The organism is Methylobacterium sp. A54F (assembly GCF_053346035.1).
This window is the reverse complement of the sequence record NZ_JBKFBF010000002.1, coordinates 502,654-558,368: the sequence shown is the minus strand read 5'-3', so window position 1 is coordinate 558,368 and position 55,715 is coordinate 502,654. Positions and strand designations below refer to the sequence as shown.

The window sequence follows — 55,715 nt, the reverse complement described above, 5'->3', positions numbered from 1 at the left end:
GAGGTCGGCAAGATCATCGTGCGCGCGGCCTCGCAGGACCTGAAGCGCGTCTCGCTCGAGCTCGGCGGCAAGTCGCCGAACATCATCCTGCCCGACGCCGATCTCTCGCTCGCGATCCCCGGCGCGAACGCGGCGATCTTCTTCAACCACGGCCAGTGCTGCAACGCCGGCTCGCGGCTCTTCGTGCACCGCTCGATCTTCGACAAGGTGATCGACGGCATCGCCGCGGAGGCGAGCAAGATCAAGATCGGGCACGGCCTGGTGGACGGCACCGACATGGGCCCGCTGGTCTCCTCGGTGCAGTACGAGCGGGTGAACGGCTACATCGCCGCCGGCCGCGAGGAGGGCGCCCGGGAGATCGTCTGCGGCGACGATGTCCCGAGCGGCAAGGGCTACTTCGTGGCCCCGCGCATCCTCACCGACGTCAATCCCGGCATGAAGGTGGTCCGTGAGGAGATCTTCGGCCCGGTGCTGGTCGCCACGCCCTTCGACGAGGTCGACGACGCGCTGATCGCCGAGGCCAACAACTCCGTCTACGGGCTGGCCGCCGGCGTCTGGGGCAGGGACACGGGTCTCGCCCAGCAGGTCGCGCACCGGCTCCGGGCCGGCACGGTGTGGATCAACTGCTACCACGTCTTCGACGCGGCGCTGCCCTTCGGCGGCTACAAGCAGTCCGGCTGGGGCCGCGAGATGGGCCAGGCGGTGCTGTCGAACTACCTGGAGACCAAGGCCATCACCACGCGCCTCGGCAGCCTGTAACGGAGAACGCGCGGGAGCCACCCGGCTCCCGCGGATCCCGTACGGCGGCATTTCCAGGGCGGATGCGATCAGGGGACCGTCCGGCGCGACCGAAAGGCTGAAGCCCGCTCCGTCGGCGCCCGCGCACGACAGGAGGTGTCATCGGGCTCGGGACCCGATTGTCCGTCGTCCGCCGATTCCAGCTCCGCCTGCGAAAGCCCCCGAAATTCTGACATGCCGGCAGCCACGAAAGCTCGGCTGCCGGCCCGCGCACCCTGCACCGTTCGACAGGAATGATGGCCTAAAGCGCGAGGTCGTCTCCCGCTCGGATGAAGGGCTTGCGCAGGCGTGCCCAATCGCATGCCGAGCCGGGGCGCGGGCCGTTAGCCGGCCATATCAGCGCTTTCGGGGAGACTTGGCGGAGAGGGGGGGATTCGAACCCCCGATGCCCTTGCAGGCATGCCGCATTTCGAGTGCGGTGCATTCAACCGCTCTGCCACCTCTCCGCGAAGTGCCTCGACGAGACGGGCGGTGCCTAGCATGAACGGTCGGGCTTTCACAAGCGTTTCCGCACCTCCGCCAGGGCGGCGACGTGCCCGCGCAGCCCGGCCGCGAAGCGCTCCGGCGCGTAGAGGGCGCGGGTGCGGGCCTGCACGTCCGCGGGCTGCGCGCGGGCGGCGCGGACCGCGGCCGCGAGGCGTGCCGGGTCGCGGGGAGCGAGGCAGGCCTTGTCGGCCCCGGTCTCCGCGATCATCGCCCGGTGGGCGGGGATGTCGGAGGCCGCCACCGGCAGGCCGCGGGCGAGCGCCTCGGCCAGTGCCAGGGGCTGCGTTTCGAGCGTGGAGGAAAACAGCGCGAGGCCGACCCCCGCGAAGGCCTGGTCCGGCGTCCGCTCGCCCGCGAAGGTCACCGCGTCGCCGAGCCCGAGGGCAGCGATCCTGGCGCGCAGGGCGCCCGCGTAGGCGGGGTCGAGCTCCGGGCCGATCAGGGTGAGGTGGGAAGCCTCGAAGGCCGGCTCGCCGCGCAGCTGCGCGAACGCCTCCACGGCGAGGTCCTGGCCCTTCCGGGGGCCGAGGGCGCCGACCACCGCGAGGGCGGTGCGATCGGGCGCGGGCGTCCCGTCCGCGTCGGGCAAGGCGAGGGGGTTGCGGATCAGGGTCGCGGGCAGCCCGGGGGGCGCTGCCGCGTGCGGGCTGATCAGGATGCAGGAATCGGCGAGCGCCGCCCGCAGCCGCGCGCTCCGCCCGGTCCCCGCCGGGGCGTGCAGGTGCCAGAGCAGGTGCGGGCGCGGGCGCAGGAGCCGGGCGGCGAGGCCGTAGACGTAGAGGCTCGGCTCGTCGTGAACGTGGATGATGTCGGGCCGCAGGCGGCGGAGCGCATGCGCCTCCGCGGCCACGAGCCGCGCGAGGAGGGGCAGCACGGCGCGCTTGCGGCGGGCGCCGGTGAGGGGCTCGGCGGGGAAGCGGAGCGGCACCCGCTCGTCCGCCTCTGGGAGCGGCGCGCGCACGGTGACGTGGTGCCCGGGCCGCAGCGCCGCGGCGCTGGCCAGCAGCACCCGGGTCGAGCCGCCCTGCGTGCCGTAGAGGGTGGGGAGCAGGATCCGGACCGGGCCGGCCCCGCTCCCCGCCGCCATCAGCGCGCGCCGGCGCCGGCGAGGGCCGCCGCCATCCGGCGCGCGAAGGCGACCGGGTCGCGCGGCGTGTCGCCGTCCTGGATGCGGGCGAGGTCGAGGAGCGTGCCGGCGGCGGCGGAGACGTCCGACTCGGGTCCTTCGGCGAGCCCGCGGATCAGCGGGTGGCGGGGATTGATCTCGAGGATCGGCAACCCCCCTCCGGCCGCGCGGCCGGCCCGGCGCAGCAGTCGCTGCATCTGCAGGTCCGGGCCGCCTCCCGAGGCCGAGAGGACCACGGCGCTGTCCACCAGCCGGTCCGTGGCGCGCACGTCGGAGACGTCGGCGCCGAGCGCGGCCTTCAGGCGGGCGACGAGGTCGTCGAGGCCCGCGAGCGCCTCGCCCGCTTCGCCCTCGGCGGGAAACGCCGAGAGGTCGATGCCGCCCTGGGTGACCGAGCGCAGGGGCTTGTCCGCGAAGCGTCCGAGCTGCTCGGGCCAGAAGGCGTCGACGTGGTCGGAGAGCAGCAGCACCTCGATGCCGTGGGCCCGGAAGCCCTCGAGCTGGGGCGAGTTCGCCAGGGCCTCGGCGTCGTCGGCCACGAGGTAGTAGATCGCCTCCTGCCCGTCCTTCATGCGCACCACGTAGTCGGGCAGGGCGGTCCAGCCCTCGACGGCCGAGGAGCGGAAGCGCAGGAGGGGTGCGATCTCGGCCCGGCGCTCGAAATCCTCGTAGATGCCCTCCTTGAGGACGGGGCCGAAATTCTCCCAGAAGCTCCGGTAGCCGTCCGCGTCCTTGGCGCGGCTCGCCAGCTCGGAGAGGACGCGGCCCGTCACCGCGCGGCGGATCCTGGCGAGCACCGGCGTCGCCTGCAGCATCTCGCGGGAGACGTTGAGGGGCAGGTCCTCGGTGTCGACGACGCCCTGCACGAAGCGCAGCCAGGGCGGCAGCAGCCCGGCCTCGTCGGTGATGAACATGCGGCGCACGTGCAGCCGCACCTTGCTCTCGCGCTCGTTCTCGAGGGCCTGGAACGGCTTCATGCCGGGGACGAACAGCAGGGCAGTGAATTCGAGCTGCCCCTCGGCCCGCCAGTGCAGGGTCGCCCAGGGCTTGTCAAAGTTCATGCCGACCTGGCGGTAGAAGCCCTCGTACTGCTCCTCCGTGATCTCGGACTTGGCCTTCCGCCAGAGGGCGCTGCCCTGGTTCGCGGCCTCCTCCTTGCCCTCCTCCTGCACGAGGGCGATCGGCACGGTGATGAAGTCGGCCCATTTGCGCACGACGTGATCGAGCCGATAGGTCTCGAGGTACTCGTCGGCATCCGCCTTGAGGTGAAGCACGATGTCGGTGCCGGGCTCCGCCTTCTCGGCGCGCTCCAGGGTGTAGCTGCCCTGGCCCTCCGAGGCCCAGGTCCAGGCCTCGTCGGCGCCGACCTTGCGGGAGGTGACGGTGACGCGGTCGGCCACCATGAAGGCCGCGTAGAAGCCAACGCCGAACTGGCCGATCAGGCTCGGCCGGTCCTCGGGGCTCGCCTCGCCGAGGGACTGGGAGAAGGCCCGAGTGCCCGAGCGCGCGATGGTGCCGAGGTTCTGGGCGAGCTCCTCCTTCGACATGCCGATGCCGGCATCGGCGATGGTGAGGGTGCGCGCGGTCTTGTCGGGGCGGATCCGCACCTTGGCGTCCGCCGGCAGCGCGCTCGCGGCGTTGGTGAGCGCGTCGAACCGGCGCCGGTCCATGGCGTCGGCCGCGTTGGCCACGAGCTCGCGCAGGAAGATCTCGCGGTCGGAGTAGAGGGCGTGGACCACGAGGTCCAACAGGCGCCCGACCTCCGCGCCGAATTCGTGCCGCTCCGCCGTCTCGCTCACGTGGTCCTCCTTGGCGAAAATCGGGGGCGATATGCAGCCGCCCCGTCCGGATTTCAATGCGCGCGTGCGATCCGCACCGCATCCCGTCAGGCGCGGCCGAGGATCGCGAGCCAGGTCAGCGTCGTGATCGGCGCGAGAAGCGTCGAGGCGAGCACCGAGGCGGCGACGAGCCCGGTCTCGGTGCGGTAGCGGACGGCGAGCAGGTAGGCGTTGATGCCGACCGGCATCGCCGCGAACAGCGTGGCCACCCCCGCGTAGGCCGGCGGCATCGCGAAGACGTGGAAGGCCATGAGCCAGACGAGCGCCGGGTGCACCACGAGCTTCAGGAGCGCGATCACCAGGGCGCCCGGCAGGTCGAACAGCACGCGGTAGCGGCGCAGGCCGGCCCCGAGGGCGATCAGCGCGCAGGTGGAAGCGGTCGCCGAGAAGGCGTCGATGAGGGCCTTGGCGGGGCCGGCCGGGACGATGCCGCCGCCCTTCAGCGCGAGGCCGATCATCAGGGACACGAAGATCGGGTTCTTGATCAGCACGAGGCCGAGGCCGCGCAGCCGGTGCAGCAGCGGCCGGTCTCCCTCGGCCTCGATCAGGAAGGTGGCGCATCCCATCATCAGGGGCAGGTGCACGGCGAGCAGCAGGAAGAGCGGGAAGGCGCCCGCATCCCCGTAGGCCTGCAGGATGGTCGGCACGCCGACGAAGATCGTGTTGGACTGGCTCGCCGCGAAGCCGTGCAGGATCGCGCCCTGGCGGTTGATGCCGGCCCGGCGCAGGGCGATCAGCGAGCCCGCCGCCCAGGCGATGCCGGCGCCCCCGAAGTAGGAGAACCAGTAGCCCCAGGCGATCTCGCCCGTGAGGCCCGGCCGCGTCAGCGTGCCGATGATCAGCGCCGGCACCGCGATGGCGAAGACGTACTCGGAGAGCCCGTCGCTGACCCGCTCCGAGAGCAGGCCGAGGAGCGCGGCCCCCCAGCCGATCAGGATGATCCCGAAGATCGGGACGATGATGGTGACGGCGTTCATGCCGGGAGGCCGGGCCGAATGATCATAAAAGCGCCACACGGCGCGCGCGGACTGCACAGCTTGGGGGAACGGCGTAGGAGTGCGCGATGGCAATCATCATCCTCGACCCCGTGTCCGGGAAGCCCGTGATCATCAACCTGCCTCCGCAGGACGGATCGGCGGCCTGAGCCGCTCACCGGTCGAAGACAGCCTGGAGCGCCGCCCGGTCCCGCGCGGCCGGTAGGGCCAGGAGCGTCAGCACCCGCGCCTTGTCGGGCGTCAGATCACCCGCGAAGACCGCGCCGGCCCGGGCGAGCGTGTCGCCGCCGCCCTTGAAGCCGTAGACGGGCAGTGCCCGCCCGTTCTCGACCTGGCTCGCGACGACGACGGCCACCCCCCGGCGGATCGCCTCCACGATGGCGTCGTGCATCGCGGCGTTGACGTTGCCGAACCCGTAGGCCGCCACCACGATCGCGTCGGCGCCGCTCTCCACCGCGTGGCGGACCTGGTGACCGTCGGCCCCCGCATACATCGCCACCATGTCGACTCGCGGCAGCCGCTCCGGCAGCGGCAGGGTCTGGCGCCGGAGCGACCGGCGGTTGAAGATCACCCGGTCGTCGTCGATGGCGCCGAGGAAGCCGGCCTCGCCGGAATTGAAGGTCTCGACGTTGCTCGTATGGGTCTTGCGCACCTCGCGGGCGGCGTTGATCCGGTGGTTGAGGGTCACGGTCACCCCTTGTCCGCGGGCCCCCTCCGCCAGGACCTGACGCACGGCGCCGAGGAGGTTGCGGGGGCCGTCCGTGTCGGGCGCCGACGCGTTGCGCTGCGCGCCGACCATCACCACGGGCTTCTCCCCGTCCAGGGTGAGATCGAGGAAGTAGGCGGTCTGGTCCAGGGTGTCGGTGCCGTGGAGGACGACGGCGCCGGCGGTCTCGGGATCGGCGAGGAGGCGCGTGAGGGTCCGCGACAGCTCCGGCCACAGCGCGGGCCCCATCTCGTCGCTCGGGAGGTTGCTGAACTCCGTGACCGCGATGCGCGCGAGCGCCCCGAGCCCCGGCACCGCGCCGACGAGATCCTCGCCCGAGAGGGCGGGCACCGGCGCGCCGGTCGCCGGATCATTCTTCATCGCGATGGTGCCGCCGGTCGCCACGACCGCGACGCGCGGCGCGGCTGCGCCGCCGACCTCGTTCATCGGGTGCTCGCTCATCCGCCCTTCGCCCTGTCCGGCCCTCCCGGGGGCGCCTAGCACGGGTGCCGGCCGCGGGGCGACCCGTCGCGGCGCCCGACCAACCCCGGGACGGCATGCGCCGGGCGGGGTTTGTCACGCGCTCGGTGACCCTGCGGGCGCGCCCGAGCGGTCGTGGCGCGAGGCGCCCGGCCGAGGTCGGGCGGTCAGCGGAGGGGGGAGGGCGCCCGGTCCCCGCGGTCGCGGCTGCGCAGCGCCTGGGCCGCGTCGCGCGCGCTCGGCGGCAGGTCGGCCGCCCCGGGCGAGGGAGCGGAACCCGGCGCCGGAACGAGCGCCCCCCGGTCCCGGCCGCCTCCCGTCGCGTAGCCGGCGTTGACGCCCGCGTAGAAGCCCGTGAAGTCCTCGGCCGCCGCGGCAGGGTCCGGCAGCATCGTCGCTGCGGGCAACGTGAACAGGCTGGCGAGCAGGATCGCGCGGGTCGGGCGCAGGTGCGGGTGGCGCATCATGGGAGCGGGCTCCGGCGGGAACGGCAAACGGCGGCCCCGGGCCGGGACCGCCGCTCTGACTTTCGACGGGTGAAGGCGGCGGAACCGAGGCCGCCGCGCCGCGCGCCCCACGATGCGGCCGTGGCCGCCTCGTGGGGGCATGCCGCCCGCGTACGAGGCCGGAGTCGCCGGACCGGTCGGTCGGCGGCTCCGGGGGGACTCAATCGTCGACGTTGATGCTCTGGGCCTCGCGGCCCTTCTGCCCGTCGACGACCGCGAGGGTGACCTGCTGGCCCTCGGCGAGGGAGTCGAGCCCGGCCCGCGACAGGGCGGAGCGGTGCACGAACACGTCCTTGCCGCCGTCGTTGACGGAGACGAAGCCGAAGCCCTTCGCGGGGTCGTACCACTTCACCGTGCCGGTCATCTCCGTGGAGGGACCGGAGGCGAAGCGGCCACCACCACCGCCGCCACCGCCACCGTAGCCACCACCACCGCCGCCGCCGTAACGGTCACCGCCGCCGAAGCGGTCGCCGCCGCCGAAGCCGCCGGTGCGGGGCCGCATCTCGCGACGGGGCGGAGCCGCCTCGGCCGTCGAGGTGTCGACGCTCGTCACGTTGGTGACCTGCGGTCCCTTCTGGCCCTGAGCCGTCTGGACCGTCAGGCGGGTGCCCGGCAGAAGGTCGGCATGGCCCGCCGCCTCGACCGCGCGGATGTGAAGGAAGGCGTCGCCCGAACCGTCACCCAGCTCGACGAAGCCGAAGCCCTTCTCCTTGTTGAACCACTTCACCGTCGCATCACGCTCCGGTCCGGTAGGCGCCGCGGCCGCACGCGAGGGACCGCGGTCGAACCCGCCGCCGCCGAACCCGCCGCCACCGTAACCGCCGCCACCGCCGTATCCGCCGCTGGGGGGAGCCTGATCAGGCCACCGCGGCTCGCCACCGTCCTCGAAGCCGCGCTTCTGCGGCCCCCTGAAATCACGACCACGTCCCATAGATAGCTCGCAAAACCGTCCCGCCGACCACGTCTCGAATACCGCGTGCGCGCCATTCCAGACGACCCACGCTCCGCACTCCCATTACTCCCGGCTAGCGGTAACCAAGAATAACGCCTCAGTCCTGACGCAATCCCGGCTTCACCGCAAGGACCTTTCTGCGCGCGCGCCGTCCGGCCCGGCACTTTCCGGTGTCAAACTACGGATGGGAACAGTCCTGCCCCGCCGGCGGGCGCCCGGGTGTCGGCAAAACGCCCGGCCTGCCCCGGCGGGGACGATCGAATCGGCACCGCGTTAGCACAAACGCAAAGGGCGCTCCCCTAGGATGCTCGCGCCGCCCGGCCCGGCGGCGAGACGCCCCGATGATCGCGACCCCGACCTTCCCGGACTTCTCCGCCCTCGTCGTCGACGAGAGCCTCTACATCCGCCGCATCGTGCGCGACATGCTCATGCGCGTCGGCATCAAGCGGGTGCTCGAGGCGCCGGACGGCGCGGAGGCGCTCGGTGTGCTCGCCGAGAGCAAGCCCGACCTGACCATCATCGACTGGGACCTCGCGATCCTCTCGGGCGAGGAGTTCATCCGCCTCGCCCGGACGCCCGCCACCTCGCCGTGCCCCACGGTGCCGATCATCCTGATGCTGGCCCAGCCCCGGCGCAACGTGGTGGACCGCGCGATCTCGATCGGCGTCAACGAGATCATCGCCAAGCCGTTCTCGCCCAAGACCCTGTGGTCGCGCCTCGACGAGGTCATCAACCGGCCTCGCCCCTACGGCCAGGTGAAGAGCCTCCTGCGGCCGACCCCCCGGGCCGCCGCTATCGGCAAGTCCCCGATCTGAGCCCCCGATTTCGGCCCCCGTACCGGTATGGAAGCGTCGAAAACCAGACTTTGCAGTTCCGGAAGGACCGGGTAGGCTTAACGCCGAATGATGGCCGGGCGGTCCGCCGGGGCCAGTCGCGTATCCGAGGGTATCGGCACCGCCGATGAGGGACGAGAGTGCCGCCACGATGCCGGCCGCCCCCGCGGCCGGCAGCCAGCATCCGCGCAACGGAGCCCCCGCGCACGGGCGGCCCGACCATGGCCGGCAGGAGGGGCGGCAGGACGGCCGCCACGGCCGCCGCAACGCCTATGCGGCCCTCGACCTCGGCACCAACAACTGCCGGCTGCTCGTGGCCGAGCCCGCCTCGCACGGGTTCCGGGTCATCGACGCGTTCTCGCGCATCGTCCGCCTGGGCGAGGGCCTCGGCAATTCCGACCGGCTCAGCGAGCCGGCCATCGAGCGCACCGTCGAGGCGCTGAAGATCTGCCGGGCCAAGATGCAGGCCCGCGGCGTCGTGCGCGCCAAGATCATCGCCACCGAGGCCTGCCGCCTCGCCGTCAACGGCGCGGAGTTCGTCGGGCGGGTGCGCAACGAGGTCGGCCTCGACCTCGAGATCGTCGACCGCCAGACCGAGGCCTACCTCGCGGTCACGGGCTGCGCGGCGCTCGCCGACCCGCGGGCGGAATCGGTCGTGATCTTCGACATCGGCGGCGGCTCGACGGAGATCGCCTGGCTCGACGGGGCCGCCGCGAACCCCTCCACCGACCCGACGCTGCGCATCCGCGCCTGGGACTCGCTGCCCGTCGGCGTCGTCACCCTGGCCGAGCGCCACGGGGGGGCCGAGGTCACGCGCAGGATGTTTGAGGGCATGGTCGAGGAGGTTGTGGACCTCCTCGCCCGCTTCGCGATCCGTGCGGCGGCCGCCGCCACCGCCCCGAACTTCCACCTGCTCGGCACCTCCGGCACGGTCACCACCATCGCGGCCATGCACCTGCGCCTCGCCCGCTACGAGCGCCGCCGGGTGGACGGGCTCTGGATGAGCGATCAGGAGGTCACCGAGGCGATCGACGATCTCTTGGACACTCGCCTCGACCAGCGGGCCGACAACCCCTGCATCGGCCGCGACCGGGCCGACCTCGTGCTCGCCGGCTGCGCGATCCTCGAGGCGATCCGGCGGGCCTTCCCGTCCGAGCGGCTGCGCATCGCCGACCGCGGCCTGCGCGAGGGCCTCCTGATGAACATGATGCGCGAGGACGGGGTCTGGTGCCGGGGGGGCTGGCGGTGACCGACCGGCGCGGCGGCCTCGGCAGCACCGGCGGCGTCCGGGGCGATCTCAAGCAGCGGGTGAAGACGGGGCGCGGGCGCACCCTCTCGCAGAAGCGCTGGCTGGAGCGCCAGCTCAACGACCCCTACGTGGCCCGGGCCAAGCGCGAGGGCTACCGCTCGCGCGCCGCCTTCAAGCTCCTGGAGATCGACGAGCGCTACCGCCTGCTGCGGCCCGGCCAGCGCATCGTCGACCTCGGCGCGGCTCCGGGTGGCTGGTCGCAGGTGGCCGCCAAGGTGGTGGGCCCCACCGGCCGCATCGTCGGCATCGACCTCCTTGAGATCGAGCCGATGGCGGGCGTCGCGTTCATCACCCTCGACTTCCTCGATCCCGAGGCGCCCGCCCGCCTCACGACGCTGCTCGGCGGCCCGGCCGACATCGTGATGTCCGACATGGCCGCCAACGCCACCGGCCACAAGAAAACCGACCACCTGCGCATCATCGGTCTCGCCGAGACCGCCGCGGAGTTCGCCCGGGAGGTGCTGGCGCCGGGCGGCGCCTACCTCGCCAAGGTGCTGCAGGGCGGCACCGAGGGCAGCCTGCTCACCGACCTGAAGCGCGACTTCACCACCGTGCGCCACGTGAAGCCCGCCGCGAGCCGCGCGGATTCCAGCGAACTCTACGTGCTCGCCACGGGCTATCGGGGCGCCCTCGGCCCGGCGGTGACCGGCGAGGACGACGAGGCGTAGGGGCCGTGCTCCCCGAATGGGCGCTGTCGCTCGCGACGCCCCACCCGCCTGCCACCGCCGCCTGATCCGCCGCGTCCAGGCCTGCCGGGACTGGGCGGGAATCGTGCCGGACGCTGCGGCCTGCGGGATCCCTGGCCCCGACCGTCGACCCGTTCGCGAACGAAAAAACCCAGGCCGGGCGATGCCGGCCTGGGTTTCTGAACATCCGCGATGCGAAAGTGGGTCGGGCGACTACTCGCCCGAGTTCGCCGTCTCCGGGGCGGCCTCGCCGGCCTCGGTGCCCTCGAAACGCGGGCGGCGGCGACGGCGCGCCTTGGGGGCCGCCTCCTCTGCCGGGGCAGCCTCAGGGGCCCCGCCGTTCAGGGCCGGCTCCGGGGCCGGCTCGGAGACCGGCGGGCGCGGCGGGGTCATCAGGAAGGCGGGGAGGCCCGTGGGCTCCTCGGCGCGGGGCTCCTCGCGGCGGCGCTCGCGGCGGGCGGGCGGCTCGCGGACCGGCGCCTCGGCGCGCGGCTGCTCCTGACGCTCGGGACGGTCCTGCCGCTCGGGGCGGTCCTGACGATCCTGGCGCTCGGCGCGATCCTGCCGGTCGGGGCGGTTCTCGCGGAAGGCCTCACGCGGCTGGTCCTGGCGGTAGTCCGGCCGGCCGTCCTGGCGTGAATCCTGGCGGGCATCCTGCCGGTCCTGGCGGGGCTCCTGACGACCGTCTTGGCGCCCGTCCTGGCGCGAGTCCTGACGGTTGTAGTCCTGCCGGTCCTGGCGCTGGCCGTCGAAGCGGTTCTCGAAGCGCTGGTTGCGGTCGCCCCGGTTCTGGAAGCGGTCGCGCCGCTCCTGCCGGTCGCCGCGGTTCTGCTGACGGTCGCCGCCCTGCCGGTCGCCGCCTTGGCGATCGCCGCCCTGGCGGCCATCAACCTGGCGGCCGTCGTCCTGCCGGCCCTCGTAGGGCTGGGGCTGCTGGCCCGGGTCGACGTAATCGTCGTTGCCGTAGGCGCCATTGTAGCCCTGGGGGGCGCCGTAGCCCTGACCGCCCTCCTCGTCGCCCTCCTCGAGGTCGTCCTCGTAGGATTGGCGCGCGTAGCCGAGGCCCGTCTGCTGCCGGGTCTGCTCCTGGGCGGTCGAGATGATCCGGAAATAATGCTCGCCGTGCTGGAAGTAGTTCTCGGCCGCCACGGGGTCGCCGGCCGCCTGAGCGTCGCGCGCGAGCTGCGCGTACTTGTCGGCGATGTGCTGGGCGGTGCCGCGGATTTTGACGTCGGGGCCGTTGGATTCGTAGGAGCGGGTCAGGGGATTGGGGCCCTTCGGCCGATTGCGGCCGCGCATCCGTCGATTCTGGTTTGGTCTCATCGGTCTCGATTGACCCTCATTCGTGCGAAAATCTCGCTGGCGGAAGGTGTCGCTGGCATGGCGGCCGCGCGCCCGGCTCCGGGCCCGCTGCGGCGTGTGCGCCGATCGGATGTCCGTCGATCAAAGTTCCGTCGATGCCGATCCGCGATCCGTTCGCCTTGCCCGCCGTCTGTCCCGTCCAATCGGGGCCTACGCTCGCGTCTAGGACGCCGTTCGATTGTCAGGTTCGAAGCCCACCGAGCCGCATCGCGACACCGGATCCGCGCCTGCTCGGTGGTGGGGAGATCGGAGAACAGCTCGGCGGACGTGATCGTCACCGACCTTACCGCCGTCCGTCTTAACGGAACGTTCGCGATCTGCAAGCCGACTCTAGACGCAGGAAGCTGACTCAACAAGCATTTTCTCGAATTGGCGGCGGGCGCGACTTCCGCAACACAATCGGCCCGTCTTCCGGCCCGTCTTCACGCCGGCCCGAACGCGAGCACGCGCGGGTTTCCGGCGAGGTCGCGCACCCGCTCGGCCGGCCCCCAGCCCGCCGCCCGGCCGAGCCGGTCCACGGCCTCGGCCTGGTCGTAGCCGATCTCCAGGATCAGCCGGCCGCCCGGCGCGACGAGCCCCGCGCCGGGTCGTGCGGCGGCGAGGATCGCCCGGTAGGCGTCGAGCCCGTCCGCGCCCCCGTCGAGGGCGGCGCCCGGATCGTGGGCGCGGACCGCCGCGTCCAGGGTCGGGATGATTGGGCTCGCGATGTAGGGGGGGTTCGACACGACGAGGTCGAAGGGCCCGGCGAGCGCCGCGCACCAGTCGCCGCGCAGGAAGGCGGCGCGGGCGCCGACGCCGTTCGCCTCGGCGTTGGCGCGGGCGGTCACCAGGGCGCCATGCGACCGGTCGAGCCCGACCCCGAAGGCGCCGGGGCGCTCCGCCAGCAGAGCCACCAGGATGCAGCCCGAACCGGTGCCGAGGTCGAGGATGCGCGGGGCGAGGGGCGGGTACAGGCGCAGGGCCGTCTCCACCAGGGTCTCGGTGTCGGGGCGCGGCACCAGGGTCTCGGGCGAGAGCCGGAAGGTGAGGCCCCAAAACTCCCATTCCCCGAGGATGCGGGCGACCGGCTCCCCGGCCAACCGCCGCGCCGCGGCCTCCGCAAGGCATGCGGCGCCCCTGGGGCCGATGGGCTCTCCCCCGGCCAGCACGAGGTCGGCGCGCGCCAAGCCGAGCAGACCGAGGACGAGGAAGCGCGCCTCGCCCGCCGCGTCGCCGATGCCGCCGGCCCGCAGGCGCTCGGACAGGCCCCGCAGGGCTTCGCGGCGCGGCGTCGCTGGGCCGAAGGCGCCTGCTTTCGGGTCGAGCGCCGCTGCCGGCTCCTCCGGCGCAGCCCGCGGAGCGCTCACCCCATGCCCTCGGCGGCGAGCAGCTCCGCCTGATGCTCGGTGACCAGGGCGTCCACCAGCTCGTCGAGGGCGGTGCCGGCGAGCACCTCCTCCAGCTTGTAGAGGGTCAGGTTGATGCGGTGGTCGGTGACCCGCGCCTGCGGGAAGTTGTAGGTGCGGATGCGCTCGGAGCGGTCGCCCGAGCCGACCTGCGCCTTGCGGTCGGCGGCCCGCGCGGAATCCTTCGCGCTGCGCTCGGCGTCGAACAGGCGGGCGCGCAGCAGCGCCATGGCCCGGGCCCGGTTCTTGTGCTGCGAGCGCTCCTCCTGCACGAACACCACGATGCCGCTCGGCACGTGGGTGATGCGGATCGCCGACTCGGTCTTGTTGACGTGCTGGCCGCCGGCGCCCTGCGCCCGCATGGTGTCGATCTTCAGATCGGCATCGTTGATCACGATGTCGACCTCCTCTGCTTCGGGCAGCACCGCGACGGTCGCCGCCGAGGTGTGGATGCGCCCCTGCGTCTCGGTGTCGGGTACCCGCTGCACCCGGTGGGCACCGCTCTCGAACTTCAGGCGGGCGAAGACGCCGCGGCCCTTCACCTCGGCCACCACCTCGCGGTAGCCGCCGACCGTGCCCTCGCTCTCCGAGATCACCTCGACGCGCCAGCCCTTGGCCTCGGCGTATTTGGCGTACATCCGGAACAGGTCGCCCGCGAACAGCGCCGCCTCGTCGCCGCCAGTGCCCGCGCGGACCTCGAGGATCGCGCTCTTCTCGTCGGCCGCGTCCTTGGGCAGCAGCATCAGCTGCAGGCTGCGGTGGGCGGCCTCGAGGGCGGCCTCGGCCTCCGGCTTCTCGTCGGCCGCGAGGGCGCGCATCTCCGAATCGCTGGCGGGATCGTCGATCAGCGCCTCGACGCCCGCCAGGTTCTCGGCCGCGGCCCGGTAGGCGCGGATGGCGGCCACCACGGGGTCGAGCTCGGCGAGCTCGCGGGAGAGCTGCACGAAGGTGTCGGAATCGGCGGAGCCGGCGCTCAGCGTCGCGGTCACGATGTCGTGGCGCACCAGGATGGCGTCGAGCCGCTCGGGAGGTAGTGGGGTCATCGCCCGGATGTTGCTCTGGGTTCGCGTGTTTGGTGAGGGGCGGCCCGTCGCCGCGGGGCGGGGCGGCCCGGTGGCGTGTCGCGCCGGGCCGGCGCGTCCGCGTGCCGACTAGATAGGCACGCCGTGCGCCTTCGCGAAGGCGGTGAGTGCGGGACGGAGCGAGGCCCCGTCGCTCGCCCGCGCCATCTCGGTGTCGATCAGCTCCGTGACCGCCCCCGCATCGAGGCTCAGCACCATGGCCTTCAGGGGGCCGATGGCGGCCGGCGACATCGACAGGTGGCGGAAGCCCATGCCGATCAGCGCCATCGCCTCCAGCGGGCGGCCGCCGATCTCGCCGCAGACGGTGACGGGGCACTCCGCCGCGTTGGCGCGCTCCGCGATCAGGCGGAAGGCCCGGATCGCCGCGGCGCACAGGGGGTCGAAGCGGTCGGCGACCCGGCGGTTCTCCCGGTCGACCGCGAACAGGAACTGCATCAGGTCGTTCGACCCGACCGAGAGGAAGTCCGCCACCGTCGCGATCTCGTCGATCTGGAACAGGAGCGAGGGCACCTCGATCATGGCGCCGAGCCGGCAGTCGCTCGGCAGGGGGTGTCCGTGCCGGCGCAGGTGCGCCTTCTCGCGCTCGACAATGGCCTTGGCGCGCACGAACTCGTCGACGGTCGCCACCATCGGGAACATGATCTTGAGGGGGCGCCCGCCCGCCGCCTTCAGGAGCGCGCGCAGCTGCACCCGCAGGAGCGCCGGGCGGTCGAGGCCGATGCGGATCGCCCGCCAGCCGAGCGCCGGGTTCTCCTCCTCGAGCTTGGGCATGTAGGGCAGGATCTTGTCGCCGCCGATGTCGAGGGTGCGGATGGTGACGGGCCGCTCGCCGGTCGCGGCGAACACCGCCTCGTAGAGGGTCTGCTGCTCGGCCGCCGAGGGCATGCGCTCGGCCACCATGAATTGCAGCTCGGTGCGGAACAGGCCGATGCCCTCGGCGCCGGTCTCGTTGAGGTGGGTGAGGTCCACGAGGAGGCCGGCATTGAGGTTCAGGCCGATCCGCACGCCGTCGCGGGTGACCGCGGGCACGTCGCGCAGCGCCCGGTACTGCTCCTGCCGGCGGGCGCGCAGGCGCACCATCTCGGCGTAGGCCGCCTCGATCTCCGGCCCCGGGCGGACGTGGATCTCGCCCGCCAGGGCGTCGACGATGATGGCGTCGCCGGAATCGCACAGGGCGGTGGCGTTGGCGACCTCGCCGACCGCGGGCACGCCGAGGGCGCGGGCGACGATGGCGATGTGGCTCGTCGGCCCGCCCTCTTCCAGGACGAGGCCGCGCAGCCGGGTCGGGTCGTATTCGAGGAGCGCCGCCGGGCCCATGGAGCGGGCCACCAGGATCATGTTGTCGGGCAGCGCGCCGCCTGCCTCCTCGTGGCCGACGAGCTGGCGCAGCAGGCGGTTGGCGAGGTCGTCGAGGTCGTGCAGGCGGTCCCGCAGGTAGGGGTCGCTCTGGCGCATCATGCGGGCGCGGTTGTCCGACTGCACGCGCTCGACGGCGGCCTCGGCGGTCAGGCCCGACGCGACGGCCTCGCGCATCCGGCGCAGCCAGCCCTTGTCGTGGGCGAACATGCGCACGGTCTCGAGGACCTCGCGCGACTCGCCGGTGCCGATCAGGTCGCCGCGCTCGATCAGGTCGTCGATCGCCGAGCGCACCTCGGCGATGGCCGCCTCCAGGCGCTCGACCTCCCGCTCGACGTTCTCGGCGATCAGCGTCTTCACGACGATGCGCGGCTCGTGCAGCACCACGTGGCCGAGGCCGATGCCGTCGGCGAGCGCCACGCCGCGCTGGGTCACGGGCCGGCGCGCCGCGGTGCCGGCGCCGGGGGCGAGGCTCTGCAATTCGCCCGAGGCGATCATCTCCGAGAGCACCATGGCGGTGGTCTGGAGGGCCTCGATCTCCTCGTCGGAATAGACCCGGTAGGTCTGGTTCTGGACGACGAGGACGCCCAGCGTGTTGCCGGCTCGCAGGAGCGGCACGCCCAGGAAGGCGTGATAGGCCTCCTCGCCCGTCTCGGGGCGGTAGGAGAAGGCCGGGTGGGATTGGGCGTCCGAGAGCGAGAGCGGCTCGGCCGTCTGCGCGATCAGGCCGACGAGGCCCTCGTCGGCGCGCATCCGGGTGAGGTGGACCGCCTCGCGGTTCAGGCCCTCGGTGGCGAACAACTCCAGGGTGTTGTCGTCGCGCAGCACGTAGACAGAGCAGACCTCGGCTACGACGTTGGCGGCGATGAGGACCACGATGCGGTCCAGGCGCGCCTGGGGGCTGACCGGCTCCGCCATCGCTTCGCGGAGGCGGCGCAGCAGCAGGCGCGGGCCTCCGGGCGCAGCGGGCATCGTCTCGTCAATCCACCGTCAGAGGGCCGGTGCAACCTAGGGGCCGGCGCGGCCTCGGCGCCGGGGCGGCGCCGGTGCTCTCAAGCCTGATCGAGGCCGTATAGCGAGTGGAGCGTGCGGACGGCAAGCTCCGTATAGGCGGCGTCGATGAGCACGGAGAACTTGATCTCCGAGGTGGTGATGGCGCGGATGTTGATGCCCTTCTGGGCGAGCGCCCGGAAGGCCTTGGCGGCCACGCCCGCGTGGGAGCGCATGCCGACGCCGATCGCCGAGACCTTCACGACGTCGGTGGCGCCCTCGATCTGGCCGTACGCGATGGTGTCGCGCTGCTCGGCGAGGATCTGGCGGGCGCGCTCGTAGTCGGCGGTCGGGACCGTGAAGGTCATGTCGGTCGTGGACGCGTCGCCGGACACCGTCTGGATGATCATGTCCACGTTGATGTTGGCGTCCGCGAGCGGCCCGAAGATCGCCGCGGCGACGCCGGGGCTGTCCTTCACGGAGCGCAGCGTGATCTGCGCCTCGTCCTTGGCGAAGGCGATCCCGGTGATGATCTGCTGTTCCACGCTGTCGTCCTCGTCGCAGATGAGGGTGCCGGGGCGGGCGGCGTCCGGCGGGTCGAAGCTCGACCGCACGGTGGTCGGCACCCGGTGCACCATGGCAAGCTCCACCGAGCGCACCTGCAGCACCTTCGCGCCGAGGGAGGCCATCTCCAGCATCTCCTCGAAGGTGACGCGCTCCATGCGCCGCGCCTTGGGCACGATGCGCGGATCGGTGGTGTAGACGCCGTCGACGTCCGTGTAGATGTCGCAGCGCTCGGCGCCGATGGCGGCCGCCACCGCCACCGCGCTGGTGTCCGAGCCGCCCCGGCCGAGGGTCGCGATGCGGCCGGTGCCCGGCTCGACGCCCTGGAAGCCCGAGATCACCGCCACCTCGCCGCGCCGGAAGCCCGCCTCCAGGTTCGCGGGCTCGATGCCGGTGATGCGGGCCGCGCCGTGCGCCGCGGAGGCGTGGATCGGGATCTGCCAGCCCTGCCAGGAGCGGGCCTTGAGCCCGTCCTTCTGCAGGGCGATGGCGAGGAGGCCCGAGGTGACCTGCTCGCCCGAGGCCACGACCGTGTCGTACTCGGCCTCGTCGTAGAGCGCGTTCGCGTCCTTCACCCAGCCGACGAGCTCGTTGGTCTTGCCGGACATCGCCGAGACCACCACCGCCACGTCGTAGCCCGCCGCCACCTCGCGGGCGACGTGGCGCGCCACGTTGCGGATGCGGTCGACGGTGGCGACCGAGGTGCCGCCGAATTTCATCACCAAACGGGGCATGTCGCGTCCGCGTCGCTCGTCCAGATCGGCCGGGGCAGGGTGGCCCGGCGGGCTGCCCGGCGGCTTTGCCTGAGAGGTGCCGCGCGGCCCGGGCGCAACGCGCGGGCCTCACCCCGTATCGGGACCGGCCCCCGGCGGGTACAAGGGGGGGGCCAGCCTGTCAACAATCGCAACCCGCGCCCGCCGGCCCCGCCGCCAACCCTTGAGCCCGATGCCCCCAGACGCCTCCATCGACCGCGACGAGGTCGCCCGCTTCGACGCGCTCGCCGCGACGTGGTGGGACCCGCACGGACCCATGCGGGTGCTGCACCGCTTCAACCCGGTGCGCCTCGCCTACATCCGCGACGCCGCCTGCGCCCATTTCGGGCGGGACCCGAGGGCGCCGTTCAGCCTCGACGGCCTCTCGGTGGTCGATGTCGGCTGCGGCGGCGGCGTGCTCTCGGAGCCGCTCGCCCGGCTCGGCGCCCAGGTCACGGGTCTCGACCCGGCCGCCAGGAACATCGCGGCGGCGCGCGCCCACGCGGAGGCCGAGGGCGTCGCGGTCGATTATTGGGCGGAGACGATCGAGGCGGTCGTCGCCGCGGGCGGCCGCTTCGACGTGGTGCTGATCATGGAGGTCGTGGAGCACGTCTCCGACATGCCGGCCTTCGTGGCGACCGCCGCCCGCGCGGTGAAGCCCGGCGGCCTCCTGTTCGCCGCCACCCTGAACCGGACCATGCGCTCCTTCGCGCTCGCCATCGTGGGGGCGGAGTACGTCCTCGGCTGGCTGCCGCGGGGCACGCACGACTGGGAGAAGTTCGTCAGGCCGGACGAGCTGCGCCGCGCGCTCGAAGCGGGCGGCCTCTCGGTCACGGACACGACGGGGGTGGCCTACAACCCGGTGGGCGATTCCTGGCAGACGAGCCGCGACACCGCCGTCAACTACATGGTCACGGCCGCGCGCCCCGCCGGCCCGGCCGGCTGAACCGGAGCGCCGCCCCGCCGTTGACCGCGACACGGCAGGAGGCCCGATGCTCGAGAAACTTCCCCGCGCAGTCGGCGCGGCCCTGTCCGGCCTCAAGGCCGGGCTGGAGAAGACCGCCTGCCACGCCGCCTTCGCGGACGTGCCGGACACGATCCGGGTCACGAGCGAGACCGTCGCGGACGGTGGGGCGATCCCGCCCCGCTGCACCGCGGACGGCGCGGGCGTCTCGCCGGCCATCGCCTGGGCGGGTCTGCCGGCCGGCACGGAGGGCGTGGTCCTGCTGGCCGAGGATGCCGACAGCCCGACGCCCCAGCCCCTCGTCCACCTGATCGCCTGGAACCTGCCCGGCCGGGACGGCGGCCTCGCCGAGGGTGCGCTCACGGGAGCCCCGGACGCGCACGATCTCGGCCGCAACAGCTTCCTGAAGACGGGCTGGCTGCCGCCGGACCCGCCCACCGGCCACGGCCCCCACCGCTACGTCTTCCAGGTCTACGCCCTCGACCGCGCCCTCGGCCTCACCGAGCAGCCCGGGCGGAAGGCGCTGGTGAGCGCGATGACGGGCCACGTGCTGGCCCGGGGCGACCTCATCGGAACCTACCGGCGGGACTGATCGAACGAGCCGCGATCCGATGCCGGCTCCGATCCGAAGGGGCCCAGGATGGGGAGGCGCGGCTCCGCTCACCCGCACCCGGTCCGATTTCCTCGGCCGTCCCCCCCGCTTGCGAAGCTTCGCGAAACCGCACAAGCAGGCCGGGATACGGGAGGGTTCGGACGATGAAGGCGCTGCTGTGCACGCGGCTCGGGGGGCCGGAGGACCTGGCGATTGAAGAGGTGCCGGAGCCCGAGGCCGGAACCGGCGAGGCGGTGGTGCGCATCAGCGTGGCGGCCCTCAACTTCTTCGACACGCTGATCATCGCCGGCAAGTACCAGACGAAGCCGGAGCTGCCCTTCTCTCCGAGCGGCGAGGCCTGCGGCGTGGTCGAGGCGCTCGGCCCCGGCACGGAGGGCTTCGCGGTCGGCGACCGCGTGGTGGTCCATGCCGGCTACGGGGCGGCCCGCGAGCGGGTCGCGATCCATGCGCGCCACCTCACCCCTGTGCCGGACGGGGTAAGCGACGAGACCGCGGCGGGCTTCACCATCACCTACGGGACCTCCCTGCACGCGCTCCACGACCGGGCCCGGATCCAGCCAGGCGAATGGCTCGCGGTGCTCGGCGCCTCGGGCGGGGTCGGGCTCGCGGCGGTGGAGCTCGGCGTGCTGCTCGGTGCCCGGGTGATCGCCTGCGCCTCGTCGGAGGACAAGCTCGCCGCCGCCCGCGCCCATGGGGCGGAGGTCGGCCTCGTCTACGATCCCGAGACGCTGAAGGACGAACTGCGCCGCGCCACCGGCGGCGCCGGAGTGAACGTGGTCTACGATGCGGTGGGCGGCCCCTTCGCGGAGCCGGCGCTGCGGGCGATGGCCTGGAAGGGCCGCTACCTCGTGGTCGGCTTCGCGGCCGGCGAGATCCCGCGGCTTCCCCTCAACCTGATGCTCCTCAAGGGCTGCGACGTGCAGGGCGTGTTCTGGGGCGCCTTCGTGGAGCGCGAGCCCGAGGCGCACCAGGCGAACCAGCGGCGGCTCCTGGCCTGGGCCGCCGAGGGCCGGCTCACCGTGAAGATCCACGGCACCTACCCGCTGGCGGATTACGCGGCGGCCCTCGGCCTGCTCAAGCGCCGCGAGGCGGTCGGCAAGGTGCTGCTGCGGCCCTGATCAGATGAGCCGGCGCTCCCGGGCCATGGCCACGAGGTCGGCCTGGGGTCGGGCGCCGATATGGCCGATGACCTCGGCGGCGGCGAGAGCCCCGAGGCGGGCGCTCGCGACGTTGTCGAGGCCGCGGGCGTGGCCGGCGAGGAACCCTGCCGCGAACAGGTCGCCCGCGCCCGTCGTGTCCACGACGTGCTCGACGGGCGCCGCCTCGACGGCGCGGACCTCGCCGCCCTTCACCACCAGCGCCCCCTGCTCGGAGCGGGTGACGAGGCCGAGGAGGTGCATTCCGCGGCCGTTCCGCTCCGCCGAGAGGGCGCGCACCGCCTCGTCCGCGTCCTCGGTCTGGTAGAGGCTTTTCAGCTCGCCGATGTTGGCGAACAGGATGTCGATGCTGCCGTCCCGGACGAGGCCCAGGAACTCCTCGCGGTAGCGGTCGACGCAGAAGGCGTCCGACAGCGTGAGGGCGACCGCGTTGCCGGCGCCGTGGGCGATCGTCACGGCCTTGCGGAAGGCCTCCTTGGCGGCCGGCGGGTCCCAGAGGTAGCCCTCGAGGTAGATCGTGCGGGCGCTCGCCGCGGTCGCCTCGTCGACGTCGGCCGGGGAGAGGCCCTGGCAGGCGCCGAGGTACGTGTTCATGGTGCGCTCGCCGTCCGGCGTCACCAGGATGAAGCAGCGCGCGGTGGCCGGTCCGTCCTCGGCGGGCGCGACGGGGAAGCGCACGCCGGTGGCCTTGAGGTCGTGCCCGAACAGGCCGCCGAGCTCGTCCGCCCGCACCTTGCCGACGAAGCCGGTCCGGGCACCGAGGATCGCGGCGCCGACCGCGGTGTTGGCGCCGGACCCCCCGGAGACGATGGTGGCCGGCCCCATGGCGTCGAACAGCGCCTCGGCCCGCGCCTCGTCGATCAGCTGCATGGCGCCCTTGTGCACGCCCTGCTCGACGAGGAAGCTCTCCTCGGTGCGGGCGATCAGGTCGACGATGGCGTTGCCGAGGACGAGGAGATCGAGCGGTTCGGTCATGCGGGCAGCCTCGGGATTGGGTCGCGTTTGGCCGCGCTCTCGCATCGGGGCGGACGAGGGTCAAGCGCCCGCGAACAGCTCCGCCACGGCGAGCCCGAGGCCCGGAGGCTCGAGGACGAGCGTGCCCGCATGGGCGATCCGCGTCTCGATCAGGTCGCCGTCCCCGCGGCGGTGATGCACGACCGTGCCCCGTGCGGGGTCGACGATCAGGTAGTGCATGACGCTCGGGACCCGGAAGTACCCGGTCAGCTTGCGGCCGGTGTCGATGCGCCGGGTGCCGGGGGACAAGACTTCCACCACCACGACGGGATCGGCGATCTCGACGGCGTCCGGGTCGACCCGATCGCCGCAATAGACGAGCGCGTCCGGCTCGTAGGCCGTGTCGTCATCGATCCGCACGGTCAGGCCGTCCGGCACCATGCGGCAGGGCAGGCCCGCCTGCCGGATCGCGACCCTCAGGGCGAGCTGGACCGCGAATTTCGCGTCCGCATGGCGAACGCGTTCGGGAGACATCATGACGACGGCTCCGTCGTCGAGTTCGTAGCGTCCGGGCCGCCCCTCGGCCCAGGCCAGGAACTCCTCCACCGTCATCTTGTGAGTCGGCCGCGCATTCATGCCACGAGGCTAGCACGATTCGCCGGCCACCCGGCGCGCGTCACTGCAGTGTCTTGACCTCGCACTGGGCATACTCGCCCGCGCCCTTCACGTAGGCATTGAGCTTCTGCAGATAGGCCTCGGCGAGCGGCCGGAAGGCCTGGAGCTGCGCGTTGTAGGCCTTGATCGCGTCGTTGTAGCTGTAGGCCTCCCAGCCCGGGCAGCCGCCCTTGGCGTCGAGGCAGGCGGGCTTCTGGGGCAGCGCCGGCTTCTGGGGCCTGGCCTCGGCGGGCGGCGGGGGCGGCGCCATGCAGGCGGCCGCCGCGACGGCCGGGGGGAGGGCCAGCCCGAGGGCGAGGGCGAGTGCGCGCATGGGTGCCGTCCGCTTCCGCGGCCGTGATCGGCCGCGGTCGGGGCTTGTGGGCGATCCGCCCGGCCGGAACAAGGCGGGCCGCTACTCGGCCGGGACCGGACGGGCCGCGGCGGGGCGAGCGCGGTTGCCGGGGGCGGGGCGCAGCAGGCTCGTGAGCGGCAGCAGCAGGCCCGCGGCCAGAACCCACCAGGCCGGGCGGATCACGCCCGAGAAGTCGAGGTTCGCGCCGAGCACCAGATCGGCCGGGATGCCGCTCTTGAGGCCGTACCAGGCCGCCTCGATCCCGGCGGTGAGGAGTGCTGCGGCCACCGCGAGGCCGAGGAGAGGCAGGGGAGTGGAGGGCACGCCGCGGCGCTGCATCAGGCGCCAGCCCATCAGCAGGAGGAACAGCCCGGTCCAGAACACCGGGTCGGTGACGTCGATCTTGGCCTGCAGGAAGTAGTGGATCAGCCCCAGCACCGCGATCGGGTAGACGAGGCGATGCAGCCGGTTCCAGGCCGGGCCCATCCGCCGGATCGCCCCGTCCGTGGAGGTGGCGCCCAGCACCGCGAGCCCGAGGAGGGCCACGAATCCGATGGTCAGGTAGATCCGCAGGGCGATCTCGGACACCACCTTCGTGAGCACGAAGTTCTGGTCCACCACGTAGAGGACGAGGTGGATCAGCGCGTAGGCGAGCGCCGTGAGGCCGAGCATCCGGCGCAGGTTGATCAGCTTGGGCAGGTTGGCGATGCGCCGCAGCGGCGTCACCGCGAGGGAGGCCAGCAGGAAGCGCACCGTCCACTCGCCGGTGCCGTGCAGGAGCGCGGTGATCGGCTTCGCCCCGAGCGCGTCGAGCCGGTAGGCGGCGGCGAGGTAGAGCCCCGGGGCCAGCGCGGCGAGGAACGTCGCGAGCTTCAGCCAGGAGAGGCGTCCGGCCCGGTCGAGCCAGGGGAGGGGGAGGGTGTTCGATGCCATCGGGGGGAGTTCGCGCGGGGGGCGGTGCCGGTTACAGGTAGGACGCGAAGGGGGCGCCCGCGAGGCGCACGGCGCGCCGATCCGCGGCCGCGGTGCCGCAGGCGGGGACAACCGGCCCGGCGGCAATCGCCTCGGCCCCCGGCCTGGTCTAGGGTCCGCGCCCCGTCACCCTGCCAGCGCCGCGACCCATGGCCACCACGCCGAGCCCGACGAAGCCCGACCCCGACGCGATGACCGCGGAGGCCGCCCGCGCCCGCCACGCGGCGCTCTCGGCGGAGATCGCGGAGGCCGACGAGGCCTATCACGGGCAGGACGCGCCGATCATGGCGGATGCGGACTACGACCGCCTGCGCCGCGACCTGGAGACCATCGAGGCGCGCTTCCCCGAGCTCGCCGGCACCGGCGCGGCGAGCGCCTCGGTGGGCGCCAAGCCGTCGGAGAAGTTCGCCAAGGTGCGCCACGCCGTGCCGATGCTCTCCCTCGGCAATGCCTTCGCGGAGGCCGAGGTCGAGGAGTTCGTGGCCCGCGTCCGGCGCTTCCTGAACCGCCCCGAGGCCGAGCCCCTGGCCTTCACGGCGGAGCCGAAGATCGACGGCCTGTCCCTGTCCCTGCGCTACGAGGGCGGGCGCCTCGTCACGGCGGCGACGCGGGGCGACGGCGAGGTCGGCGAGAACGTCACCGCCAACGCGCGCACCCTCGACGACATCCCCGACACCCTCGCGGGCGACGACGTGCCGGAGGTCTGCGAGGTGCGCGGCGAGGTCTACCTCAGCCACGCCGACTTCGCGGCGATCAACGCCCGGCAGGCGGCGGCGGGCAAGCCGCTCTTCGCCAACCCGCGCAACGCGGCCGCCGGCTCCCTGCGCCAGCTCGACCCGGCCATCACGGCCTCGCGGCCCCTGCGCTTCTTCGCCTACGCGTGGGGCGAGGTGAGCCCTCCCTTCGAGGGCACGCAGGCCGGGGTCATCGACCGATTCCGCGCCTGGGGCCTGCCCGTCAATCCGCGCACCGCCCTCTGCGCGGACGCCGCCGCGATGATCGCCCACTACCGGCGGATCGAGGCCGAGCGGCCGGAGCTCGGCTACGACATCGACGGCGTCGTCTACAAGGTGGACGACCTCGCCCTGCAGCGCCGCCTCGGCTTCGTCTCGCGCTCGCCCCGCTGGGCGCTCGCCCACAAGTTCGCGGCCCAGACGGCCTTCACGGTCGTCGAGGACATCGAGATCAACGTCGGGCGCACGGGTTCCCTCAACCCCCTCGCCAAGCTCCGTCCCGTGACGGTCGGGGGCGTCGTCGTGTCGAACGCGACGCTGCACAACGAGGGCTACGTCCAGGGCGTCGGCGCCGACGGGGAGCCGATCCGCGAGGGCCGCGACATCCGCATCGGCGACACCGTGGTGGTGCAGCGCGCCGGCGACGTCATCCCCAAGGTGATGGACGTCGTTATCGAGAAGCGCCCGGCCGGCGCCGTCCCCTACGCCTTCCCGACGGAGTGCCCGGCCTGCGGCAGCCGGGCCGTGCGCGAGATCAACCCGCGCACGGGCAAGCCCGACGCGGTGCGCCGCTGCACCGGCGGGCTGATCTGTCCCGCGCAGGGGGTCGAGCGCCTCAAGCACTTCGTGTCGCGCAACGCCTTCGACCTCGAAGGCTTCGGCCAGACCTACATCGAGGTGCTGTTCGAAGCGGGCGTCATCGCCGGGCCCGCGGACCTGTTCCGCCTCGACTTCGACCGCCTGAAGGCGGCGATCGTCGCGCGCCGCGAGGCCCTCTCCGCCGAGCGCCGGGCCGCGGGCGAGGACACGACCCGAAATGAGCCCGCGCCCAAGAAGGCCAAGAAGAAGGGCGAGGACGAGGACAAGGCGATCAAGAACCTCCTCGCCTCGGTGGAGGCGCGGCGGCGGCTGCCCCTCAACCGCTTCATCTTCGCGCTGGGCATCCCGGATATCGGCGAGTCCACCGCCAAGGCGCTCGCCAAGCGCCACCCCGACATGCCGGCGCTGATGCGGGCGGTGGCCGAGGCGGGCGCCGCCCGCGGCGGGCCCGACTGGCTCGAATTCTCCGGCGTGGCGCGGATCGGGCCCACCACCCGCGACCGGCTGCTCGATCTCGGCTTCCCGGCCGAGGACGCGCCGCCCGCCGAGCGCGCCCGCCTCACCGCGCCGCAGCGCGAGAGCCTGCTGGCGCATTACGGGAGCCGGGAGGCGGCCGAGGCCGCCATCGCCCGCGCCGCCGCGCAGCGGCCCGCGGAGGCCTACCGCCACTTCGCGGATGACGGGGAGATCGGCCCGGTCGCCACGGACTCGCTCATCGACTTCTTCGCCGAGCCCCACAACGACGCCGCCGTGCGGGCGCTCCTCGCGGAGGTCACGGTGGAGCCGATGGAGACCGCCGGCAGCGCCGCGGCCTTCGCGGGCAAGACCGTGGTGTTCACGGGCTCGCTGGAGCAGATGACCCGCAACGAGGCCAAGGCCACCGCCGAGCGCCTCGGCGCCAAGGTCTCGGGCTCCGTCTCGGCCAAGACCGACCTCGTCGTCGCGGGGCCCGGCGCGGGCTCCAAGCTGAAGGACGCCGAGCGGCACGGCGTGCGGGTGGTCTCCGAGGCGGACTGGCTGGCGCTGGTGGCGGGCGCCTGAGCGGTGCCGCCCTCAGCCTCACCCGCGCCGCAATGCGCCGGCACGGTCCGCGCCCGCGCCCGATCGGCGGCGCGCCGGCCGGCCTGCGCGCCGCCCCCCTCGGGACCGTCCATGCAGCTCGCGGCCGGCAAGGCCCTCATCATCAAGGCCCTCATCGGTCTGGGCCTCGCGCTCTGCCTCGGCAGCGCCCCCGCGCGGGCGCAGAACGCCAAGGCCGAGGCGCCGATTCCGGCCGCCACCCTGGCCCTGATGGCCCAGAAGGGCACCGACGCGGCCGCCCCGGTGCTGTTCCGGGCCTTCAAGAAGGAATCCGAGATCGAGGTCTGGAAGCGGGGTCCCGCCGGCCGCTTCGTCCTCGTGAAGTCCTTCCCGATCTGCCGCTGGTCCGGCCAGCTCGGGCCGAAGCGCCAGACCGGCGACCGGCAGACGCCGGAAGGGTTCTACACGGTGCCCAAGCGCCAGATGAACCCGAACTCCCGCTACTACCTGTCCTTCGACGTCGGCTATCCCAACGCCTACGACCGCGCGCACGGCGGCACCGGCTCCGCCGTGATGGTGCACGGCGTCTGCTCCTCGATGGGCTGCTTCGCCATGACGGACGCGACCGTCGGCGAGATCTACGCCATCGCGCGCGATGCCCTGAACGGCGGGCAGGCCGCCTTCCAGTTCCAGTCCTACCCGTTCCGGATGACCGCCGAGAACATGGCGCGCCACCGGACGGACCCGAACATCGCCTTCTGGCGCCAGCTCAAGGAGGGGAACGACCGGTTCGAGGCCACCGGCGACGAGCTCCAGGTCGGCGTCGAGGCCGGGCGCTACGTGTTCGCGCCCTCGCGGGACCCGCGCAAGGAGCAGGCGGTGGCGGTGCACCGCGCCGTGGAGGAGGCCCGCATCGCGGCCCTCGTCGACGAGGGCGTGGGCGCCGTGCGCACCACCTACTCGGACGGCGGCCAGAACGCGTTCTGGGCGGCGCTGATCAACCGCGGGGTGCCGGTCGGCGAGATCAGCCGGCCGGAGGCCCTGGCCTATGCGGGTCAGGAGGTCGTCGTGATCCCGGGCCGACGCCGCCCGGCGCCGGTGCCGGAGGCGGTCTGGGCCACCTGGATCGCGCCGGCCTCGGTGTTCTCGCTCGCCTCCGCCGGCGGCGGCTTCATCCCGGCCTACGAGCGCCCGCCGGCCCGCTTCGAGGCGCTCGTCGCGCGCTACGACGACAGCCTGCCGCGCCTCGTCCGAGGCACGTATGGCGGAGGGCTCCCCGGTCTGCCCCTCGGCGGATCGGCCGCGCAGGACCGGCTGGCCCTCCGGTGAGGCTCCCTGCCGCGAGCCGTGACAACCCGGCCGGAATGTGCGTCCCCGCACATCACAAGGCCGTGCGCATGCCCACCTCACGCGTTGTCCAGGGCGAGGTGCCCGGAAAGCCCTGCATCGGGCCAGGCCGACGCATTGACGTCAGCTCGATGAAAGGTTCCTGATCCCGGTGGGATCGGGATATTTGGGCAAGAAACGACCCGAGATGATGATGTCGAAGAGTCCTTCCCAGGACGGCGGCCTTGTCCTCCGCTTCTGGGGTGTACGCGGCTCCACGCCCGTGAGCGGCGCGCAGTACGCCGAGTTCGGGGGGAGCACGCCGTGCCTGGAGGTACGGTGCGGTGAGCGGCTGTTCCTGATCGATGCGGGGTCCGGCCTCTACAATTGCGGTCAGCACCACCGGGGCGACCTGCCGAAGGAGATCGACCTCCTCTTCAGTCACCTGCACCTCGACCACACCGGAGGCCTGCCGTTCTTCAAGCCGGCGGTCTTCGACCCCGAACGCACCATCAACACCTATTGCGGCAACCTCGATGGGCAGTCGGCGGCCGCGACCCTCGACCGGCTGTATTCGCCGCCGCTCTTTCCCGTGACCCTCGACGTCCTGCCCTGCACCCTGAAGCACCACGGCTTCCGGGCCGGCGAGACCCTGACCTTCCCGGACGGGGCGCAGGTTCGCACCATCCTGCTCAACCACCCGCAGGGCTCGGTGGGCTACCGGTTCGAGCACGGCGGCAAGAGCCTGTGCGTGATCAGCGACCTCGAGCACAGCGACCCCTGGCCGGACCCGGCGCTCCAGGCCTTCGTCGCGGACGCGGACCTGATGGTCTACGACGGCATGTTCACGGATTGCGAGTATCCGACCTGTCGTGGCTGGGGCCACTCCACCTGGCAGAAGGGCGTCGAGCTCGCGCAGGCCGCGGGCGTGAAGGCGCTGGCGATCATCCACCTGCACCCCTGCCACTCGGACACGCTCCTGCGCAGCGTCGAGGCCGACATGAAGGCCGAGATGCCCACCGCCTTCGTGGCCCGCGAGCGCCAGACCGTCCGCGTCGGCGTCCCGGCCCGCCCCCGCCGCACGGCATCCCGCGCCAAGCCGCTGGCGCTCGTCCGCACCGCCTGAGCAGGCGCGGGCACGCGCCCTGTTCGCGAACGCCGCGCGGACAGCGCGACGCGCTGCCTTTCCCGCATGGGAGTGCGCTTACGCCATCGATGACTGACGCAGTCGCGTCCCGGTGAGCGGCCGCGCGCCGGAAACCTCGGATCAGAACCGCTCGGGCAGGCGCTTCACCGCGTCGCCGAAGGCATCGACGCCGCTGCGGATCTTGTCGAGCATGCTCGGCTCCTCGGCCTCCGCGGCGGGCGCCGGCTGCGCCTGGGCGGTCTGGGTCGGTGCGGGCTTCGGCTTGGCGGCGGCCCGGACGGGTTTGGCCGCCTCGGTCTTCGCAGTCTCGGTCTTCGAAGTCTCGCTCTTCCCAGTCTCGGCCTTGGCTGCCTGAGCCTTGGCGGCTTCGGCCTTGTCCGCCGGCTTCGCGGGCTTGGCGGCGAGCCGCTCGGCGGGCTTCGGCACAGCCGGTGCCGCCTTCACGGGTTCGGTCTTGGCAGCCTCCGCCTTGACGGGTCCGGCCTTCGGCCGCTCGGCCCGGGCGGGTTCCGGCGGCAGGGCCGTGAAGGTCGCCTCCGTCGGGCGCGGCGGGGGCAGGGGAGTCGGCTCGGGGGCCAACTCGGGAGAAGGCTCGGCCCGGCGCAGGGGCTCGACCGCGGCGGCGCGGACGGGGGCCGGCTCGGCGCTGCGCGGAAGCGCTGCCTCGGCGGGGACTGCATCCTGGCGGGGCAACTCCGCAGCCCGGGTCGGCGCGGCGGCCGGCAGGGCGGCCGGGATGGCCGGAACGATTGCGGGCACCGCCGGCGGCACGGCGGCCGTCGCCACGGCGAGGCTCGGGGCCGCGGCTGCGGGCGGCGCGGAGGCGGGCGCCGGCGCGGCGCTGCCGGTGACGAGGGCCGGCACGCCGTCCTTCAGGTCAGGCCAGGCGGCGGCGTTGCGGTTGACCGCGAACGGGGAAGGCGGCGGCGCGGCGAGCTGGCCCATCACCGCCATGGCCCCGGCGCTGGCGCCGGCAAGCCCCGCGACCGCGGCGGCGCCGAAGCCGAGCCGGCGCAGCAGGCCGCCGCGCGGGGCGGCGGGCGCAGCGGCCTCCGGGGTGGGCTGAGCCTCCCGCGGCGCTCGGGTCTCCGTGGGGTCCAGGGCGATGTCCATCATGGGGCGGGGTCTCTAGACGCAACGCGAGGAACGGCGCGACCGGTGCCCCCCACAACCGGCCTCGGACCGGCCACCGCGGGGGCGACCGGTTCTGGTTACCGAAATGCTGCCGACAATGCGGCGCAAAGATGTCCGGTGACGCGCGCGCAGTCATCGCGCGCAACCGGGCCGGGCATTCTGGGTAATGCGGCGGTGGTTAAGAGACCGTTCCGCGGCAACACTGCGCCTGTACCGCACGGACCCGACTCGATCTCAGTCGGCGGCCTCCGCTGAGCCCTTCGTCTCTGTCGGGTTGGCCGGCCCGTCTTCCGGCAGCCCCCGCTGCAGCCGGCCGACGCGCTCGGCCGCGCGGGTCCAGCGGTCGCGGGGCGCATCCGCGGGCAGCCGCCCGGCCTTGGCGGCCCGCAGGTGCGGCAGCCCCCAGCGGGCGAGCAGCGGCGGAAAGGCGTCCCGCGGGGGCAGGAACTGCGCGTGCACGACGAGGCCCGGCGGGATCGGGGCGGTGGCGGCGTGGCGCCGGCCCGTCCGTAGCACCCGCGGCACCAGGTAGGCACCCGCGCCGGGCCGGGCACCCCCGAAAACCTCCAGGCGGCCGAGGGGCGAGAGCACGACGAGGTCGACCGCGCCCTCGGCCTGCGCGCGCAGGACGCGCTCGGGCTCCGCCGCCCCGCGGAGGCCCGCGAGCCAGGCCTGCGCCTCGGGCCCCCGGGCGCGCGCCCGGAGCGCGGCGTGCCACAGGTCGTGGCCGAGGTCGAACAGGGGTGCGTCCCGGTCCTCCGGCCGCAGGGCCCCGGCATCCGCGCCGCCGGAGGGGGCGGCCGGTGGCGCGTCCTCGGGCAGGCAGAGCGCCACCGCCTGGCTCCAGGCGGTGCCGAGCGGCGTCTCGTAGGCGACCGGCGCGAGGCCCGGCGGGACGGACAGGGCGAGGCCCCCGCCGGCGCCGAGGAACCCGAGGCGCCCATCCGCGAGCGGCCCCTCGGCGCCGGTGCGCAGGAGCGTCGCGCCCGCGCCGAAGGTGCCGAGGCTCCAGGTCGTGCCCGGCAGGGCGAGGGCGTCGCGGATGAGGTCGAGGTGCGCGTCGGTCATGGTGCGGGCTCGCCGCGCACCAAGCAGGTTCGGGTCCGCAAGCCAAGCCGCCCGGCGAGGCCCCGGCGCGCGTGCCGCATGTGGACGACGCTTTGCCGGCGTGGACATACCGGACGGGCGCTGCCAACCTGACTGGCCGAGCCACAGCCATCCGATGACCGCCCCCGCAGCCGCCCTGACCGCCCCCGACACCGACCGCCCGCAGGGCGAGGCCCCGGGCCCCGCCGTGACACCGGTGCGCCGGGCGATCTGGGCCGGCTGGTCGACGCGCACGCGGATGATCGTGCTGGTGCTGCTGATCGACGCCCTGGCGGCGCTGGTCTCCTGCGGGGTGATTGTGCTGAACGCCCGGACCGCCGTCACGGTGGAGACCCGGGCGAGCCTCGCCACCGTCGAGCTCCTCGTCGCCGACACCATCCGTCTGTCCGACACCGCCTCGCCCGAGGCGCTGCTGCACACCCTCGACCTGCGCTTCCAGGCGCTCCGGCACGTTCGCGTGGCCGTGCGCGACAGCGAGGGCCGCAAGGTCGGCAGCACCCTGACCCGCCTGCGGCCCGAGCGGCACGAGGCACCGGCGTGGTTCGCCCGCGCCATCGCGCCGCCCATCGCCAAGCACAGCCTGCCGATCAACGCGGGCGGGCGCACCATCGGCTCGGCCGAGATCACTACCGAGCCGATGGACGAGATCGACGAGGTCTGGGGCTACGCGACCGCGCTGTCGATCACCACCCTCAGCATCAACCTCGCGATGCTCGTCGCGCTCTGGCTCGCCTTCGGGCGGGTGCTGGCCCCGCTCAACCGCCTCGCGGCGGGGCTGACCCGGCTGGAGCGGCACGACTACACGGCGCGGTTGCCCGAGCCCGGCACCCGCGAGCTCGCGCGCATCGCCGACCGCTTCAACAAGCTCGCCCACGCGCTGACCGAGGCGCGGGACGAGACCGGGCGCCTCAACCGCCAGCTCCTCACCGCCCAGGACGACGAGCGCCGCCGCACCGCGCTGGAGCTGCACGACGAGTTCGGCCCCTGCCTGTTCGCGCTGGAGGCGAACGCCGCCTCGGTCACCCGCATCGCGCAGGGCGAGGCGGTGGATCGCGCCCGCCTCGCGGCACGGGCCGCCGACATCTCGATGATCGTCGGGCAGGTCCAGACGCTCAACCGCGACCTCCTCAACCGCCTGCGCCCGCACGCCCTCGGGCAGGTGCCGCTCGCCGAGTGCCTGAACCTGCTCCTGCGCGACTTCACCCGGCGCCATCCGGGCACCCGCTTCACCGGGCGCTTCGAGGGGCTCGCCCGGGGCTACGGCGAACTCGTGGATCTCACGGTGTTCCGCTGCATCCAGGAGAGCATGACCAACGCCGTGCGCCACGGCCAGGCGACGACCGTCGAGGCGGAGGTCCGGGAGGCCGGCGGCCGCCTGCACGTCGCCGTGCGCGACGACGGCACCGGCTTCGCGCCGGACCACGGGGTCGGGCTCGGACTCTCGGGGATGCGCGAGCGCGTCGGGGCCCTGTCGGGCGCCTTTGCCCTTGACAAGGCATCACCCGGCGCGGTTGTGCGGATCTCGATACCGTTTGACCCCGGCCGGGGTGAGGATGAGGGGTCGGCCGCGCCGCCATGAACGCCATTCCTGCCAACGCCAAGCCCGTGTCGACGCGGCTGCCCGTCCTCGTCATCGACGACCACCCCATCGTCCTGCAGGGCTGCCGCCGCGTGCTGGAGGATGCCGGCGTCGAGACGGTCGCGGAGGCGACGACCGTCGTCGCCGGCTACCGCGCCTTCCACCGGCTGCGCCCGCCGGTGGTGATCTGCGACCTCACCTTCCAGGGCAGCGGCCTCGCCGGCCTCGGGCTGATCCGCCGCATGAAGGCCGTGGAGCCGAAGACCCGGATCCTGGTCTTCAGCATGCACAACGATCCCGTCATCGTCTCCCGCGCGCTGGAGGCGGGGGCGCTGGGCTACGTCCTGAAGGACCACGCCTCCGCCGAGCTGTTCGACGCCTTCGAGCGGGTGCGGGTCGGCGAGGTCTACCTCGACCGGCGCCTCGCCACCGAGGTCGCGATGCTGCGCACCGATGCCCGGCGCACGCCGGAGACGCAGCTGACGCCGCGCGAGCAGCAGATCCTGGCCCGGCTCGCGCAGGGCAAGTCCTACGGCGCCATCGCGGCCGACCTTTCGGTCAGCTACAAGACCGTGACCAACGCCTGCTCGCAGATGCGCCAGAAGCTCGGCGTGCGCACCCTGGCGGAGCTGATCCACGTCGCGGTCACGCAGGCGCAGCGCCAGGGCTGAGCGGGGAGCTGGGGCCGGCGCCCCGTCCCCAACAGGAAAATTCGCCGGCTCCCCGCTCCGCCCTGGTCCTCGGGCGGCGCTCTGCTAGCTTGCCCGTTGGCACGCGCCAGGTTTGGTGAGCGGGGACAGCGGCATGGCATCCGGAATCGCGTCGGATCTCTTCCGGGTGAAGTCGCTCGAGGGGCTGAACAGAGACGCGGAGGGCGGCGAGCATTCCCTGGAGCGCAGCCTCGGCCCCTGGAGCCTGATCGGGCTCGGCATCGGCGCGGTCATCGGCGCCGGCCTGTTCTCGCTCACGGGCATCGCGGCGGCGGAGCACGCGGGCCCCGCGGTGGTGCTCTCCTTCGCGATCGCCGCCATCGGCTGCGCCTTCGCGGGCATGTGCTACAGCGAGCTCGCGGGCATGATCCCGGTGGCCGGCTCGGCCTACACCTACGCCTACGCGACGATGGGCGAGTTCATCGCCTGGATCATCGGCTGGGACCTCGTGCTCGAATACGCGGTCGGCGCCGCCACGGTGTCGGTGAGCTGGTCGAAATACGTCGTCCGCTTCCTCGGCGAGTACGGCATCACCCTGCCGGGCCAGCTCGTGCACTCGCCCTTCGAGACCTACCAGCTCGCCGACGGCTCGAGCGCCCACGGCCTCGTCAACCTGCCCGCCATCCTGATCATCGTCGCGACCTCCTACCTGCTGATGGTCGGCATCCGCGAATCGGCCCGCGTCAACGCCATCGTGGTGGCGATCAAGCTCGCGGTGGTGGCGGCGGTGATCGGCGTCGGCTTCTTCTACATCAAGGCGCAGAACTACGTGCCCTTCATCCCCGAGAACACGGGCACGTTCGGCGAGTACGGGTTCAGCGGCATCATGCGCGCGGCCGGCGTGGTGTTCTTCGCCTATATCGGCTTCGATGCGGTCTCGACCGCGGCGCAGGAGGCCAAGAACCCCCAGCGCAACATGATGATCGGCATCCTCGGCTCGCTCGCCATCTGCACGGTCATCTACATCCTGTTCGCCGGCGTGCTCACCGGCCTCGTGCCCTACGCCGAGATGAAGGGCGACGCCGCCCCCGTGAACACGGCGATCGCCCGCACGCCGTTCCCGTGGCTGACGCAGCTCGTGACGCTCGGCATCATCGCGGGCTTCTCGACGGTGATCCTGGTGCTGCTGCTCGGCCAGAGCCGGGTGTTCTACACGATGTCCCAGGACCGGCTGCTGCCGGGGCTGTTCTCCCGGATCCACCCGCGCTGGAAGACGCCCTACCGCTCGAACCTGTTCTTCATGGTCTTCACCGGCGCGCTCGGGGGCTTCCTGCCGATCAGCCAGCTCGGGCACATGACGAGCATCGGCACGCTGCTGGCCTTCGTGCTGGTCTGCCTCGGCGTCATCATCCTGCGCCGCACCCAGCCGGACGCGGAGCGCCAGTACCGCACGCCCCTGGTGCCGCTGGTGCCGATCCTCGGCATCCTGTCCTGCGGCGCGATGATGGTCTCCCTCGACGGCGAGACCTGGCTGCGCCTCGTCATCTGGCTCGCCATCGGCCTCGTCATCTACTTCGGCTGGAGCCGCCGCCACAGCCGCATCGGCCGGGAAGAGGGGGCTTGAGGGTCGAGCCAAGCCGGGAGGACCCCGCCGGCCGCTCGCGCGAACGGCACGCTCGCGCCGCATGAGCCCCGGTACGGGACCGGTCCGCGCGATCGGGAGAAGGGTTCGTCGCGCGAAACGCCGAGCTCAACGCCGCGGCCTGCAGCGCTCGCGGAGCCTCGGAACCCGGCGGGGACCGCGCCCCGCCTCGCGGATGAGGCCGAGACCGCGTCGGCCCTCCGGCCCGGTCGTCAGTGTCCGCCGCCCAGATAGGCCGCCCGCACCGCGGGGTCGGTGCGCAGCTGCTGGGCCGGGCCCTGGAAGCGGATGCGGCCGTTCTCCAGCACGTAGGCGTGGTCGGCGACGCCGAGGGCCGCCATGGCGAACTGCTCCACGAGCAGCATCGTCACCTGCTCGGCCTTGAGCTGGCGGATGATCCGGAAGACCTCCTCCACGAGCTTCGGGGCGAGGCCCATGGAGGGCTCGTCGAGGAGCAGGATCTCGGGCCGCAGCATCAGGGCGCGCCCCATGGCGAGCATCTGCTGCTCGCCGCCGGAGAGCGTGCCGGCGAGCTGGTTGCGCCGCTCCTTCAGCCGGGGGAACAGGTCGAAGGCGCGTGCCCGGTCGGCCGCCACGTCGCCCTTCGGGCGCGAGCCGGTGAGGCGCGGGAAGGCGCCGAGCGTCAGGTTGTCCTCCACCGACAGCGTCGGGAAGACGCGCCGGCCCTCGGGGGAATGGGCGAGGCCGGTGCGAGCGACGTCGTGGCTGTCGAGGCCGCCGATCTCGCGGCCGTTGAGCCGGATCGAGCCGGCGCGCGGACGGATCATGCCTGAGAGCGCCCGCATCGTGGTGGTCTTGCCGGCGCCGTTCGAGCCGATCAGCGTGACGACCTGACCCTTCGGCACCGAGAAGGAGAGGCCGTGCAGCACCTCGATCTGGCCGTAGCCGGCCGAGAGATCCGAGACCTCAAGCATGGGCCACCTCCTCGTCGGCGACCGGGCTGCCGAGATACGCCTCGATGACCTTCGGGTTCTCCTGCACCTCGCGGGCGGTGCCCTCGGCGATCTTGTGGCCGAAATCGAGGACGCTGACGCGGTCGCAGAGGCCCATCACCACGTCCATGTGGTGCTCGATCAGGATGACCGTGATGCCCGCGTCCCGGATCTTGCGGATGATCGCGATCAGCTCGGCGATGTCCGGCGCCGTGAGGCCCGCCGCCGGCTCGTCGAGGAGCAGGAGCACGGGGTCGAGGGCGAGGGCCCGGCCGATCTCCAGGAGGCGCTGCTTGCCGTAGGGCAGGTTGCGCGCCTCCACCTGCGCGAGCGCGCCGAGGCCCACGAAGTCGAGGATCGACATGGCGCGGGCGCGCTGCTCGCGCTCCTCGCGGCGGCGGCGCGGCGTGCTCAGGATCGCGTCGAAGATGTTGCCCCGGAAGGCGTGGTGGAGGCCGACCAGCACGTTCTCGAGGGCCGTCATCTCGCGGAAGAGCTGCACGTTCTGGAAGGTGCGGGCGACGCCGGCCGCCGCGATGTCGGAGGGCGTGCGCCCGTCGAGCCGCGTCTCGCCGCCGGCGCGGGCGAGGGTGACGCCGCCCGCGGTCGGCTTGTAGATGCCGGTGAGCACGTTCATCATCGTGCTCTTGCCCGAGCCGTTCGGCCCGATCAGCCCGTGGATGGTGCCCGGCCGCACGGCGAGGTCGACGCCGGCCAGCGCCTTCAGGCCGCCGAACTGCATCAGCGCCTGCTCGACCTTGAGGAGCGGGTCGGCGCCCGAGCCGCCGCTCTGCGCGCTGAGCGCCGCGCCCTCGGCGTGGAGCTCGCGGCCCTCCGCGGTGTGGGCGGGCCGCAGGGCCGGGATGGTCTCGCGCAGGAAGCCGACGATCCCGTCCGGCAGGTAGTAGACGACGAACAGGATCATCAGCCCGAACACCGTCAGGCGGAAGTCGGTGACGGATTGCAGCGCCAGCGTCGCGGGGAAGAAGGCGATGCAGAGCGCCACCGGCACGAGGATCGCGAAGCGGTTCTCCCGGGCGCGCAGGAAGGCCAGCACGCCGACCACGAGGGCCGCCGCGGCGATGATGCCGGCCATGACGCGCACGAGGGCGATGTCGGCCAGGATGTTCGGCATCATCACGATGATCGCCGCGCCGATGAGCGGCCCGGCCCGGGATTTCCGGCCGCCCATGGTGACGGCGAGGAGGAACAGCACCGTCAGCTCGAAGCCGTAGGAGTTCGGCGCGACGTAGCGCTCGGACCAGGCGAACAGCGCGCCGGCGAGGCCCGCGAGAGCTGCCGAGATCACGAAGGCGTAGACCTTGTAGCGGTAGACGCTGACGCCCATGCAGTCGCAGGCGATCGGCGAGTCGCGCAGCGCCTCGAAGGCGCGGCCGAAGGGCGAGCGGACCACGCGGTTCACCACCAGGATGGTGACGAGGAGCGCCGCGCAGACGAGGTAGTAGAACTCGAGCTTGCGCCCGGCCGCCCCCCAGGGGGCCTGCATGCCGATGAGGGAGAAGTCCAGCACGCGGGCCGGCGGCAGGGTGATGCCGAGCGGCCCGTTGGTGAGCGGCGTCAGCTCGTTGATGAAGATCTGCACGATGGTGCCGAAGGCGAGCGTCACCATCGCGAGGTAGGGGCCGGTGACCCGGAGCGCCGGCACCGCGAGGAGCACCCCGAAGGCCGAGGTGACGCCGATGCCGGCCAGGATCCCCCACCACAGCCCGAGCTTGAAGTGCAGGAACAGCACCGCGGCCGCGTAGGCGCCGACGCCGAACAGGCCGGCATGGCCGAGGCTGACCTGGCCCGTGTAGCCCACCACGATGTCGAGCCCGAGGATCAGGATCGCGTAGATGGCGATCACGATCAGCAGGTGGATGTAGTAGGAGCTCGTCACCACGTGCGGGAAGGCCGCCAGGAACGCGACGAGCAGCGCGGTGCCGGCGAGGCCGATGTGACGGCCGAGGCTCGGAGCGGCCGGGACCGCCGCGGGGGCCGGGGCGAGGGTGGACTGCGCCATGGGATCAGTTCGCCGTGATGCGGGGGCGGGGCATCCTCAGACCTTCTTGATCACCGCCTTGCCGAACAGGCCGACGGGGCGGATCGAGAGCACGACGAGGAGCAGGATGAGGCCCGGCACGTCCTTGTAGCCGGTCGAGATGTAGAAGCCGGTCAGCGTCTCGGCGACGCCGAGGATGAGGCCGCCGACGATCACCCCGAGGCCCGATTCGAGGCCGCCGATGATCGCCACCGCGAAGGCCTTGAGGGCCAGCACCGCGCCCATGGTGGCGCCCGTGAGGGTGACGGGGGCGACGAGCACCCCCGCGAAGGCCGCCGTCATGGCGCTGATCGAGTAGGACAGGGTGATGACCCGCTGGGTGTTGATGCCCATCAGCCCGGCGGCGTCGATGTCGTTCGAGGTGGCGACGACGGCCTTGCCCCAGATCGACTTGCGGTTGAACACCTCGACGGCGAGCATCATCAGGAGCGCGCCCGCGACGATCAGCAGCTCCATCGGCAGGATGCGGATGCCCGCGATCTGGATCGCCTCCTCGGGGAGCGGGGAGGGGAACTTGAGGTCGTCGCGGCCCCAGACGTTCTCGGCGACGTTCTTGAAGATGATGCCGAGCGCGATGGTGGCCATGATCCACCCGTACTCGGACTTGATCTTCACGGCCGGGCGTACGCCGAGGCGCTCGACCACCGCGCCGAGCGCGAAGCCGAAGACCAGCACCAGCGGTATCATCAGCCAGTAGCCCGTGAAGGGCACGAGGGTCAGGCCGAACAGCGCGCCGAGCGCCAGCGCCTCGCCCTGGCCGAAGTTCAGCGTCTTCGAGGTCGCGAAGGTGAGCTGGTAGCCGAACGCGATCGCCGCGTAGATCATCCCGACCGCGACGCCGGATGCGATGAGCTGCAGGAAGATGGCCATGGGGTGCCGTGTTCGGGGCTGCGTTGTGTCGTCGGTGCTGGCGGGGCGCGCTGCCCCGAACCCGCGCGGACCCCCTCGCCCTGCCGGGAGAGGAGGCCCGAGGGGTACGGCGGAAGCCTCAGTTCGAGGACTTCTCCTTCAGGCGGACGACGCCGGCGTTCTTAGCGTCCTCCTCCTTGGCGTAGACGATCTTGCCGTCCTGCACCTTCCCGAACACGACCATGTTGCGCGTGATCGCGTTGTGGTCCTTGGCCGTGAAGGGCTTCTCGTAGGTGGTGACCACGCCCTCGACGCGGTCGCCGAGGTTCTCGAGCGCCTGGCGGATCTTGGCGCCGTCCGTGGAGCCCGCCTGCTTGATCGCCGCGGCCAGCAGGTAGACCGAGTCGTAGCCCTGCGCGCCCGCCACCGGGGTCGGGATCTTCGTCACGCCGTAGGTCTTGTAGTAGCTCTCCAGGAAGGCCTTGCGCTTGGGCAGGGTCTGATCCTCGATGAAGGTCTGGGGCATGATCACCCCGTTGCCGTTGGCACCGGCGATGTCGATGAAGCTCTGCATCGAGGCGGGCCAGCTCGTGATCATCGGCACCCGCCAGCCGAGCTTGGCCATGCCGTTGGCGATCTGGGCGAGCTCCGGGCCGATGCCGTAGGCGAGGATCACGTCGGCGCCGGCCTGCTGCGCCTTGAGCAGCTGGGCCGTCATGTCGACGTCCTTGATGTTGAACTTCTCGACGGCGACCGGCTTCACGCCCTTCGAGGCGAGGTTCTTCTCGATGTCCTCGCGGCCGAGCTGGCCGTAATTCGTCGAGTCCGCCAGGACGGCGATCTTCTTGTGGCCCTGCGCCAGCGCCTCGTCGACCATCAGGCCGGCCTGAAGCACGTCGTAGGCGGAGTTCCGGAAGACGTAGTTGGCGTCGTAGTCCGGCTCCTTGAACTGGTTGGTGATGATCGTGCCGGTGGCGACGTTGTTGAACACCGGGATCTCGGCTTCCTGGTAGAAGCGCTGCGCGGCGAGCGCCACGCCGGTGTTGATGAAGCCGACCGTCGCGACGACCTTCTCCTTGTTGATCAGCTCCTGCGCGACCTGGGCGCCGACCTCGTTCTTCGCCTCGTCGTCGCGCTCGATCAGCTGGATCGGGCGGCCGAGCACGCCGCCGGCCTTGTTGATCTCCGCCGCGGCGAGCTTGGCGCCGTCGCGCATCGAGACGCCCATCGCGGAGGATCCGCCCGTGTAGGGTCCGCTCAGGCCGATCTTGATCGGATCCGCAGCGAAGGCCGGCGCCAGCCCGAGGGCGGTCGCGCAGACCAGCGCGGCTGCGGCCGCGCGTGCCGTGAACGTCATGATTTCCTCTCCCGTGGTGCCGCTGGCGGCGGCGTGCCATTCTTCTTCGGCACCTTGAATACCAGTGTTGCTCAGATCGCCTGGGCACCGTCAAGCTGTCGACGTGTGGCAATCACGACCATGACTGCTGAATGTGTGGGCAAGGCAACCCGCGAGGTGACAGGCTCGCGCGATCTTATCGACGGATCGGGTAATGCGCTGGATTAGGCGGTTTTCCAGGACGTAAGCTCGGATTTGTTGGCGCCCTCTCGTCGTGGGGCTCGCCCGGGCCCGGTCGACCCCCGCGCCGCATCGTCCCTCAGGGGGGCGACCAGTCGGCCGGAACGCTCGCGATGTCGGCCTGCAGCGTGTTCAGGTAGGCGGTCAGGCGCTCGGCCAGGCCCTCGTCCTCGCACTGCACCCAGAGCGGCACCGGCAGCGCCTCCGGCGCGATCCCGAACAGGGCGGCCTCGACCATCAGGGCGGCCGACCGCTCGGAGGACGCGGCCATGAGACGCGTGCCCTTCGGCGTGCCGATGAGGATGGCGATGCGGACCGTCACGGGGGCCAAGCTACGCCCGCGGGCCGCCGCCCGCCAGGGGGCTGCGACCGCGCGTGCCTGCGACCCCGACGCTTCCGGCATCCGCGCTCCCGCGCTAGCCTGCCGAGCGGAGATCGCGAAGGAGCGGACGTGCTGCGAAAGGCAAATCGGGGAGGCGGGCGGGCGATGGGGCTCCGCGTCGGGGTCGGGTTCTGGCTGGGGCTCGCCCCGGCGGCCGCCGCCGAGCCCGAGGCCTCGTTCGCGGCCTGCCTCGACGGCCTCGCCGCGCAGGCCGGGGCGCGCGGCATCCCGGCCGCCGTCACGGCGGAGCACCTCCTCGGGCTCACCGAGGATCCCGAAGTCCTGGCGGCGACCCGCAACCAGGCCGAGTTCGCGCGGCCGATCTGGGCCTACATCGATGCCAGCGTCACCGAGGCCCGCATCGCCGAGGGTCGGCGGCAGATCGAGGCGCTGGCCGGGCCGCTCGCCGAGATCGAGCGGCGCTACGGCGTCGACCGCCACGTCCTCGTGGCCTTCTGGGGCGTGGAATCGACCTACGGGACGGTCCTCTCGGACCCGGCGGTGGTGCGGCCCGTGCTGCGCTCCCTCGCGACGCTCGCCTGCGGCGACGGGACCCGGGCCGCCTACTGGCGGGACGAGCTGATCGCGGCGCTGGCGATCCGGGCGCGGGGCGATGCCCCCGCCGGGCCGCTCACCGGGTCCTGGGCCGGAGCCATGGGCCACACCCAGTTCATGCCCACCGTCTACGAGGCCTACGCGGTGGACGCGGACGCGGACGGGCGCCGCGACATCTGGACATCCGCCGTGGACGCGCTCGCGTCCACCGCGAATTACCTCGCCCGGAAGGGCTGGCGCCCGGGCGAGCCCTGGGGCTACGAGGCCGCGCTGCCGGAGGGCTTCGACCTCGCGCTCGCCGACGAGACTACCGTGCGCAGCCTCGCGGCCTGGGAGGCCCTCGGCGTCCGGCCCGCACGGGCCGAAGGCCCGCTCGACGGCGCATGGCCCGCGACGCTGATCCTGCCCGCCGGCGCCCGCGGCCCCGCCTTCCTGCTCCTGCCGAACTTCCGGGGCATCCTCGGCTACAACACGGCGCTGGCCTACGCGCTCACCGTCGGACACCTGTCGGACCGCCTGCGCGGACAGCCAAACTTCACCCAACCCTGGCCACGCGACACCCGCGCTCTGACCGCGGACGAGCGCCGCGAGCTGCAGGCGCGGCTGGCCGAACGCGGCTTTTCGGCCGGCGGCGTCGACGGAAAGATCGGCCCGCGGACCCGCGCGGCCGTGCGGGCCTACCAGGCCGCACAGGGCCTGCCGCCGGACGGCTACGCCGATCCTGCGCTGCTGGAGCGGATCCGGGCGATGCCCTGAGGGGAGGGAGACGCGGTATCTCGGTGCTTGGCGCATCGGCCTCGGCTGCGGCGATGCGGACGGATCGCCCGCGGTGGGAAACGCCCGCGGACCCTGAACCGACCCCGCCTCCGGGCCGTTGCCGGATTCCAGGCGAACGACCTGCATCCGGTTGATCGAGCCGCCGCATGACCCTTTGCCTCCAGCCCGTGCAGGTCGCCACGGGGAGCGCGGATCAGGAGAGCCAACTCGTCTTCTCGGACGGGTTTCTGGTAGCCGTCCTGGTCCGGCTCTCGCAGGACCACGGCGAGCAGGCGGGACGCTGGTACCTGGAGGCAGGCTTCGGGCGCCTCGACGACCGAAACCCGCCCCTCTTCGTGGATCTCGACAGCGCGCAGGCTTGGATCCTCGAACGTCTGTGAGAGCAGCGCCTCGGAATTCCTCGGACCCGGTTAGCTTGGTGATCCAATCGGCCACCTCGGGGACGCTCGATGGGTCGGAAGAGCTGTCCCGACCGATGTGCGCCCGATCACAACCCTAGAAACGGCGATTTCCGCCACCTCGGCTCATTCGTGCGATCCGTGCACCTCCATGACGGGCACTCTCAATCTCGGTGGAGTCTCACCACTTGCACCTGCTCGCTCCATCGGTTGTCGAGAGTAATCGTCCGCGCGAACGCTCGGACCTCGTCGAGGCGCTCGTCCGTGTGCCAGGACGTCAGAATGCCAGTGTGATCCCGAACGAGAAGCAACTCGTCGATCACGTCGTGGACGCGTTCGCAATCGAGCCCCGTCACGCAGCTCAACTGAACGTTGTCGCGAACACAGGCTCCGACAAACGTCTCCAACGACGGGTCGTCCCAGGGTGGAGCATGCAGGATCAATTTCGCGGCATATGGCAGAACGGTTTATATTAGAGCTGATAACCGCCGCAAACCAGTCTCTGCTGACATCGTGAGCTGAGAGGCAGGCATCCATTCCGGATCGTCCGGCGCCGAAGCACAGCTCGAATCCCCTCTCCAACACGGGTGAGGGGGCCGTCGCGGTACATCGGCCGGCCTTGGAGCCGGACGCCGGGTTCAGGCCGCCACCGCGCCCATCGCGCGGTTGCGGCTCTTGTTGAGGAGCAGCGTGAGCGCGTCGGCCGACATCGGGCGGTTGAAGTAGAACCCTTGGTGGTACTTCACGCCGTAGCTTCGCAGCAGGTCGCATTGCTCGACCGTCTCGACGCCCTCCACGATGATGTTCTGGCCCGAGTTGGCGACGAGGTTGACGATGTCCTTCAGAAGCTTGGCGCCCCGCGGAGTGTGGCTCGCCTGAATGAACAGCCGGTCGATCTTGATCGTGTCGAACTTGATCTTGCTGAGGCACGAAAGGCCCGCGAAGCCGGTCCCGAAATCGTCCAACCAGACGTTGACGCCAAGCGCTCTCAGGGCCTCGATCGCGTCGAGGATGTCCGGGTTCTCGTCGATCTCCAGGCCTTCGGTGATCTCGATGGCGAGGCGGCCCGGCGCAACGCCGGTGCTGCGCAGGGTCGCGGCTGCGAACTCGACGAACCGCGAGCGCATCAGCTGGACCGCGGAGACGTTCACGCTGATGAGCGGCAGTTCCGGGTTCGCCAGGAGGGTCGCGCAGGCTTCCTCGATCACCCAGGCCCCGAGCTCGACGATGAGGCCGCTGCGTTCGGCCACCGGAATGAAGACGCCGGGCGAGATCGGCGTGCCGCACGGCGCCGTGAGGCGCATCAGGGCCTCGGCCGCGAAGATCTGGCCCGTCGTGACGTTCCAGATGGGCTGGAAAGCGAGGGCGACCCGCCGCTGCTCGATGGCCGTGCGCACTGCCTCGGCGACCACGTCGCTGCTCGCGTCGTTGGCCGCGAGGCTCGGGTCGAAAGCCTTCACGCAGTTGCGGTTGCTGTCCTTGGCCCAGTAGAGCGCCCGGTCGGCCGCAGTGACGAGCTTTTCCGGCTTCTCGCCGGTCACGTCCTGCGAGAAGGCCGTGCCGACGCTGACCGTCACGCTCGCGAGGTGGTCGGACCGCGCCTCGTGCGGGATCGCCAGCGCCTGCACGGAGGCGCGGATGCGCTCGGCGGTGTCGAGCACCTGCTGCGCGCTGGTGGCGGGCATCAGCACGATGAATTCCTCGCCGCCGAACCGCCCGAGGGTGCAGCGCGGATCGGCCACAGCCCCCTGCATGGCGCGGGCGACGGCGATCAGGCACGCGTCGCCCTGCTGGTGTCCGTAATAGTCGTTGAACATCTTGAAGTAGTCGACGTCGATCAGGATCACCGCGAAGGCCTTCGCCTCGGCCGTCCAGTCCGTCCAGAAGCTCTTCAGAAGCTGGTCCGCGGCGCGGCGGTTGCGGAGCCCTGTGAGCGCGTCCGTGGTGGAGAGCCTCAGCAACTCCTCGCCGCGCTCGGTGGCCTGCTTCTGCCGGGTCTCGGCCCGCAGGGCGTTGAGGAAGACCCGGTAGCGCTCGACGTTGAGCTTCCAGTTCAGGAACAGGGTCAGGATCAGGCTCAGAAGGTAGAGCGAGCCGATCGCCACGTAGAAGCCCAGGCTCGCATCGACCAGGAGGCAGACGGCCGTGAAGAACACCACCGTGATCATGCTCGACGTGACCAGGGCGATGCGGAAACGGAAGTTGAAGAACAGGTTCGAGACCATCATGAAGACGATCCCGAACGACAGGTAGTACAGCACGTTGGCGCGCTGGTCGCTCAGGGTCGCGAGCGCGAGCCAGGCCGTGTAGCCCAGCACGATTCCGAGGGCGCATTGCAGCTCGATCAAGTCGTACTTCACCGCGCGCCGGATCTGGTAGCTGATCGCCGCGATGTAAGCGCTGCCGACGACGACGCGCAGTGCCACCGCGTAGACGATGAGGTCGCTGATCAGGACGGCGTCCGTGATCGCGAAGAGAACGTAGAGCGTGCCGACGAACCAGATCGCGGTGCGCGTGTCCTCCCGTTGAACCTGCTCCTGCTGGATCTCGTAGCGCTGCGTCAGCACCGGGCAGCGGCGGTCGTACCCGCGCTTGGCCAGTTCGAGGTCGAGCACCCTTATGAGATCTGCTGGCATGATCGGGCCCATCAATCGCCGACCCATACCTGCAGTTGTCTCAAAATCTCTTAACAACTCAGGTTGCAATTTGCCGGATCGGAGATCCGGAATTTCGCACCGCGGACCAGAAGTCCGAGGCCCCTGCCCGAGTGATGCGCGCCGGAGCCGGGCACGCCGAACGTCGCAGGGCGGAAAGTGCTTCGAACCAAACGATCGACCGTGAGTTCTCGCTTCACACTCCGACATTTCAGCGAGATGATCATGAAGCGAATTCTCGTCGCCGCTGCCGTCATGGCAGGTGCCGTCACGATGCTTCCGACCTGGGCCGATGCGCGGCCGGGCGGCGGCTTCCGGGGCGGCGGGTTCGGTGGTGGCGGCTTCGGCGGCGGGGGCTTCCGGGGCGGTGCCCTCGCGGGCGGCGGTTTCCGGGGCGGGGTCGGCGGCGGTGCCCTGGCGGGCGGCGGCTTCCGAGGCAACGGCGCCGGGTTCGCGGGCCGCGGCCTGAACAACGGCAACGCCCTCGCCGGCGGCGGCATCGGCGGGTACCGGGCAACAGGTGTGCGCGGCGGCTTCCCGGGCGTGCGCGGCGGGTTCTACGGCGGTCGCCGCTACGGCTACGGGCGCGGTCTCGGCTACGGAGCCCTCGGTCTCGGCGTCGGCCTCGCGGCGGGTTACGGCCTCGGCTCGGGCTATTACGGGTACGACGATTACGGGTATGGGGGCTACGGCTACGGCGGTTACGCGCCGGTGGGTTACGGCTACGAGACCGACGTCGCTCCGGCGGCGGAGCCGGTTGTCGGCTCCGGCTCGGACACCGCCTACTGCGTCCGCAGGTTCAAGTCCTATGACCCGCGCACGGGCACCTACCTCGGCAACGACGGCCGTCGGCACGCCTGCCCGTAGGCACCAGCCACGCGGACAGAACGCGGGCGCCGCGGCGGGGAACCGCCGCGGCGCCCGCCTGCGTTGGGGGCTGCGGCGAGCCCCTGCCCTGCGCGGCGCGCACGGGTGCCAGCCCCCCGCGCGGCGTACACTCCGCCCGCGCGGCCCGACCGGAGGCTGCCCGGGAGGCCCTGATGAGCGCAAGGCAGGCGGAGCTCGAAGCCCGCATCGTCGCGCTGGAATATGCCCTGGAGGTCCTGGTCGACTGTCTGACCGACGCCAGGGCGATCCAGCCAGCCAAGATCGCAAACCTGCTGACGGCCGCCGCCCCGGAGGCCCGCACGGCCTGCGACGACGGCACGGTCGCGCAGGCCCTGAAGCAGCTCGCGCTCAAGCTCGGCTGACGGCGAGCTGCCGGGGTTCGCGGCGTCAGCGCCCGGCTTGGCGGGGCGTGGCGCGGGTTCGGCGATGGATCCCGTGCCGCATCGACCGCACGGCAGCCGGCCGCTGCGCCCCGGATGCCCGGAACGCACCGCCGCCGTAGGCAACCGGGCGGGTGCCACGGGTGTCTTGGACCCGGTCGTAGGGGCCGCGCTCCGTCCGGGCCCGATAGGCAGCGCCCGCGAAGTCGCCGGGTGTCGGCGGCGTGCCGGGCTGGGAGAAGCTCGTCTCGGGCCGGTAGGCCGGCCCCCAGCCGATCTCGTCGTCCCCCGCCGGGTCCTTCCCCGGGAAGCCGGTGACGTAGCCGGTGCTCTGGGCCGCCGCGGGCCAGACGAGGGCGAGAGGCGCGAGGCCGAGGCCGAGCGCGAGGATGAGCCGGGCCGGCAACAGGGGCCTGGATAGGGTCATGGGGTTTGCCTCGGGCATTCCGGCGCGGTCGGGTCTGATCCGCATGGGTCCGAGGAGCCAACCCTCCGGCCGGGGGCCGGTTCGGGCCCCGTGCCGGCATGTCGCTGCCGCACAGTCGCTATTGCCATCTCGCCGCCCGGAGTGCCGCCGGGGGCTACCCGGCGGCGGGCCGTCACTTCTGCGTCTTCAGGTAGGCGATCACGTCGTTGATCTTCTTGTCGTCGGGGTAGCCGGGGAAGACCATTTTCGTGCCCGGCACCTTCGTCTTCGGGTTCTTCAGCCACTCGTGAAGGTTGGCGTCGTCCCAGGTGATGCCCGAGTTCTTCAAGGCAGCCGAGTAGGTGTAGCCTTCGGCGGATGCCGCCTTGCGCCCGACCACGCCCGTCAGGTTCGGACCGACGCCGTTCTTCCCGAAGGCGTGGCAGGCCTTGCAGGGCGCAAAGGCCTTCTCGCCGGCAGCCGCATCGCCCGCGTCCTGCGCGTGCGCCGCGAGCGGCCAGAGCAGCGTCATCACCGCACCGAAGAGAGAAAGGCGCATCGGGTTTCCTCCAGTTCTGTGGTTCGTCACCCGGTACCTACCGCGCCGCTTGCGTCCGACAGGTTTGCTCACGGAATCTTGTTCGCAGGGTCGGATTAGGGGGAGCCTTGGATCGTGTCTGCGGCCGCGTCGCGGCCTAAAACGTTGAGGGTCGAGAGCTGCGAGGCGCCCGCGTGACGGTTCGTCCCCACGTTCATGCCGAAAATCATCCGCGGGTGCATCCCTGCGAGATCGAAGCGTTCCTCCGGCGGTCTGGCTGGACGCAGGCGCAGCTCGCATGGGCAGTCGGGGTGCGGCAGCCGCGTATCTCGCGCTTCATCAAAGGGCTGAAGCGCCCCAATCCCGAGCTCGACCAGGCGCTGTCGCGGTTCTTGCTCGGACAGGGGCGTGGTCGAGCCCGCGAGGCTAGGCAGCGCTAGGCGTCCTACAGGCAGCCGGCGCGCCGCAGGGCTGCGATCATCTTGCGCCCGACCCGGTAGCCGTTGAGCTGGTCCGAATCTAGGATCCGCGCGACCTCGCCGGACCCCGAGCGGGTGTATAGGAACAGCCGGAAATCGGGAGCCGCGCCGCCGGCCTCCGCGACCCGGACCTGACCACAATACTCGACCTCGTTGCGCATCTCCGAGGCGATTGGCCGGATGTTGCGGAACTCGGGCAGCAAGGCGCCCCCGAGCTGGCGCGCCACCGCGCGACGCACGGCAGCCTGCTCGGGGTTGGTCAGTTCGAGGAAGAGCGCCTCCGGTCCCGGCTGCCCGGCTGCCGGACAGCAGCTCGCGAGGACGATGGCCAGGCCCCAGGATCCGCGCATGCTCGGGCTCTCCCCCACGCCTCACGGCGCTGACCGCGTGTCAGTGTTTCAACAGGCTCTCGAAGCTCTCCTCCGGGGGTAGCTTGCCCGAGAAGCGGGCGAGCCGGCTCAGGCTCGGCTCCGAAAGGCCACCCGCATTGGCATAGGCCGCGAGCGCGAAGCTCACGAGCAGCTCTGCCTCGTCGTGGCTCACCGCGCGGCCGCTCAGGACGCTGGCGGCGCCCCGCACGGCGTGCACGGCCTGGCGGAACGCCGGGTCGCCCTTCAGTTCATCGAGACGCGACGCCACCCTCATCTCCCTCCGTACTCGTCCGGCCGCAGGTTCCGGTTAGCCGGACCCCACGCGGGCAGGGCGGCGGCGCGACCGTAGCGATTCGCGGCGGGCCCGAAAAGGCTCGGGGCTCCGGCAGACCCCAAGGGACTTTTCCGATGCACGGGATGCGACGATCGCCGCTCGTCGTCATGCAACCCTGGCGCCGAACGCTCCCCATCCTGCAACCATTTTGGTATGCGGTCGACAGGTCCCGACGCCACGATACGAGGACCGCTGTCGCGGGGCACAGAGCCCGCCTGGGAGGAACCTGTGATGAGCCAGCTCGGCCGTGCGCGCCTGCGCGCCCTGATGTCCGGAATTGCCCTCGCGACCGTCGCGGGGATGGCCGTCGCCAAGCCAGTGCCGGCCCAGAAGCCCGGCGAGCCGCCGGTGGTGACAAACAACGTCGACCGGCCCGAGACCGAGGACGAGGCGGTACTCGCCCTCAAGTCGATGACCATGCCGATCACGGCGACGCCCGCCGACAAGCTGCCACTCGACAAGCTCCGCTTGCCGGACGGGTTCAAGCTCGAGGTCTACGCGTCGGGCGTCCCGAACGGCCGCTCGATGCAGCTCGGCGACAAGGGCACGCTGTTCGTCGGCAGCCGCATCGCGGGCCGTGTCTACGCCGTTTCCGACTCTGGCGGTCAGCGCAGCGTGAAGATCATTGCGAAGGGCCTACACCGCCCGAACGGCGTCGCGTTCCACGACGGTACGCTCTACATCGCCGAGATTGCGCGGATCACGAAGCTACCCGACATCGAGGCCAACCTCGACCATCCGCCCGCGCCAAAGCTCGTCTACGACGACCTCCCGAGGGACGAGGCCCACGGCTGGAAGTTCATCAAGGTCGGGCCGGACGGCAAGCTCTACGTGCCGGTGGGCGCGCCGGGCAACTCGCTCCTGCCTCCGGACACCCATGCCCAGATCCGACGAATGGATCTCGACGGCGGGAACGTCGAGGTGGTGGCTCGCGGCGTGCGCAACACGGTGGGCTTCGACTGGAACCCAGCGACGAAGCAGCTCTGGTTCACCGACAACGGCCGCGACTGGGTCTCGGAGGACCTGCCGAACGACGAACTTAACGTGCTGAGCGAGCCGGGCCGGCAGCATTTCGGCTACCCGTTCTGCCACCAGGGCGATTTCACGGATCCCGAATACGGCTGGGGCCGCTCCTGCTCGGAGTTCACCGCGCCGGTGGCGCTGCTCGGGGCTCACACGGCGGCGCTCGGCATGCGCTTCTCCACCGGCACGCAGTTCCCCGAGGCCTACCGCAACGGCATTTTCATCGCGCAGCACGGCTCCTGGAACCGCACTCGCAAGTCCGGCGGCCAGGTGGTGTTCGCGAAGCTCGACGCCGCCGGCAAGGTCGTCTCCGTCGAGCCGTTCCTCACGGGCTTCCTGGAGAACAATCAGCTGATCGGCCGGCCGGTGGACGTCCAGGTGACCCCGGACGGGGCGCTCCTCGTCTCCGATGATCTCAACGGCGCGATCTACCGCATCAGCTACGCGGCGCCCGAGAAGCACGCCGCCCAGTGAGGCGCCGACGAGCCAGCCACCGGCCGGGGCACCCTCGCCCCGGCCCCGCCGTCCCAAAGGAGTGACCAGCGCCCCATGCGCCTCCCCATCATCGCGGCGGCCCTGGCGCTCAGCGCCGGAATCGCCGGTGCCGCCACGCCGTCGATCGAGGCCTGCACGGCCTGCCACGGTGCCGGGACCTCCCAGAGTGCCGGCGTGCCCTCTCTCGGGGGCATGCCGGCGACCTACGTCACCAACCAGCTCTTCATGTTCCGCGAGGGCCAGCGCAAGGCCGACCCGATGAACGCCCTGGCGGAGCCCATGAGCGACGCCGACCTGCAGGCCTACGCGGCGGCCGTCGCGTCGCTTCCGCCCCCGCGCTACGAGGGCCCCGCGGCGGACCCCGCCCGGGTCGCGCGCGCCGACGCCGCAATCCGCCGGCACCGCTGCACCTCCTGCCACGGCCGCGAACTCGGCGGCGATCAGGGCGTACCCCGCATTGCCGCACAGCGGGAGGAGTATCTCGCGCAGGCGCTGACAGCCTACAAATCAAGCGACCGGGCCGGTTTCGACCCGCAGATGAACGAGGTTGCTGGTGAACTGTCCGCCGAGGAGATCGGCGACCTCGCCTACGCGATCGCCCGGCGTCCCGCTGCGCCGTGAGGCGGCCTCGCCGAAGCATGTGTGAGCGCATGAAAGTGCCGTGGCTGTTGATTCGTCGAGTGGGCTTGCGGCTTCGCCCGACGGTCTGATTTCCCTGTTCTGGGCCCGTTTTCGCCGTTTGACCGTGTTTGACGGAGGGCGCACTCAAGCGACCCCTTTCTGATCAACAGGTTAACCCGAAATTCCCTGTACGGTCCGAACAGGGAAAATTTCGCGTCGAACAGGGAAACGTCGCGCGCGAACAGGGATTTCATTGCGGACAGCCCTCAACGTGCCTCCTGCCCTTGGCGTTCTGTTGTTATCCATGCGCCTCGGAACGCATGGCGCCAGCCGGTCGTCGAGAGCAGACCGGAGCCATGACCGACCTGCGAATCCGCGCCGTCAGCGTGGCTTCGCCGGTTGCCGTCGTTTGCCTGGGGTGACGCCTAACGCATACGGTACGCGATGTGACACTCTTCGGCCCGGTGGGATTCGATTTGGAATGGCGAACCAATCCTCTGACCCCGACCGCATCGTTGCTCCGCCCATCGATATGGGGGCGGTCGCCGCCGCCGCTGAGGTGTACCTCGCTGATCCGAGCACGCGCGAGTACCCGATCGGTGCCGCCTTCACGCTGGATCTCGCCGCAACCGTCGCGGCCGACCCGAAGGCAGAAGCGTCTCTGTCCGAGCCGGACCTTGCCGACTCAGAGAAGCTTCTCACCTTGCGAACGCTGTTCCTGATGGCGCTTCTGAATCAGCGCACACTGTATCAGTGAGCTGTGGTGAGGATGATCGAAGGCACCGGCCGCCATCCTCGAGGGACTTGGTTGGAGCACTGAGGCAGTAGCCCCACTCCTCCCGATTCATTCGCGCTGGTTGCGGCTGATTCGTGCTCGCGAGCGGCCGGCGGCCATCGTCTTTACCCCGTTGGCGGTGCAGACCGCCGGCAGGCTAACAGGTTTCCTGCCTCCTCAGACGCACGGCGCCTGAATCAAGGGCTGCTCAGGTGTCGAAGCACAGATGATTTGATGATCGACTCGTGAGCGACTGCCTCAGCGAAAAATTCACTCAGAGGGTTTCATCCCGCTGCCAAGGGCAAATTATGCCGTGGTGATTATTGACTATCGCGAAACAAGGGGTCCATATCTCTGTCTTTAGCAAACAAGCCATAGGAGAATAGAGTGGAACAAGCACCCATCTCTCCACAAACCGATTACATGGAGCTCACCGCCGACGTTGTATCGGCCTACGTGTCGAAGAACAGCCTCCCACTCAGTGAACTACCGTCTATATTGGCGCAAGTCCACTCGAGCTTGATCAGTCTCGGCGCGAGGCAAGAAGGCGCTGAGCCGGGCCTGCAGAAAGCAACGGCTGCCCAGATCAAGAAGTCGGTCACACCGGACGCGCTGATCAGCTTCGAGGACGGCAAGCCCTACAGGACGCTCCGGCGGCACCTGAACAACCGCGGGCTCACGCCCGAGGAGTACCGCATCAAGTGGGGCCTCGCTCCGGACTACCCGATGACGGCCGCCTCCTACTCCGATCGACGCTCTGCCCTGGCCCGCAGTTTGGGTCTCGGCCATCTGCGCCGCAAGCAGCCAGCTAAGGTCGCAGTGGCGCCGGAGCCCGTCGCCAAGTCGGCCAAATCGCGCGGACGGCCGAAGAAGACGGCTGAGAGTGCGGAAGGTGCGGCCTCCGGGTGAGGCTCGCGCAAAAGAGAAGCCCGCTGCGGGGAAGCACAGCGGGCTCAAGGAGGGGGGTAAACACCAGACGGGCGAACGCCCTTCTGACCGCGCGAAGCTATACCGTTAAGCTAGGGCCTTGATCTCACAAGAGTGCGAGCCCCGCGGTCGCTCGCTGGAACGTCAACATCATGCCTTCCTCGGCCAGCCGCATCTGATAAGCCGCAGGTGGCCGGAACGCGGTGAGTGGTGGGTTCTATCACGCCGACGCTCAGAGCTGCCGCGTACCCCGCATCCGTAGCAATTCGAGCACGGCGAACCCCACCGGCAGCACGATAAGGAGCAGAGCGGACACGAGACCCATGGCAGCCATCCTCTTGATAGGGGGAGGTAATGCTCGACCCGCCGAAAGGGTTCGCTCCGTCGCTCAGCCTCAGATGTGTAATCTGCCTCACGGTCCCTGCCGCGTGGCTGGTGCATGAACGCTCCAGCGACGGAGGCGATCATGCACACGGGAGATCCAGGCGCAGTCGGCAGCTCAGCCACAGATGCAGTCACGCTCGCACCTCTGCTCCTGACAGCCCTGCTGATCGCCTCCTCGCTCACGGCCGCACCTGACCTCGACCCTGTGGCTTATCAAGGGGTGATGCTCGCTCAGCTCATCTAGCACCGATCCAACACCTCGCCTCGACCGGTCCCCCACCGGTCGAGGCAGCTTTGTTTTCGCTTCCCCGGGAGCGCCGATCAGTGCTCAATGTGGCGCCTCGACTCGGCTGCTTCGCAAGGAGGCCACCATGGTCGGCATTGCGGACACACCGTTCCGGCTTCTTATCTTCCACGACGACGCGCACTTGGTCGAGCATAAGGCGCGCCATGAATGATGGCCTGCCGCCTCCCTACTTTATCAACGTGGTTCCGTTTACGCAGCCCGAAAGTCAGCCCGATGCAATGCTGACACTTACGGTGTGGTTCAGGCGCTCTGCGGCTGCCCTCCCGAGTAAATAAAGTCATCGTTGTAAATGGTCCCGGTTGCCAAGGCATTCACGCCTATGGTGCCGCCGCCCGCGATAGTCCCAAGCGTTGCCGTTACCGTCTCGTCAGGTTCAATTAGTATATCAGGCGTCGTAGTAATCGTGAAGGTTGAGCGCGTCGATCCGGCAATGAAATCAACGACGTTGCTCTGCAGGCTGATTCTATAGTCATCGCTTGTGGCCGTGCCGCCCAGAATGATCGCAACGGCACCTGCTTGCGAGACGTTGCCGGTTCGAGAAACCTCATAAGTCAGAGTATTGCCGCCGCCAGTGCTGCCCTCGGTGACGCTGTCAGGATATAAGAGAGCAATTTGATAGGTCGGGGGGACGTCTGGATCATTGTCCTTGATCGTGAAGGTTGCGGCGCTGGTCGGGTCGGCTGTTCCACCGCCGGTGACTGTACCAAGCGTGACGACAACCGTTTCATCACCCTCGTAGATGTTGTCGTACCTGGTTCGTAGGCTAGCGAACACGTCTCGTTGGCCTGGATTGAAGCTAACAATCCCATTTCTGTAGCCGCTGTAGTTATTGTCGTCGCCGTAATCAGTGCCTTTTGTTGCTGTTCCGGAGAAATCGAGTACCACCTCTCCGTACTGCGAGACGTCGCCTGTGCGATGGATCAGTACGCCGAAGCCATACCCGTCATAAAAACCATCTTCGCCAACAGCACCATCCTCAGTCGCGATGGAGTAGAACGCTGCGCCATCATCGTTGTAGATCGTGGCCGTCGCTGCCGCAGCCTCGCCGACCGTGCCGCCGCCGGTGATTGCGCCGAGCGTGGCGACGACCGTCTCATCCGGTTCCACGACCGTGTCGGGCTTGCTCGTGATCGTGAAGGTTGCGCTGCTCGCACCGGGGGCGAAGCCGATAGTGCCATCGGTCAGGCCCGCCACCGTGTAGTCGCTGCTGTCGGCTGTGCCTGAGAGCGCTACGGCTACCGTGCCAGCTTGCGAGACGTTCCCGTTCCGAAACACTCTGTAAGTGACGGTATTGCCAGAGCCGGTATCACCCTCGTTGACGGTGTCCGAGCTTGAGAAGGAAATTTGATAGATCGGGGGTACGTCTGGGTCGTTGTCCAAGAGGGTGATGGTAGCTGCGCTGTTGGAATCGGCTGTTCCACCGCCGGTGACTGCACCAAGCTTGACGACAACTGTCTCATCACCCTCGTAGATGTTGTCGTACCTGGTTCGTAGGCTAGCGAACACGTCTCGTTGGCCTGGATTGAAGCTAACGATCCCATTTCTGTAGCCGCTGTAGTTATTGTCGTCGCCGTAATCAGTACCTTTTGTTGCTGTTCCGGAGAAATCGAGTACCACCTCTCCGTACTGCGAGACGTCGCCTGTGCGATGGATCAGTACGCCGAAGCCATACCCGTCATAAAAACCATCTTCGCCAACAGCACCATCCTCAGTCGCGATGGAGTAGAACGCTGCGCCATCATCGTTGTAGATCGTGGCCGTCGCTGCCGCAGCCTCGCCGACCGTGCCGCCGCCGGTGATTGCGCCGAGCGTGGCGACGACCGTCTCATCCGGTTCCACGACCGTGTCGGGCTTGCTCGTGATCGTGAAGGTTGCGCTGCTCGCACCGGGGGCGAAGCCGATAGTGCCATCGGTCAGGCCCGCCACCGTGTAGTCGCTGCTGTCGGCTGTGCCTGAGAGCGCTACGGCTACTGTGCCAGCTTGCGAGACGTTCCCGTTCCGAAACACTCTGTAAGTGACGGTATTGCCAGAACCAGTGTCACCTTCGTTGATGGTGTCCGAGCTTGAGAAGGAAATCTGATAGATCGGGGGTACGTCTGGGTCGTTGTCTAAGAGGGTGATGGTGGCTGCGCTGTTGGGATCGGCTGTTCCACCGCCGGTGACTGCGCCAAGCTTGACGACAACTGTCTCATCACCCTCGTAGATGTTGTCGTACCTGGTCTCCAGATTTAGGACTACATCTCGCTGGCCAGGATTGAAAGTCGCGATCCCATTTTTGTAGGAGTTATTATAGTAATATTCGGCGTAATCGATGCCCTTTGTAGCTGTTCCGGCAAAAGAGAGCGCAACTTCTCCGTACTGAGATACGTCACCGGTGCGATGAACCAAGACCCCAAAAGAGTATCCGTAGCCGAAAGAACTATCTTCTGTGACAGCATCGTTGTAGGACTCGAGGGAGTAAATTACTGAAACTTCGTCATTCTTCAGCGTAGCGGTAGCGGTTTTATCGTTGCCCAGAGTGCCGCCGCCCGTGATGGTGCTCAATGTG

50 protein-coding genes and 1 tRNA gene (2 of these 51 only partly in view) are annotated in these 55,715 nt (G+C 71.0%); 22 read left to right on the top strand and 29 right to left on the bottom strand.

Going from position 1 to position 55,715, the window contains the following annotated elements; genetic code table 11:
• Positions 1–759, top strand: the 3' end of a protein-coding gene (locus ACLBXP_RS06255; RefSeq protein WP_447666703.1) for an aldehyde dehydrogenase family protein. 774 nt of this gene lie to the left of the window's left edge; 759 of the gene's 1,533 nt are visible here — the last part of the coding sequence; the start codon falls outside the window, past its left edge; the stop codon is at positions 757–759.
• A gap of 395 nt (positions 760–1,154) precedes the next feature.
• Here ACLBXP_RS06255 and ACLBXP_RS06250 read toward each other — a convergent pair.
• The 7 genes from ACLBXP_RS06250 to ACLBXP_RS06220 form a co-directional block, all read right to left on the bottom strand.
• Positions 1,155–1,244, bottom strand: a tRNA-Ser gene (locus ACLBXP_RS06250).
• 50 nt (positions 1,245–1,294) lie between these two features.
• Positions 1,295–2,371 carry a glycosyltransferase gene (locus ACLBXP_RS06245; RefSeq protein ID WP_447666702.1) on the bottom strand — a complete coding sequence of 359 codons (1,077 nt, stop codon included), beginning with the start codon at positions 2,369–2,371 and terminating at the stop codon, positions 1,295–1,297.
• The gene (htpG, locus tag ACLBXP_RS06240) at positions 2,371–4,209 is read right to left on the bottom strand and encodes a molecular chaperone HtpG (RefSeq protein ID WP_447666701.1); all 1,839 of its coding nucleotides are present in this window, start codon (positions 4,207–4,209) and stop codon (positions 2,371–2,373) included. Before htpG ends, ACLBXP_RS06245 begins: the two co-directional genes overlap by 1 nt.
• An 86-nt stretch (positions 4,210–4,295) precedes the next feature.
• The gene (locus ACLBXP_RS06235) at positions 4,296–5,225 is read right to left on the bottom strand and encodes an AEC family transporter (protein ID WP_447666700.1); all 930 of its coding nucleotides are present in this window, start codon (positions 5,223–5,225) and stop codon (positions 4,296–4,298) included.
• A gap of 172 nt (positions 5,226–5,397) precedes the next feature.
• Entirely contained in the window at positions 5,398–6,411 is a 1,014-nt protein-coding gene (locus ACLBXP_RS06230; RefSeq protein ID WP_447666699.1) for an asparaginase, read from the bottom strand.
• 185 nt (positions 6,412–6,596) lie between these two features.
• Complete coding sequence (locus tag ACLBXP_RS06225; RefSeq protein ID WP_447666698.1) at positions 6,597–6,896, bottom strand: hypothetical protein; 300 nt, start codon at positions 6,894–6,896, stop codon at positions 6,597–6,599.
• A gap of 199 nt (positions 6,897–7,095) precedes the next feature.
• Positions 7,096–7,866 (bottom strand): cold-shock protein, encoded by a 771-nt coding sequence (locus ACLBXP_RS06220; protein ID WP_447666697.1) that lies wholly within the window; start codon positions 7,864–7,866, stop codon positions 7,096–7,098.
• Between the two features lie 362 nt (positions 7,867–8,228).
• Here ACLBXP_RS06220 and ACLBXP_RS06215 point away from each other — a divergent pair, with 362 nt between their 5' ends.
• From ACLBXP_RS06215 to ACLBXP_RS06205, 3 genes are all read left to right on the top strand, one after another.
• The gene (locus tag ACLBXP_RS06215) at positions 8,229–8,702 is read left to right on the top strand and encodes a response regulator (RefSeq protein WP_447666696.1); all 474 of its coding nucleotides are present in this window, start codon (positions 8,229–8,231) and stop codon (positions 8,700–8,702) included.
• 145 nt (positions 8,703–8,847) lie between these two features.
• The gene (locus tag ACLBXP_RS06210) at positions 8,848–9,969 is read left to right on the top strand and encodes a Ppx/GppA phosphatase family protein (RefSeq protein ID WP_447666695.1); all 1,122 of its coding nucleotides are present in this window, start codon (positions 8,848–8,850) and stop codon (positions 9,967–9,969) included.
• A complete protein-coding gene (locus ACLBXP_RS06205; RefSeq protein ID WP_447666736.1) occupies positions 9,966–10,697 on the top strand; it encodes an RlmE family RNA methyltransferase in 732 nt (243 codons plus the stop codon). The genes ACLBXP_RS06210 and ACLBXP_RS06205 overlap by 4 nt, the downstream gene beginning before the upstream one ends.
• A gap of 231 nt (positions 10,698–10,928) precedes the next feature.
• On the opposite strand, the gene ACLBXP_RS06200 is transcribed toward ACLBXP_RS06205, so the two are convergent.
• The 5 genes from ACLBXP_RS06200 to ACLBXP_RS06180 all read right to left on the bottom strand — a co-directional run bounded on the left by ACLBXP_RS06200 (position 10,929) and on the right by ACLBXP_RS06180 (position 18,188).
• Entirely contained in the window at positions 10,929–12,014 is a 1,086-nt protein-coding gene (locus tag ACLBXP_RS06200; protein WP_447666694.1) for a DUF4167 domain-containing protein, read from the bottom strand.
• A gap of 485 nt (positions 12,015–12,499) precedes the next feature.
• Positions 12,500–13,330 (bottom strand): peptide chain release factor N(5)-glutamine methyltransferase, encoded by an 831-nt coding sequence (gene prmC, locus ACLBXP_RS06195; protein WP_447666735.1) that lies wholly within the window; start codon positions 13,328–13,330, stop codon positions 12,500–12,502.
• Positions 13,331–13,419: 89 nt separating this feature from the next.
• The gene (gene prfA / locus ACLBXP_RS06190; RefSeq protein ID WP_447666693.1) at positions 13,420–14,505 is read right to left on the bottom strand and encodes a peptide chain release factor 1; all 1,086 of its coding nucleotides are present in this window, start codon (positions 14,503–14,505) and stop codon (positions 13,420–13,422) included.
• Positions 14,506–14,613: 108 nt separating this feature from the next.
• Positions 14,614–16,872 (bottom strand): phosphoenolpyruvate--protein phosphotransferase, encoded by a 2,259-nt coding sequence (gene ptsP / locus ACLBXP_RS06185; protein WP_447666692.1) that lies wholly within the window; start codon positions 16,870–16,872, stop codon positions 14,614–14,616.
• 80 nt (positions 16,873–16,952) lie between these two features.
• Positions 16,953–18,188 carry an aspartate kinase gene (locus ACLBXP_RS06180; protein ID WP_447666691.1) on the bottom strand — a complete coding sequence of 412 codons (1,236 nt, stop codon included), beginning with the start codon at positions 18,186–18,188 and terminating at the stop codon, positions 16,953–16,955.
• A gap of 211 nt (positions 18,189–18,399) precedes the next feature.
• Between ACLBXP_RS06180 and ubiG the strand changes: the two genes are divergently transcribed.
• From ubiG to ACLBXP_RS06165, 3 genes are all read left to right on the top strand, one after another.
• The gene (ubiG, locus tag ACLBXP_RS06175; protein ID WP_447666690.1) at positions 18,400–19,152 is read left to right on the top strand and encodes a bifunctional 2-polyprenyl-6-hydroxyphenol methylase/3-demethylubiquinol 3-O-methyltransferase UbiG; all 753 of its coding nucleotides are present in this window, start codon (positions 18,400–18,402) and stop codon (positions 19,150–19,152) included.
• Between the two features lie 46 nt (positions 19,153–19,198).
• Positions 19,199–19,762 (top strand): YbhB/YbcL family Raf kinase inhibitor-like protein, encoded by a 564-nt coding sequence (locus tag ACLBXP_RS06170; RefSeq protein WP_447666689.1) that lies wholly within the window; start codon positions 19,199–19,201, stop codon positions 19,760–19,762.
• Between the two features lie 164 nt (positions 19,763–19,926).
• Positions 19,927–20,901: an NADPH:quinone oxidoreductase family protein gene (locus ACLBXP_RS06165; RefSeq protein ID WP_447666688.1), complete on the top strand. Its 975-nt coding sequence runs from the start codon at positions 19,927–19,929 to the stop codon at positions 20,899–20,901.
• Here the strand turns inward: ACLBXP_RS06165 and ACLBXP_RS06160 are convergent, their stop codons facing one another.
• The 4 genes from ACLBXP_RS06160 to ACLBXP_RS06145 form a co-directional block, all read right to left on the bottom strand.
• Complete coding sequence (locus tag ACLBXP_RS06160) at positions 20,902–21,915, bottom strand: adenosine kinase (protein WP_447666687.1); 1,014 nt, start codon at positions 21,913–21,915, stop codon at positions 20,902–20,904.
• A 60-nt stretch (positions 21,916–21,975) separates the two neighbouring features.
• Complete coding sequence (locus ACLBXP_RS06155; RefSeq protein WP_447666686.1) at positions 21,976–22,506, bottom strand: Uma2 family endonuclease; 531 nt, start codon at positions 22,504–22,506, stop codon at positions 21,976–21,978.
• Positions 22,507–22,570: 64 nt separating this feature from the next.
• On the bottom strand, positions 22,571–22,882 hold the full coding sequence (locus tag ACLBXP_RS06150) for a hypothetical protein (RefSeq protein ID WP_447666685.1): 312 nt from the start codon (positions 22,880–22,882) through the stop codon (positions 22,571–22,573).
• Between the two features lie 81 nt (positions 22,883–22,963).
• Positions 22,964–23,836, bottom strand: coding sequence for a sulfite oxidase heme-binding subunit YedZ (locus tag ACLBXP_RS06145; protein ID WP_447666684.1), 873 nt, complete (start codon positions 23,834–23,836; stop codon positions 22,964–22,966).
• 188 nt (positions 23,837–24,024) lie between these two features.
• On the opposite strand from ACLBXP_RS06145, the gene ligA reads away from it, so the two are divergent.
• From ligA to ACLBXP_RS06130, 3 genes are all read left to right on the top strand, one after another.
• Positions 24,025–26,469 carry an NAD-dependent DNA ligase LigA gene (gene ligA, locus ACLBXP_RS06140; RefSeq protein ID WP_447666683.1) on the top strand — a complete coding sequence of 815 codons (2,445 nt, stop codon included), beginning with the start codon at positions 24,025–24,027 and terminating at the stop codon, positions 26,467–26,469.
• A gap of 111 nt (positions 26,470–26,580) precedes the next feature.
• Complete coding sequence (locus tag ACLBXP_RS06135) at positions 26,581–27,777, top strand: L,D-transpeptidase family protein (protein ID WP_447666682.1); 1,197 nt, start codon at positions 26,581–26,583, stop codon at positions 27,775–27,777.
• Positions 27,778–27,982: 205 nt separating this feature from the next.
• On the top strand, positions 27,983–28,900 hold the full coding sequence (locus ACLBXP_RS06130) for an MBL fold metallo-hydrolase (RefSeq protein ID WP_447666734.1): 918 nt from the start codon (positions 27,983–27,985) through the stop codon (positions 28,898–28,900).
• A 141-nt stretch (positions 28,901–29,041) separates the two neighbouring features.
• Here ACLBXP_RS06130 and ACLBXP_RS06125 read toward each other — a convergent pair whose 3' ends face one another.
• Positions 29,042–30,037: a hypothetical protein gene (locus ACLBXP_RS06125; protein ID WP_447666681.1), complete on the bottom strand. Its 996-nt coding sequence runs from the start codon at positions 30,035–30,037 to the stop codon at positions 29,042–29,044.
• A 252-nt stretch (positions 30,038–30,289) separates the two neighbouring features.
• Positions 30,290–31,123, bottom strand: coding sequence for a DUF6925 family protein (locus ACLBXP_RS06120; RefSeq protein WP_447666680.1), 834 nt, complete (start codon positions 31,121–31,123; stop codon positions 30,290–30,292).
• Between the two features lie 154 nt (positions 31,124–31,277).
• Here ACLBXP_RS06120 and ACLBXP_RS06115 point away from each other — a divergent pair, with 154 nt between their 5' ends.
• The 3 genes from ACLBXP_RS06115 (at position 31,278) to ACLBXP_RS06105 (ending at position 35,015) form a co-directional block, all read left to right on the top strand.
• Positions 31,278–32,741: an ATP-binding protein gene (locus tag ACLBXP_RS06115; RefSeq protein WP_447666679.1), complete on the top strand. Its 1,464-nt coding sequence runs from the start codon at positions 31,278–31,280 to the stop codon at positions 32,739–32,741.
• Positions 32,738–33,412 (top strand): response regulator, encoded by a 675-nt coding sequence (locus tag ACLBXP_RS06110; RefSeq protein ID WP_447666678.1) that lies wholly within the window; start codon positions 32,738–32,740, stop codon positions 33,410–33,412. The genes ACLBXP_RS06115 and ACLBXP_RS06110 overlap by 4 nt, the downstream gene beginning before the upstream one ends.
• Positions 33,413–33,545: 133 nt before the next feature.
• Entirely contained in the window at positions 33,546–35,015 is a 1,470-nt protein-coding gene (locus ACLBXP_RS06105; protein ID WP_447666677.1) for an amino acid permease, read from the top strand.
• A 230-nt stretch (positions 35,016–35,245) separates the two neighbouring features.
• Here the strand turns inward: ACLBXP_RS06105 and ACLBXP_RS06100 are convergent, their stop codons facing one another.
• From ACLBXP_RS06100 to ACLBXP_RS06080, 5 genes are all read right to left on the bottom strand, one after another.
• Positions 35,246–35,968, bottom strand: coding sequence for an ABC transporter ATP-binding protein (locus tag ACLBXP_RS06100; protein ID WP_447666676.1), 723 nt, complete (start codon positions 35,966–35,968; stop codon positions 35,246–35,248).
• Entirely contained in the window at positions 35,961–38,009 is a 2,049-nt protein-coding gene (locus ACLBXP_RS06095) for a branched-chain amino acid ABC transporter ATP-binding protein/permease (protein ID WP_447666675.1), read from the bottom strand. Before ACLBXP_RS06095 ends, ACLBXP_RS06100 begins: the two co-directional genes overlap by 8 nt.
• A 36-nt stretch (positions 38,010–38,045) precedes the next feature.
• A complete protein-coding gene (locus tag ACLBXP_RS06090) occupies positions 38,046–38,918 on the bottom strand; it encodes a branched-chain amino acid ABC transporter permease (RefSeq protein ID WP_447666674.1) in 873 nt (290 codons plus the stop codon).
• A 118-nt stretch (positions 38,919–39,036) separates the two neighbouring features.
• The gene (locus ACLBXP_RS06085; RefSeq protein ID WP_447666673.1) at positions 39,037–40,254 is read right to left on the bottom strand and encodes an ABC transporter substrate-binding protein; all 1,218 of its coding nucleotides are present in this window, start codon (positions 40,252–40,254) and stop codon (positions 39,037–39,039) included.
• Between the two features lie 298 nt (positions 40,255–40,552).
• Positions 40,553–40,795, bottom strand: coding sequence for a hypothetical protein (locus tag ACLBXP_RS06080; protein WP_447666672.1), 243 nt, complete (start codon positions 40,793–40,795; stop codon positions 40,553–40,555).
• A gap of 165 nt (positions 40,796–40,960) precedes the next feature.
• On the opposite strand from ACLBXP_RS06080, the gene ACLBXP_RS06075 reads away from it, so the two are divergent.
• Both ACLBXP_RS06075 and ACLBXP_RS06070 read left to right on the top strand, forming a co-directional pair.
• A complete protein-coding gene (locus tag ACLBXP_RS06075; protein ID WP_447666671.1) occupies positions 40,961–42,166 on the top strand; it encodes a lytic murein transglycosylase in 1,206 nt (401 codons plus the stop codon).
• Positions 42,167–42,333: 167 nt separating this feature from the next.
• Complete coding sequence (locus tag ACLBXP_RS06070) at positions 42,334–42,567, top strand: hypothetical protein (RefSeq protein ID WP_447666670.1); 234 nt, start codon at positions 42,334–42,336, stop codon at positions 42,565–42,567.
• 656 nt (positions 42,568–43,223) lie between these two features.
• On the opposite strand, the gene ACLBXP_RS06065 is transcribed toward ACLBXP_RS06070, so the two are convergent.
• Complete coding sequence (locus ACLBXP_RS06065; protein WP_447666669.1) at positions 43,224–45,221, bottom strand: putative bifunctional diguanylate cyclase/phosphodiesterase; 1,998 nt, start codon at positions 45,219–45,221, stop codon at positions 43,224–43,226.
• A 243-nt stretch (positions 45,222–45,464) separates the two neighbouring features.
• On the opposite strand from ACLBXP_RS06065, the gene ACLBXP_RS06060 reads away from it, so the two are divergent.
• Both ACLBXP_RS06060 and ACLBXP_RS06055 read left to right on the top strand, forming a co-directional pair.
• Positions 45,465–46,106 (top strand): BA14K family protein, encoded by a 642-nt coding sequence (locus ACLBXP_RS06060; protein ID WP_447666668.1) that lies wholly within the window; start codon positions 45,465–45,467, stop codon positions 46,104–46,106.
• A 173-nt stretch (positions 46,107–46,279) separates the two neighbouring features.
• A complete protein-coding gene (locus ACLBXP_RS06055; RefSeq protein WP_447666667.1) occupies positions 46,280–46,489 on the top strand; it encodes a hypothetical protein in 210 nt (69 codons plus the stop codon).
• A gap of 25 nt (positions 46,490–46,514) precedes the next feature.
• On the opposite strand, the gene ACLBXP_RS06050 is transcribed toward ACLBXP_RS06055, so the two are convergent.
• Together ACLBXP_RS06050 and ACLBXP_RS06045 are read right to left on the bottom strand one after the other, a co-directional pair.
• On the bottom strand, positions 46,515–46,934 hold the full coding sequence (locus ACLBXP_RS06050) for a hypothetical protein (RefSeq protein ID WP_447666666.1): 420 nt from the start codon (positions 46,932–46,934) through the stop codon (positions 46,515–46,517).
• A 172-nt stretch (positions 46,935–47,106) separates the two neighbouring features.
• Complete coding sequence (locus ACLBXP_RS06045; RefSeq protein ID WP_447666665.1) at positions 47,107–47,472, bottom strand: c-type cytochrome; 366 nt, start codon at positions 47,470–47,472, stop codon at positions 47,107–47,109.
• Positions 47,473–47,645: 173 nt separating this feature from the next.
• Here ACLBXP_RS06045 and ACLBXP_RS06040 point away from each other — a divergent pair, with 173 nt between their 5' ends.
• Positions 47,646–47,891 (top strand): helix-turn-helix transcriptional regulator, encoded by a 246-nt coding sequence (locus tag ACLBXP_RS06040; RefSeq protein WP_447666664.1) that lies wholly within the window; start codon positions 47,646–47,648, stop codon positions 47,889–47,891.
• A 5-nt stretch (positions 47,892–47,896) separates the two neighbouring features.
• Here the strand turns inward: ACLBXP_RS06040 and ACLBXP_RS06035 are convergent, their stop codons facing one another.
• Both ACLBXP_RS06035 and ACLBXP_RS06030 read right to left on the bottom strand, forming a co-directional pair.
• Positions 47,897–48,280, bottom strand: coding sequence for a hypothetical protein (locus ACLBXP_RS06035; protein ID WP_447666663.1), 384 nt, complete (start codon positions 48,278–48,280; stop codon positions 47,897–47,899).
• A gap of 40 nt (positions 48,281–48,320) precedes the next feature.
• The gene (locus tag ACLBXP_RS06030; protein ID WP_447666662.1) at positions 48,321–48,569 is read right to left on the bottom strand and encodes a hypothetical protein; all 249 of its coding nucleotides are present in this window, start codon (positions 48,567–48,569) and stop codon (positions 48,321–48,323) included.
• Between the two features lie 297 nt (positions 48,570–48,866).
• Between ACLBXP_RS06030 and ACLBXP_RS06025 the strand changes: the two genes are divergently transcribed.
• The 4 genes from ACLBXP_RS06025 to ACLBXP_RS06010 all read left to right on the top strand — a co-directional run bounded on the left by ACLBXP_RS06025 (position 48,867) and on the right by ACLBXP_RS06010 (position 52,458).
• Positions 48,867–50,132, top strand: a complete 1,266-nt coding sequence (locus tag ACLBXP_RS06025; protein WP_447666661.1) for a PQQ-dependent sugar dehydrogenase — start codon at positions 48,867–48,869, stop codon at positions 50,130–50,132.
• Between the two features lie 75 nt (positions 50,133–50,207).
• The gene (locus ACLBXP_RS06020) at positions 50,208–50,774 is read left to right on the top strand and encodes a c-type cytochrome (RefSeq protein ID WP_447666660.1); all 567 of its coding nucleotides are present in this window, start codon (positions 50,208–50,210) and stop codon (positions 50,772–50,774) included.
• A 481-nt stretch (positions 50,775–51,255) separates the two neighbouring features.
• Positions 51,256–51,531: a hypothetical protein gene (locus ACLBXP_RS06015; RefSeq protein WP_447666659.1), complete on the top strand. Its 276-nt coding sequence runs from the start codon at positions 51,256–51,258 to the stop codon at positions 51,529–51,531.
• A gap of 405 nt (positions 51,532–51,936) precedes the next feature.
• A complete protein-coding gene (locus tag ACLBXP_RS06010; RefSeq protein ID WP_447666658.1) occupies positions 51,937–52,458 on the top strand; it encodes a MucR family transcriptional regulator in 522 nt (173 codons plus the stop codon).
• 949 nt (positions 52,459–53,407) lie between these two features.
• Here ACLBXP_RS06010 and ACLBXP_RS06005 read toward each other — a convergent pair.
• Positions 53,408–55,715, bottom strand: partial view of a Calx-beta domain-containing protein gene (locus ACLBXP_RS06005; protein WP_447666657.1) — the end only. It continues 3,533 nt past the right edge of the window; only the last 2,308 of its 5,841 coding nucleotides appear in the window; the start codon falls outside the window, past its right edge — the gene reads right to left on this strand; it ends in the stop codon at positions 53,408–53,410.

Excerpts from the sequence above, each read along its gene's own strand:
- ACLBXP_RS06165 (WP_447666688.1), top strand. The coding sequence starts at position 19,927 with ATGAAGGCGCTGCTGTGCACGCGGCTCGGGGGGCCGGAGGACCTGGCG.
- ACLBXP_RS06100 (WP_447666676.1), bottom strand. The coding sequence starts at position 35,968 with ATGCTTGAGGTCTCGGATCTCTCGGCCGGCTACGGCCAGATCGAGGTG.
- ACLBXP_RS06020 (WP_447666660.1), top strand. The coding sequence starts at position 50,208 with ATGCGCCTCCCCATCATCGCGGCGGCCCTGGCGCTCAGCGCCGGAATC.
- ACLBXP_RS06235 (WP_447666700.1), bottom strand. The coding sequence starts at position 5,225 with ATGAACGCCGTCACCATCATCGTCCCGATCTTCGGGATCATCCTGATC.
- ACLBXP_RS06230 (WP_447666699.1), bottom strand. The coding sequence starts at position 6,411 with ATGAGCGAGCACCCGATGAACGAGGTCGGCGGCGCAGCCGCGCCGCGC.
- prfA (WP_447666693.1), bottom strand. The coding sequence starts at position 14,505 with ATGACCCCACTACCTCCCGAGCGGCTCGACGCCATCCTGGTGCGCCAC.
- ACLBXP_RS06220 (WP_447666697.1), bottom strand. The coding sequence starts at position 7,866 with ATGGGACGTGGTCGTGATTTCAGGGGGCCGCAGAAGCGCGGCTTCGAG.
- ACLBXP_RS06225 (WP_447666698.1), bottom strand. The coding sequence starts at position 6,896 with ATGATGCGCCACCCGCACCTGCGCCCGACCCGCGCGATCCTGCTCGCC.
- ACLBXP_RS06215 (WP_447666696.1), top strand. The coding sequence starts at position 8,229 with ATGATCGCGACCCCGACCTTCCCGGACTTCTCCGCCCTCGTCGTCGAC.
- ACLBXP_RS06150 (WP_447666685.1), bottom strand. The coding sequence starts at position 22,882 with ATGCGCGCACTCGCCCTCGCCCTCGGGCTGGCCCTCCCCCCGGCCGTC.
- ACLBXP_RS06095 (WP_447666675.1), bottom strand. The coding sequence starts at position 38,009 with ATGGCGCAGTCCACCCTCGCCCCGGCCCCCGCGGCGGTCCCGGCCGCT.
- ACLBXP_RS06170 (WP_447666689.1), top strand. The coding sequence starts at position 19,199 with ATGCTCGAGAAACTTCCCCGCGCAGTCGGCGCGGCCCTGTCCGGCCTC.
- ACLBXP_RS06035 (WP_447666663.1), bottom strand. The coding sequence starts at position 48,280 with ATGCGCGGATCCTGGGGCCTGGCCATCGTCCTCGCGAGCTGCTGTCCG.
- ACLBXP_RS06050 (WP_447666666.1), bottom strand. The coding sequence starts at position 46,934 with ATGACCCTATCCAGGCCCCTGTTGCCGGCCCGGCTCATCCTCGCGCTC.
- ACLBXP_RS06105 (WP_447666677.1), top strand. The coding sequence starts at position 33,546 with ATGGCATCCGGAATCGCGTCGGATCTCTTCCGGGTGAAGTCGCTCGAG.
- ACLBXP_RS06055 (WP_447666667.1), top strand. The coding sequence starts at position 46,280 with ATGAGCGCAAGGCAGGCGGAGCTCGAAGCCCGCATCGTCGCGCTGGAA.
- ACLBXP_RS06120 (WP_447666680.1), bottom strand. The coding sequence starts at position 31,123 with ATGACCGACGCGCACCTCGACCTCATCCGCGACGCCCTCGCCCTGCCG.
- ACLBXP_RS06025 (WP_447666661.1), top strand. The coding sequence starts at position 48,867 with ATGAGCCAGCTCGGCCGTGCGCGCCTGCGCGCCCTGATGTCCGGAATT.
- ACLBXP_RS06125 (WP_447666681.1), bottom strand. The coding sequence starts at position 30,037 with ATGATGGACATCGCCCTGGACCCCACGGAGACCCGAGCGCCGCGGGAG.
- ACLBXP_RS06245 (WP_447666702.1), bottom strand. The coding sequence starts at position 2,371 with ATGGCGGCGGGGAGCGGGGCCGGCCCGGTCCGGATCCTGCTCCCCACC.
- ACLBXP_RS06180 (WP_447666691.1), bottom strand. The coding sequence starts at position 18,188 with ATGCCCCGTTTGGTGATGAAATTCGGCGGCACCTCGGTCGCCACCGTC.
- ACLBXP_RS06045 (WP_447666665.1), bottom strand. The coding sequence starts at position 47,472 with ATGCGCCTTTCTCTCTTCGGTGCGGTGATGACGCTGCTCTGGCCGCTC.
- ACLBXP_RS06085 (WP_447666673.1), bottom strand. The coding sequence starts at position 40,254 with ATGACGTTCACGGCACGCGCGGCCGCAGCCGCGCTGGTCTGCGCGACC.
- ligA (WP_447666683.1), top strand. The coding sequence starts at position 24,025 with ATGGCCACCACGCCGAGCCCGACGAAGCCCGACCCCGACGCGATGACC.
- ACLBXP_RS06210 (WP_447666695.1), top strand. The coding sequence starts at position 8,848 with ATGAGGGACGAGAGTGCCGCCACGATGCCGGCCGCCCCCGCGGCCGGC.
- ACLBXP_RS06075 (WP_447666671.1), top strand. The coding sequence starts at position 40,961 with ATGGGGCTCCGCGTCGGGGTCGGGTTCTGGCTGGGGCTCGCCCCGGCG.
- ACLBXP_RS06145 (WP_447666684.1), bottom strand. The coding sequence starts at position 23,836 with ATGGCATCGAACACCCTCCCCCTCCCCTGGCTCGACCGGGCCGGACGC.
- ACLBXP_RS06110 (WP_447666678.1), top strand. The coding sequence starts at position 32,738 with ATGAACGCCATTCCTGCCAACGCCAAGCCCGTGTCGACGCGGCTGCCC.
- ACLBXP_RS06090 (WP_447666674.1), bottom strand. The coding sequence starts at position 38,918 with ATGGCCATCTTCCTGCAGCTCATCGCATCCGGCGTCGCGGTCGGGATG.
- ubiG (WP_447666690.1), top strand. The coding sequence starts at position 18,400 with ATGCCCCCAGACGCCTCCATCGACCGCGACGAGGTCGCCCGCTTCGAC.
- ACLBXP_RS06115 (WP_447666679.1), top strand. The coding sequence starts at position 31,278 with ATGACCGCCCCCGCAGCCGCCCTGACCGCCCCCGACACCGACCGCCCG.
- ACLBXP_RS06060 (WP_447666668.1), top strand. The coding sequence starts at position 45,465 with ATGAAGCGAATTCTCGTCGCCGCTGCCGTCATGGCAGGTGCCGTCACG.
- ptsP (WP_447666692.1), bottom strand. The coding sequence starts at position 16,872 with ATGCCCGCTGCGCCCGGAGGCCCGCGCCTGCTGCTGCGCCGCCTCCGC.
- ACLBXP_RS06130 (WP_447666734.1), top strand. The coding sequence starts at position 27,983 with ATGATGATGTCGAAGAGTCCTTCCCAGGACGGCGGCCTTGTCCTCCGC.
- ACLBXP_RS06070 (WP_447666670.1), top strand. The coding sequence starts at position 42,334 with ATGACCCTTTGCCTCCAGCCCGTGCAGGTCGCCACGGGGAGCGCGGAT.
- ACLBXP_RS06160 (WP_447666687.1), bottom strand. The coding sequence starts at position 21,915 with ATGACCGAACCGCTCGATCTCCTCGTCCTCGGCAACGCCATCGTCGAC.
- ACLBXP_RS06200 (WP_447666694.1), bottom strand. The coding sequence starts at position 12,014 with ATGCGCGGCCGCAATCGGCCGAAGGGCCCCAATCCCCTGACCCGCTCC.
- ACLBXP_RS06135 (WP_447666682.1), top strand. The coding sequence starts at position 26,581 with ATGCAGCTCGCGGCCGGCAAGGCCCTCATCATCAAGGCCCTCATCGGT.
- ACLBXP_RS06015 (WP_447666659.1), top strand. The coding sequence starts at position 51,256 with ATGGCGAACCAATCCTCTGACCCCGACCGCATCGTTGCTCCGCCCATC.
- ACLBXP_RS06155 (WP_447666686.1), bottom strand. The coding sequence starts at position 22,506 with ATGACGGTGGAGGAGTTCCTGGCCTGGGCCGAGGGGCGGCCCGGACGC.
- ACLBXP_RS06065 (WP_447666669.1), bottom strand. The coding sequence starts at position 45,221 with ATGCCAGCAGATCTCATAAGGGTGCTCGACCTCGAACTGGCCAAGCGC.